56 protein-coding genes and 1 pseudogene (1 of these 57 running past the window's edge) are annotated in these 57,545 nt (G+C 54.7%); 10 read left to right on the forward strand and 47 right to left on the reverse strand.

Features of this window, described 5'->3' with window-relative positions; all coding sequences use genetic code 11:
- Positions 1–157: 157 nt before the first annotated feature.
- From ampC to QV747_RS12445, 4 genes and pseudogenes are all read right to left on the reverse strand, one after another.
- Positions 158–1,300: a CMY2/MIR/ACT/EC family class C beta-lactamase gene (ampC, locus tag QV747_RS12430; protein ID WP_273431338.1), complete on the reverse strand. Its 1,143-nt coding sequence runs from the start codon at positions 1,298–1,300 to the stop codon at positions 158–160.
- 322 nt (positions 1,301–1,622) lie between these two features.
- Complete coding sequence (locus QV747_RS12435; protein WP_273431340.1) at positions 1,623–2,270, reverse strand: flavodoxin; 648 nt, start codon at positions 2,268–2,270, stop codon at positions 1,623–1,625.
- Between the two features lie 59 nt (positions 2,271–2,329).
- Positions 2,330–3,262, reverse strand: coding sequence for an alpha/beta hydrolase (locus QV747_RS12440; RefSeq protein ID WP_273431342.1), 933 nt, complete (start codon positions 3,260–3,262; stop codon positions 2,330–2,332).
- Between the two features lie 68 nt (positions 3,263–3,330).
- A pseudogene (locus tag QV747_RS12445) lies at positions 3,331–4,269 on the reverse strand (alpha/beta hydrolase); the annotation flags it as partial.
- Positions 4,270–4,411: 142 nt separating this feature from the next.
- Between QV747_RS12445 and QV747_RS12450 the strand changes: the two are divergent.
- Positions 4,412–5,329, forward strand: a complete 918-nt coding sequence (locus tag QV747_RS12450) for a LysR family transcriptional regulator (protein WP_273431344.1) — start codon at positions 4,412–4,414, stop codon at positions 5,327–5,329.
- A gap of 203 nt (positions 5,330–5,532) precedes the next feature.
- The gene (locus QV747_RS12455; RefSeq protein ID WP_273431346.1) at positions 5,533–6,150 is read left to right on the forward strand and encodes a tyrosine-type recombinase/integrase; all 618 of its coding nucleotides are present in this window, start codon (positions 5,533–5,535) and stop codon (positions 6,148–6,150) included.
- 108 nt (positions 6,151–6,258) lie between these two features.
- Here QV747_RS12455 and QV747_RS12460 read toward each other — a convergent pair whose 3' ends face one another.
- Positions 6,259–6,849, reverse strand: a complete 591-nt coding sequence (locus tag QV747_RS12460; protein ID WP_273431348.1) for a hypothetical protein — start codon at positions 6,847–6,849, stop codon at positions 6,259–6,261.
- A gap of 471 nt (positions 6,850–7,320) precedes the next feature.
- On the opposite strand from QV747_RS12460, the gene QV747_RS12465 reads away from it, so the two are divergent.
- A complete protein-coding gene (locus QV747_RS12465; protein WP_273431350.1) occupies positions 7,321–9,036 on the forward strand; it encodes a hypothetical protein in 1,716 nt (571 codons plus the stop codon).
- Between the two features lie 353 nt (positions 9,037–9,389).
- Positions 9,390–9,686: a hypothetical protein gene (locus tag QV747_RS12470; protein WP_028450881.1), complete on the forward strand. Its 297-nt coding sequence runs from the start codon at positions 9,390–9,392 to the stop codon at positions 9,684–9,686.
- A gap of 131 nt (positions 9,687–9,817) precedes the next feature.
- Here the strand turns inward: QV747_RS12470 and sucD are convergent, their stop codons facing one another.
- The 12 genes from sucD to QV747_RS12530 form a co-directional block, all read right to left on the reverse strand.
- Positions 9,818–10,702, reverse strand: a complete 885-nt coding sequence (gene sucD / locus QV747_RS12475) for a succinate--CoA ligase subunit alpha (protein WP_028450882.1) — start codon at positions 10,700–10,702, stop codon at positions 9,818–9,820.
- Between the two features lie 22 nt (positions 10,703–10,724).
- A complete protein-coding gene (gene sucC / locus QV747_RS12480; RefSeq protein ID WP_028450883.1) occupies positions 10,725–11,894 on the reverse strand; it encodes an ADP-forming succinate--CoA ligase subunit beta in 1,170 nt (389 codons plus the stop codon).
- 134 nt (positions 11,895–12,028) lie between these two features.
- Entirely contained in the window at positions 12,029–13,462 is a 1,434-nt protein-coding gene (lpdA, locus tag QV747_RS12485) for a dihydrolipoyl dehydrogenase (RefSeq protein ID WP_028450884.1), read from the reverse strand.
- A gap of 96 nt (positions 13,463–13,558) precedes the next feature.
- The gene (odhB, locus tag QV747_RS12490) at positions 13,559–14,752 is read right to left on the reverse strand and encodes a 2-oxoglutarate dehydrogenase complex dihydrolipoyllysine-residue succinyltransferase (protein WP_273431356.1); all 1,194 of its coding nucleotides are present in this window, start codon (positions 14,750–14,752) and stop codon (positions 13,559–13,561) included.
- A gap of 101 nt (positions 14,753–14,853) precedes the next feature.
- The gene (locus QV747_RS12495; RefSeq protein ID WP_047392078.1) at positions 14,854–17,661 is read right to left on the reverse strand and encodes a 2-oxoglutarate dehydrogenase E1 component; all 2,808 of its coding nucleotides are present in this window, start codon (positions 17,659–17,661) and stop codon (positions 14,854–14,856) included.
- A 107-nt stretch (positions 17,662–17,768) separates the two neighbouring features.
- Positions 17,769–19,055, reverse strand: a complete 1,287-nt coding sequence (gene gltA, locus QV747_RS12500; RefSeq protein ID WP_028450887.1) for a citrate synthase — start codon at positions 19,053–19,055, stop codon at positions 17,769–17,771.
- Between the two features lie 41 nt (positions 19,056–19,096).
- Positions 19,097–19,342 carry a succinate dehydrogenase assembly factor 2 gene (locus QV747_RS12505; protein ID WP_047392083.1) on the reverse strand — a complete coding sequence of 82 codons (246 nt, stop codon included), beginning with the start codon at positions 19,340–19,342 and terminating at the stop codon, positions 19,097–19,099.
- Positions 19,343–19,411: 69 nt separating this feature from the next.
- Positions 19,412–20,125, reverse strand: a complete 714-nt coding sequence (locus tag QV747_RS12510; RefSeq protein WP_028450889.1) for a succinate dehydrogenase iron-sulfur subunit — start codon at positions 20,123–20,125, stop codon at positions 19,412–19,414.
- Between the two features lie 13 nt (positions 20,126–20,138).
- Positions 20,139–21,914, reverse strand: coding sequence for a succinate dehydrogenase flavoprotein subunit (gene sdhA / locus QV747_RS12515; RefSeq protein WP_273431360.1), 1,776 nt, complete (start codon positions 21,912–21,914; stop codon positions 20,139–20,141).
- Between the two features lie 2 nt (positions 21,915–21,916).
- Complete coding sequence (gene sdhD / locus QV747_RS12520; RefSeq protein WP_047392090.1) at positions 21,917–22,264, reverse strand: succinate dehydrogenase, hydrophobic membrane anchor protein; 348 nt, start codon at positions 22,262–22,264, stop codon at positions 21,917–21,919.
- A complete protein-coding gene (sdhC, locus tag QV747_RS12525; protein WP_273431362.1) occupies positions 22,258–22,632 on the reverse strand; it encodes a succinate dehydrogenase, cytochrome b556 subunit in 375 nt (124 codons plus the stop codon). Before sdhC ends, sdhD begins: the two co-directional genes overlap by 7 nt.
- Positions 22,633–22,750: 118 nt before the next feature.
- The gene (locus QV747_RS12530; protein ID WP_047392095.1) at positions 22,751–23,470 is read right to left on the reverse strand and encodes a GntR family transcriptional regulator; all 720 of its coding nucleotides are present in this window, start codon (positions 23,468–23,470) and stop codon (positions 22,751–22,753) included.
- 249 nt (positions 23,471–23,719) lie between these two features.
- Here QV747_RS12530 and QV747_RS12535 point away from each other — a divergent pair, with 249 nt between their 5' ends.
- Positions 23,720–24,700 carry a malate dehydrogenase gene (locus tag QV747_RS12535; protein ID WP_047392261.1) on the forward strand — a complete coding sequence of 327 codons (981 nt, stop codon included), beginning with the start codon at positions 23,720–23,722 and terminating at the stop codon, positions 24,698–24,700.
- Between the two features lie 170 nt (positions 24,701–24,870).
- Here QV747_RS12535 and QV747_RS12540 read toward each other — a convergent pair whose 3' ends face one another.
- From QV747_RS12540 to QV747_RS12635, 20 genes are all read right to left on the reverse strand, one after another.
- Positions 24,871–25,584 carry an ABC transporter ATP-binding protein gene (locus tag QV747_RS12540; protein WP_028450895.1) on the reverse strand — a complete coding sequence of 238 codons (714 nt, stop codon included), beginning with the start codon at positions 25,582–25,584 and terminating at the stop codon, positions 24,871–24,873.
- Positions 25,581–26,351, reverse strand: a complete 771-nt coding sequence (locus QV747_RS12545; protein ID WP_273431365.1) for an ABC transporter ATP-binding protein — start codon at positions 26,349–26,351, stop codon at positions 25,581–25,583. The genes QV747_RS12540 and QV747_RS12545 overlap by 4 nt, the downstream gene beginning before the upstream one ends.
- On the reverse strand, positions 26,344–27,486 hold the full coding sequence (locus QV747_RS12550) for a branched-chain amino acid ABC transporter permease (RefSeq protein ID WP_156128965.1): 1,143 nt from the start codon (positions 27,484–27,486) through the stop codon (positions 26,344–26,346). Before QV747_RS12550 ends, QV747_RS12545 begins: the two co-directional genes overlap by 8 nt.
- Positions 27,487–27,496: 10 nt before the next feature.
- Entirely contained in the window at positions 27,497–28,426 is a 930-nt protein-coding gene (locus QV747_RS12555) for a branched-chain amino acid ABC transporter permease (protein ID WP_028450898.1), read from the reverse strand.
- 209 nt (positions 28,427–28,635) lie between these two features.
- On the reverse strand, positions 28,636–29,337 hold the full coding sequence (locus QV747_RS12560) for an SDR family NAD(P)-dependent oxidoreductase (protein ID WP_273431368.1): 702 nt from the start codon (positions 29,335–29,337) through the stop codon (positions 28,636–28,638).
- A gap of 268 nt (positions 29,338–29,605) precedes the next feature.
- A complete protein-coding gene (locus QV747_RS12565; protein ID WP_273431370.1) occupies positions 29,606–30,808 on the reverse strand; it encodes an aspartate aminotransferase family protein in 1,203 nt (400 codons plus the stop codon).
- Between the two features lie 293 nt (positions 30,809–31,101).
- Positions 31,102–31,518 carry a hypothetical protein gene (locus QV747_RS12570; RefSeq protein WP_273431372.1) on the reverse strand — a complete coding sequence of 139 codons (417 nt, stop codon included), beginning with the start codon at positions 31,516–31,518 and terminating at the stop codon, positions 31,102–31,104.
- Positions 31,519–31,543: 25 nt separating this feature from the next.
- A complete protein-coding gene (locus tag QV747_RS12575) occupies positions 31,544–32,188 on the reverse strand; it encodes a site-2 protease family protein (protein ID WP_028450900.1) in 645 nt (214 codons plus the stop codon).
- Between the two features lie 85 nt (positions 32,189–32,273).
- Positions 32,274–32,897, reverse strand: a complete 624-nt coding sequence (locus QV747_RS12580; protein WP_028450901.1) for an L-threonylcarbamoyladenylate synthase — start codon at positions 32,895–32,897, stop codon at positions 32,274–32,276.
- Positions 32,898–32,910: 13 nt separating this feature from the next.
- On the reverse strand, positions 32,911–33,777 hold the full coding sequence (locus tag QV747_RS12585) for a 3',5'-nucleoside bisphosphate phosphatase (RefSeq protein ID WP_273431375.1): 867 nt from the start codon (positions 33,775–33,777) through the stop codon (positions 32,911–32,913).
- Positions 33,761–34,069 carry a SemiSWEET transporter gene (locus QV747_RS12590; protein ID WP_273431377.1) on the reverse strand — a complete coding sequence of 103 codons (309 nt, stop codon included), beginning with the start codon at positions 34,067–34,069 and terminating at the stop codon, positions 33,761–33,763. The genes QV747_RS12585 and QV747_RS12590 overlap by 17 nt, the downstream gene beginning before the upstream one ends.
- Positions 34,066–34,944: a cysteine synthase CysM gene (gene cysM / locus QV747_RS12595; RefSeq protein ID WP_273431378.1), complete on the reverse strand. Its 879-nt coding sequence runs from the start codon at positions 34,942–34,944 to the stop codon at positions 34,066–34,068. Before cysM ends, QV747_RS12590 begins: the two co-directional genes overlap by 4 nt.
- A 66-nt stretch (positions 34,945–35,010) precedes the next feature.
- Positions 35,011–35,277 carry a hypothetical protein gene (locus QV747_RS12600; protein WP_028450903.1) on the reverse strand — a complete coding sequence of 89 codons (267 nt, stop codon included), beginning with the start codon at positions 35,275–35,277 and terminating at the stop codon, positions 35,011–35,013.
- Positions 35,270–35,644: a phage holin family protein gene (locus tag QV747_RS12605; protein WP_273431380.1), complete on the reverse strand. Its 375-nt coding sequence runs from the start codon at positions 35,642–35,644 to the stop codon at positions 35,270–35,272. The genes QV747_RS12600 and QV747_RS12605 overlap by 8 nt, the downstream gene beginning before the upstream one ends.
- A gap of 12 nt (positions 35,645–35,656) precedes the next feature.
- Positions 35,657–35,959, reverse strand: coding sequence for a YqjD family protein (locus QV747_RS12610; RefSeq protein WP_047392114.1), 303 nt, complete (start codon positions 35,957–35,959; stop codon positions 35,657–35,659).
- Positions 35,960–36,334: 375 nt separating this feature from the next.
- Entirely contained in the window at positions 36,335–37,210 is an 876-nt protein-coding gene (galU, locus tag QV747_RS12615; protein ID WP_273431523.1) for a UTP--glucose-1-phosphate uridylyltransferase GalU, read from the reverse strand.
- A gap of 287 nt (positions 37,211–37,497) precedes the next feature.
- The gene (gene ligA, locus QV747_RS12620; RefSeq protein WP_273431382.1) at positions 37,498–39,585 is read right to left on the reverse strand and encodes an NAD-dependent DNA ligase LigA; all 2,088 of its coding nucleotides are present in this window, start codon (positions 39,583–39,585) and stop codon (positions 37,498–37,500) included.
- Between the two features lie 71 nt (positions 39,586–39,656).
- Positions 39,657–41,033, reverse strand: coding sequence for a cell division protein ZipA C-terminal FtsZ-binding domain-containing protein (locus QV747_RS12625; protein WP_273431383.1), 1,377 nt, complete (start codon positions 41,031–41,033; stop codon positions 39,657–39,659).
- Positions 41,034–41,174: 141 nt separating this feature from the next.
- Entirely contained in the window at positions 41,175–42,338 is a 1,164-nt protein-coding gene (gene apbC / locus QV747_RS12630; RefSeq protein WP_084414796.1) for an iron-sulfur cluster carrier protein ApbC, read from the reverse strand.
- Between the two features lie 71 nt (positions 42,339–42,409).
- On the reverse strand, positions 42,410–44,668 hold the full coding sequence (locus QV747_RS12635; protein WP_273431385.1) for a patatin-like phospholipase family protein: 2,259 nt from the start codon (positions 44,666–44,668) through the stop codon (positions 42,410–42,412).
- A 65-nt stretch (positions 44,669–44,733) separates the two neighbouring features.
- Here QV747_RS12635 and QV747_RS12640 point away from each other — a divergent pair, with 65 nt between their 5' ends.
- Positions 44,734–45,405 carry a glycerophosphodiester phosphodiesterase gene (locus QV747_RS12640; protein WP_273431387.1) on the forward strand — a complete coding sequence of 224 codons (672 nt, stop codon included), beginning with the start codon at positions 44,734–44,736 and terminating at the stop codon, positions 45,403–45,405.
- Positions 45,406–45,460: 55 nt separating this feature from the next.
- Here the strand turns inward: QV747_RS12640 and dut are convergent, their stop codons facing one another.
- A complete protein-coding gene (gene dut / locus QV747_RS12645; RefSeq protein ID WP_028450911.1) occupies positions 45,461–45,916 on the reverse strand; it encodes a dUTP diphosphatase in 456 nt (151 codons plus the stop codon).
- Positions 45,917–46,018: 102 nt separating this feature from the next.
- Entirely contained in the window at positions 46,019–47,218 is a 1,200-nt protein-coding gene (coaBC, locus tag QV747_RS12650; RefSeq protein ID WP_273431389.1) for a bifunctional phosphopantothenoylcysteine decarboxylase/phosphopantothenate--cysteine ligase CoaBC, read from the reverse strand.
- A 52-nt stretch (positions 47,219–47,270) separates the two neighbouring features.
- Here coaBC and radC point away from each other — a divergent pair, with 52 nt between their 5' ends.
- The 4 genes from radC to QV747_RS12670 all read left to right on the forward strand — a co-directional run bounded on the left by radC (position 47,271) and on the right by QV747_RS12670 (position 51,939).
- Positions 47,271–47,945, forward strand: a complete 675-nt coding sequence (gene radC, locus QV747_RS12655; protein WP_273431391.1) for a DNA repair protein RadC — start codon at positions 47,271–47,273, stop codon at positions 47,943–47,945.
- Positions 47,946–48,006: 61 nt separating this feature from the next.
- Positions 48,007–48,987, forward strand: coding sequence for a hypothetical protein (locus QV747_RS12660; RefSeq protein WP_273431393.1), 981 nt, complete (start codon positions 48,007–48,009; stop codon positions 48,985–48,987).
- Between the two features lie 138 nt (positions 48,988–49,125).
- A complete protein-coding gene (locus QV747_RS12665; RefSeq protein WP_273431395.1) occupies positions 49,126–50,325 on the forward strand; it encodes a branched-chain amino acid ABC transporter substrate-binding protein in 1,200 nt (399 codons plus the stop codon).
- A gap of 408 nt (positions 50,326–50,733) precedes the next feature.
- Entirely contained in the window at positions 50,734–51,939 is a 1,206-nt protein-coding gene (locus tag QV747_RS12670; protein WP_273431397.1) for a branched-chain amino acid ABC transporter substrate-binding protein, read from the forward strand.
- A 155-nt stretch (positions 51,940–52,094) separates the two neighbouring features.
- On the opposite strand, the gene QV747_RS12675 is transcribed toward QV747_RS12670, so the two are convergent.
- From QV747_RS12675 to QV747_RS12710, 8 genes are all read right to left on the reverse strand, one after another.
- The gene (locus tag QV747_RS12675; RefSeq protein ID WP_231550471.1) at positions 52,095–52,265 is read right to left on the reverse strand and encodes a DUF3460 family protein; all 171 of its coding nucleotides are present in this window, start codon (positions 52,263–52,265) and stop codon (positions 52,095–52,097) included.
- Positions 52,266–52,397: 132 nt separating this feature from the next.
- Positions 52,398–53,498 carry a histidinol-phosphate transaminase gene (gene hisC, locus QV747_RS12680; RefSeq protein WP_273431400.1) on the reverse strand — a complete coding sequence of 367 codons (1,101 nt, stop codon included), beginning with the start codon at positions 53,496–53,498 and terminating at the stop codon, positions 52,398–52,400.
- Between the two features lie 36 nt (positions 53,499–53,534).
- Entirely contained in the window at positions 53,535–54,143 is a 609-nt protein-coding gene (locus tag QV747_RS12685; protein WP_273431402.1) for an N-acetyltransferase, read from the reverse strand.
- Positions 54,131–54,712, reverse strand: coding sequence for a TIGR00730 family Rossman fold protein (locus QV747_RS12690; protein WP_273431404.1), 582 nt, complete (start codon positions 54,710–54,712; stop codon positions 54,131–54,133). The genes QV747_RS12685 and QV747_RS12690 overlap by 13 nt, the downstream gene beginning before the upstream one ends.
- 42 nt (positions 54,713–54,754) lie before the next feature.
- Positions 54,755–55,837 carry a prephenate dehydratase gene (gene pheA, locus QV747_RS12695; RefSeq protein WP_028450920.1) on the reverse strand — a complete coding sequence of 361 codons (1,083 nt, stop codon included), beginning with the start codon at positions 55,835–55,837 and terminating at the stop codon, positions 54,755–54,757.
- A complete protein-coding gene (locus tag QV747_RS12700) occupies positions 55,837–56,043 on the reverse strand; it encodes a hypothetical protein (RefSeq protein WP_028450921.1) in 207 nt (68 codons plus the stop codon). The genes pheA and QV747_RS12700 overlap by 1 nt, the downstream gene beginning before the upstream one ends.
- A 19-nt stretch (positions 56,044–56,062) precedes the next feature.
- Positions 56,063–57,148, reverse strand: coding sequence for a 3-phosphoserine/phosphohydroxythreonine transaminase (gene serC, locus QV747_RS12705; protein WP_273431407.1), 1,086 nt, complete (start codon positions 57,146–57,148; stop codon positions 56,063–56,065).
- 59 nt (positions 57,149–57,207) lie between these two features.
- On the reverse strand, positions 57,208–57,545 hold the 3' portion of the coding sequence (locus QV747_RS12710) for a PaaI family thioesterase (protein ID WP_231550473.1). 64 nt of this gene lie beyond the right edge of the window; 338 of the gene's 402 nt are visible here — the last part of the coding sequence; the start codon falls outside the window, past its right edge; it ends in the stop codon at positions 57,208–57,210.

Raw genomic sequence — 57,545 nt, forward strand, 5'->3', positions numbered from 1 at the left:
AAACGGTTTGTTCATTGTAGACCAGCTGTGTTTTCACACAGCCTCCGGCCTTAGCGGTCATTCACCTGTCGTTGCAAATACGCCGACCATCTTAGTTTTCGTTAACCTCTCGATGAGCCAGCAATGCCCCAACGGAAGGTCGTAGTTGATCAAGTATTTATTGCAATGCTTCCAGAATGCGATAAGCCGCTTCCACACGAGCAGGATTGGGGTAGCTTTTGTTTGCCAACATCACAATACCGAGGTTTTTTTCAGGGATGAAAGCTACATAGCTGCCAAACCCACCGGTTGAGCCGGTTTTATGTACCCAAGAGGCTTTTAATGCGGCTTCTGGTGGAGAAATTTTAATCGCACTCTGCGGGGCAAGTGCGACTTTATTATCACTTCCTTCGATTATAGTTTTCGCTTGCACTGGCCAATTTAACATCTCCCAACCCAACCCCTGATACATGTCGCCAACATGCCAGTAACGTGACTGGGCAAGCATAATTCCCACTTTTAGCGAGGCATCTTTTACATCGGTGGGCGTCATGTTGATCTGCACCCACCTGGCCATATCCTCTATCGACGATTTCACGCCATAGCTTTCTGCATCTAGCATTCCAGGAGAAACATGAACCGCTTTCTCGCTGCGATAGCCCCAAGCGTAGTACTTTTCTTCTCGCTGCGGAATATTGATCCAAGTATGAGTGAGCTTTAAAGGATGGAATATACGTTTGATCATTGCTTGCTCAAAGTCCATGCCCGACGGTTTGACCGCCAGTGAGCCAAACAAGCCAATACTGGCATTCGCATAAAGGCGTGTCGTTCCCGGCTTCCACTGTGGCTGCCAAGTTTGATAGTAATTCTGCAGCGACGCTTCGTCGGTAACATATTCTGGCAACTGTAGTGGTAAACCACCGGCAGTATAGGTGGCCAGATGGAGCAAACTAATCCCCGTCCATTGCGTACCCGAAAGCGCTGGCCAGTATTTGTTGACTGGATCGCTAAGTTTGATTTCACGACGAGCAACGGCATCACCACCTAATACCCCTGTGAATGTTTTACTGACCGAACCAAGCTCAAAAAGAGTCTGCTGCGTAACTGGCTTTTTGCCAGCAATGTCGGCCAGCCCCCAAGTAAAGAAGTAAGGCTTACCCTGATAAATCACTGCTACCGCCATGCCTGGAATCGTCTGTTTTTCCATCAACGGAACAATGGTGCTATTAACAATGTCTGTAATTTGTTTTTCCGTTTGCGCCGCGGCCAATACGGATGTTGACGCCGTAAGCAGCAGTACAAAGGTAAAGAAATTTTTCATTAAGGCAAGCTTCCAAAATTCAGCGTTAGGGTGATGTTCGAGTCTATCAGACGCACGGAGTTCTGGAGGTAGGTAAAATTGACACTTAAGGTAGAATAGCGACGCATAAATTTTGGCTGTCGCCAAAGAAATCGTGAGTATCCTTTAAGGCCGATGTGTCGATGCCGGCAGGTGGAAAGGCTGCAAACCATCTGGTTGCGGCCTTTCGTTTTTGCGGGGCATTCTTGTGCTACTCGGCCAAAGCGGAAATGTGCTCACTTCCATCGTTGATGTTCAGTTATTTCGAACAGCGGGTAAATTGATTAGCCAAGCACGGAATCCTTTAGTGGTTAAACCACTCTCGATCTATCGCTTGAATCATTTGCTCAGGGCTTATTTGCTGCGTCATCCGTCCGCGCAACATGCGCCGATGCTCGAAGGACTTCGCTCCTCGTGCCATAACTTTGTCCTTGAATTTGGCAATGTAATCTTCACCGATATGGCTATTGAAGGTGTTGAACAGCACTACATTTTGTCCATCGAATCGGTTGTGCTCAACAAAAGCCCAAATCGGCGGAGCGGGACTATACAGCCATACAGGAGAGCCGAGGTAAACGGTATCAAAGAGCGTCAGATCGAGCGTAGACGGGCTAATTTCTGGCAAAAAATCGGGCTTGGCTCGGCGCGCATTCGCATCCTTGATTGCATGCACCAGACCCAAAGTCCCTAGTTGATAGTCTGGCGCAGCCAAAGGAAATAATGCCGCATTGAGTCGCGTTGCAATATTGCGCGCAGCCAGCGCGGTATTGCCTGAGCGCGAGTAATACACCACCGCTGTACGCGAAGTGCTCGCCTGCTTAAATTGAAAAGGCAGCATATTTTTCAAGCGCATTGCCTGCCTGCTTTCAATCCAGGCTACTGCCGACATATAAGTCATCACGAACAGAAATAACACCGCAAGCAAGGCAATTATCCAAAATATTGTCGTCATCGAATTTCTCACATCAATCTAGGTGTATTGCTGTCCTACGCTCTGTTCAATTTGGCTGTTTACAGATGCGTTTCAAAGAATGGGACGAGCTTGGCCATCGCAAGAGCAACGGGTTCAGGTTTGTCATATAGGTCATAATGCGACCAACCTTCAGCCACAACAATTTCCTTGTGTTGTGATGCTGCTCGGCCATAGATTTCCCAGCCATCGCGATATGCACCAAACGCGCCCGGCTTGTCACCAATCACAACCATCAAGGGTTGATTTAACAAGACTTCGGCTTGTTGAAAAGCGTCCCAGCCCATCGCCGCGCTATTAAACGAAAACAGAGCGCTAGTCGCGCCGCGAGCTTCTTGGCCCCGCGCTGTTTTGTAGTAATCAGTCGCTTCCAGCACATCAATATCCGTCATGCCAGCCTGACGGCCAGCCTCAACTGAGTCGGGTAGATAGTTAATCACATGGCGCGCACTACCTTGGGCTTCTGCTGTACGCTGTGCTGCCATCGCTTGCAGTGCGGCAACTGGATTGAACTGGCTAAATCCTTCACGAATCAGCCGACCGAAGTTGACGCCAGTGATCGATGCCAAAGCTTTGATGCGGTAGTCGGTCATCGCGGCATTGATCGTATATGCACCGCCACCGCAGACGCCAATCGCGCCAATTCGCTCGGTATCAACATAAGGCTGCGACTGTAAATAGTCGATAGCAAAGCGTATGTCGGAAACACGGATGGCTGGATCTTCGATATAGCGCGGTTCGCCGCCACTTTGCCCTTGGAAACTTGCATCGTACGCCAGCACCACAAAGCCCGCTTCAGCGAGTGCTCTAGCATAGACATTGCCTGCAGTTTGCTCTTTGCAGCTGCCGATGGGATGCGTACTGACAATGGCTGGATAAGTTTTACTGGCATCAAAATTGGGTGGCAAATAGAGGTCTGCTGCGGTATCCCAACCTAGATTGCGATAGCTAACGTGTTGAATGTGCGTGTGCATGATGTACTTTCCTTTATGAGTTCGGGATAGGCTGGCGCATTGGTGGTCATTGCCAGCCTCAGTCGTGCTTAGTTCAGTGTGCGTTGAAAAAACGGCACTAAGTTAGTCACGGCCTCAGCCACGTATGTGGGGATATCGTACAGCGACATGTGATTCGCGCCCTCGACGATGTACAACTGCTTGTCGCTACTTGCTGCACGCGCAATCAAGTCATCACTCATCCATTTGCTGCCGGCGACACTGCCAGCAATAGCCAGTACGGGTTGAGTTAAAAAGGCTTCGGCTTTGTTGTACGCGTCGTAGCTAATCAATAGCGTCAGACTACGTGTCAGCATAAATCCAGGTGCATTTGGATGCTCGCAGCGTGGCGTGTGGTAATACTCCCAAGCTTCGCGTAGCTCGGCATTCGGTGCGTCTTCTTCGCGCATCGGCGCCAGCGGCAATGTCGCCAATTCTGCTTTAGCAGCATCAGTGCTGCGGGCTTGCGAGCCAAAATCCAAGTAAGCCATCGCATCAGCGTCTTTCACCGTACCTTCCCAGCCGTTGCGAAACATCGAGCCAATATTCACTGCGCTCACTGTTGCCAAAGCTTTGATACGCCGATCATTGATCGCGGCATTGGCCGCATAGCCGCCGCCAGCGCAAATTCCCATTGCCGCAATGCGTGTCGCATCGACATAAGGCAGAGTCGTCAGGTAGTCGATGACTGCGCTGATGTCTTCGGCGCGGATATAAGGATTTTCCAATTGGCGTGGCATGCCGGTGCTGGCGCCTTGATATGAGGCATCAAACGCAATGGCGACAAAACCATTTTCAGCCAGTTTGCTGGCGTATAAACCTGCGGTCTGCTCTTTAACGCCACCACCCGGATGAGTGACCACAATTGCTGGGTAGCTTTGGCTGGCATCAAAATCACTAGGTAGGTGAATATGGGCTGCCATCGTGATGCCTTGGCCATTCAGATTTTGAAATTGAACGCTTTGCATGGTGATACTCCTTGTTTGACTCTGATTTAAAAACCAACCGCCACTGAGGCTATGGCTTGCTGCTGTCTTGTTGTTGAGTGAATCTTAGGCGCTTGATTGATTAAAAAGAAGAGCACAAAATAAAGCACAGTAGTAAGTAATACTTAACAATCAAGGAGGGAGAATGGATCCTTCGTTACTGCCGTCTTTAGCGTGGTTTGCGCATGTGGCTAGGCATCACAGTTTTACGCGTGCGGCCGATGAAATGGGCGTATCGCGAGCGGCGCTGTCGCAAAACCTGAAAGCGCTAGAGCGCAAGTTGGGCGTGAAACTGCTGTATCGCACGACACGTGATATGTCGCTAACCGAAGAAGGACAACGGCTATATGCCGTGCTGCAAGGCGCTTTGCAATCGATCGATGGCGCGGTGAGAACAGTGGGTGACTCGCGCGCAGAAGCATCGGGACTGCTGCGGATTAATAGCTCGCGATTTGCCGCCAAAACGCTAGTCGAACCGCATTTACCCGAGTTTTTTGCACGCTATCCAAAGCTGCAACTGGAATTGGTCATCAACGATGGCTTTGCCAATATCATTGCCGAAGGCTGCGATGCAGGGATACGCTTAGGTCAAAGTTTGGCCGAGCATATGACGGCGGTGCCGATTACGCCGCCACTCGAAATGGCAGTTGTGGCGACACCGGCATATTTTGCTGAGCATGGAGTTCCCTCTACTCCCGCTGATCTGGCCAACCATAATTGCCTGCGCTATCGATATGCCAGTAGTGGCGGTGTACACCATTGGGAGTTCGCGCCACCAGGTACGACGGGACAGGATTTTGTGCTGGAACCGATGGGTAATTACACCACGAACGACGATGAAGGCATGATCCGCGCCGCGCTACAGGGCATTGGCGTGATGCAGCATATCGAAATCACGGTGCGACAGCATATCCGCAGCGGAGCTTTGCAGCGGGTACTCCAGCCTTGGAGTACCCCGTTTTCGGGCTGCTATTTATACATCCCAACGCGCGAGCAATTACCAGCCAAGGTGCGTGCTTTTATGGACTTCATGATTGAAAAACGGGATGACTGGAAAATTTGAAGTGGAGAGCTCTAGATTTTGTGTCAGGAGATTAAAAGTAGATGACAGTTTGCTAAGGTCGATGTTCTATGGTTCTGACTGGACAATAATAGTCCGCAAATATTTCTATAACGGCCTTTCACCCCTTAAAGTATGCAAAACGATCAATCCGACATTGGTGTCGTTTGAATAATTAAACTCCTTTTAACCCCAAGGAGTTAATCATGTCTCTCGATACTCACCATGAACCATGGAATAAAGGCAAGCTTGTTGGTCAGAAACCGCCGCTAAAGCTTAAGGAAATTTGGGCTATTCGAATTCGATTGCAACTAGGTAAAAAAGTGCGCGATCTTGCCATGTTCAACTTAGCGATCGACAGCAAGTTACGGGGTTGCGACTTAGTTAATTTAAAGGTACGAGACGTTTGTCATGGCAACCAAGTAGCATCACGCGCCTCTGTACTCCAGAGCAAAACCCAACGTCCTGTGCAATTTGAAATTACAGAACCAACACGTGACGCTGTTTCTGCTTGGATTTCTCATGCAAAACTACGTTCTGATCAGTATTTATTTCCAAGTCGACAACGTCAGTTGTCGCCGCACATTTCGACTAGGCAATATGCCCGCATTGTAAATCGCTGGGTTAGTTCAATTGGTTTAGATCCAACTGAATACGGCACGCACACCATGCGAAGAACTAAGGTCACGCTGATATACAAGCGTACAAAAAACTTGCGCGCAATTCAGTTGCTGCTTGGACATGCAAAAATGGAGAGCACCGTTCGTTATCTTGGCATTGAAGTTGATGATGCTCTCGAAATATCAGAGCAGACTGAAATATAGCGAACTACCGTAGCTGGATGACAAAGGGCTAAGGCCGCAACCCGATGGTTTGCGGCCTTTCGTATTTCAGACGACGGCATCGACAGATCGGCCAAAGCGGACAAAGCTTTAGCGGGGAAAGGCAATCTTACCGCCCTCCGACAAAAGGATGGTCTGAGGCGCATATGTGGGGTTGGCGTTTGGATTTTGTGGCGCAAGCTCGACCCACGCGCTCAGCATATGCTTTCCATCTTGCATTTTTTCGAACAGCTCTTTGAAAAACCGACTAAATCCACTTCCGTTACGATCTAGTGTAAAAACTATATTTGCGGTTCTCGAGCCTGGCAGAGTTACCGCATTTTTGATGCTGATTGCAGAATTAGGCGATGCAAGAACCACAATTGCGGCATTTGTAAGCTGAACAATTTGCCGAATGCCAGATCGCGTTGGACCTTTGATTGTTCCATCCTCGTTTAAGTGAGCGTAAACGAAGAGTATTTCCGCACTCGGGATCTGATGGGCTGCCACAACCCGTGATCGCGTAAAAAGTGGCGATAGGATCTTTGCATCTTCAGATACGAGGGTACTGAGATCATCGCCAGAAAGATTCGCAAATCCGATGGTCAGTGGGATTTTAGGAAGTTCTGTAGCGGAAACAAATAACGGGGTTAGTAATAAGATAGCTAGGAGCGAATGCAATAGAACGATATATTTTTTCATAGTAGAAATATGCAACGTATACAGCCACATATTTGATTTGTAATGTGTAGAGCTCTTGATAATACAACTTCTAAGCATTGGCTCTCCATGAGAAAGATGGCGAGTGTCTGATAAAACATCAAAAATAGGACTGCGGCACTGCGTCGACACTACTGCTTTGGCATGATCCGTTAATCATTAAGGCCGCTACCACATGGTTTGCGGCCTTTCGTATTCTGGAGTCATGCTTGTGCTGCTCGGCCAAAGCCGACAATGATGTGCCGCCATCACCACATCGGTCATCTTACTTTTGCGTCAGATTCCATGTGGGTCGACAATTACCCGTCAGCTGAAGGTAGTCGGCCAAGAGCGGACGTTATGCCAAAATGAAATTTGAAAATTATAGTAATGAAATAATATTTGGCAATCTGCCCTTTTTCGTACCATCACTCCTCCATATTCAAATAAACACCAAATAATTAGGCGACACGCATGAATCTTGCCCAGACTGACTACCTGTTGTTTGGAAATTTGTTTGGAATGCCTGTGGTCGGATTTTTTGGAGGGCTTTTTGCAGCCATAGCCTATCGATTATTGAATCCAGAGATAAATGGGACTAAGTCAGTTTCTGAGGTAATCGGCTCAGCTATCAAGCGTATTTTTGTGGGGGGGGTCATAGCTTTTGCTGTTCTTCTTCTTGCTATTCTCTCCGCCATTCCGTATGGGGGAGGGGGCTCCGGGCTTATTTTCGGCTTTCGAGTTGCATTAGTACTCGCACCATTTTGGGCTGCCTTTGCAGTTGTTGATATTCATTCAGATCCAACAAAGGATGATGCCGAACGAAGTGAGTCGGGTGACCATTCGAGTGAAAAAAGGAAAGTTCTTATCGGCATAATTCTAGCCTGCCTTTCGGTTGGAATAGTATTGAAAGCTATGTTAGCTAAGCCGCCACCTTCTGCCGAAGAAACTGAACAAAAAAAGCGTGACAAACTGCGTGAGCTTGCTATGGCTCAATGTACTCGCGAAATTCAGAATGTTGCTGATGAATATAATATCGATAGCCTGTTGCTTGACGCGAACAAAGTTAAAGAATCCACTTTGATTTCTTTGCTCGGGGACAGGGGCGTTAGGTTTGTGGAGTTAAGAGCAGGTCGACTCAAAGGGCGAGACAACCGAGGCGAAGAATTTGACATGTGGGGAGTAGCTCAAATTAACGGCGATGAATATAGTCGCCTTGAAATCGAGGCGGATTCACAATACGTGAAATTCGATTTGGCCAAAAAAGGAGATCCTCGGTGTAGAACGTATTCATCACCGTTTAGCATGCAAGACAGCCCCCACTCCCCATTTGCACCAAACACATGCCTTCGTGCAATCCCAAATAAAAAATCTCTCGCATCTCACGCAATAAAAGCCCTCCCTGCAAATGACGGCACTGGATTTATCCGGTGGTCCTTAGTAGAGCAATCCACAGGTAATGTACTTGTTGCATTAACCTCATCGGATTCGCCAAATAATCCAGATACGAATGAACGTGGCTCCAAAAATGAGTGGAAAATCGCCAAGTTTGGAGCTGTCAATTGTGGCAATCCATATTTTAGTCTGACCAATGCGATAAAAGGTTTGCCGCAAAATACAAGACAGTCATTATCGCTGGTACGTCGAGTGATTGAACCCAAGATTGTTGATTTGACTTCGGATGCAATTATTTGGTCGGAGATACGAGTCGACGAAATCGAGGCTCCCGACGCTGGCACAAGAGTGGGACAAGAACGGACCTCCGCATGGGGGGGAGACTGGGAAATCGCCTACCGAAAAGCTGAAGTTGATGGTTTTGCTGATGTTGGCGATGAATTGATCGATTACAAAGCCGGTGAGTTGCTCTCATTGTCATTGAGGGAGTTGAAGTACAGCGAAAAGTGGGTGTCGAAAAGTGTAGGGGCATCGTCTAGTGGTTTTGTCTTTGTCTTTGTCTTTGAACACCCTAATGGAATTCGCCTCGTTCGATTTGGTATTAATGGAGAATTGCAGTGGCAAGGAAAAATACAAGTAAATGGTCGTGACAACACCGACTCCACAAGGCCGAGCATAATAAACGTCAAATGGTCAGGCAGTGAGCTGCGGATTTATGTTAGCAGAAGAAGCGGAAATCGTAGTTCAGATTGGTTAATACGGATTCCAAATTCAACAATCGGCGTAGGAAAATAGTTGTAACCACTTAGTAACTATTTGAAGATAGAGTGTAGTGGCAGAGTGATTTCGGCCATCAATCAATAGGTTTTGACTGGCCGCTTTGGCCGAATTACAGACAAAAAGAGGCCGTTCAAATCACCAGAGCCACCACACTACCAGTAACTTTGTTCGACCGATAACCCAGCGCAATTTGTTCTCCATCCTCAGCTTAAAACTGATACTGCATTCGGATAAAACGAATAGACACGTAAGCCATGCGAATTTATGCTCGAATCATGTATGGCGCGCTTTAGTTGTAATTTAGCTTGTGCCACGCAAGCACAGTGCGCCCGCAGCCCCAAGTACAAGTTCAAAAACAGGATCAAGCCATGGCTAAATATCAGTTTTTCCAACGCGGCAGCGGCCACAGCAAAGAAGTGCGGTATTTATCGACTGAGCGTAGCGATTTTCTCGCGGCCAAGGAAGCGTTGTTGGCGGCTGGTTTTGAGGTGCATGGCGATATGATTTATGCCGCTGACGACGCGAGCGCGATTGCTCATTTCAATAGCGGCATGATTTATCCGCTAGAGGAATACAACAAAGCCCACAGCATGGGTGGTTTGTATTATTTTCTTACCGGCATTGCGAGCAGCATTCGCCAGTATTGGGCGCGCCGGGCCAGCTGATTGAAGACTAAGCCGCGAATACCCACCCGTGGTACTCACCTAAACACCAATATTTGCTTTACGTTCAAGCAAATACCCATAAAAAAGCCACCCGAGGGTGGCTTTTTATTTAGATCAATTCAACGCTTGAATTAGATCATGCCTTTTGATTTCAGCAATTCAAACATGGTTTTGCCGATTTCAGCTGGGCTGCGGGTGTAGGCGATACCAGCGCGCTCGAAGGCTTTGAATTTCTCTTCAGCAGTACCTTTACCGCCAGAGATGATCGCGCCAGCGTGGCCCATACGTTTGCCTTTCGGCGCAGTAACACCGGCGATGTAACCAACAACTGGCTTGGTTACGTAAGATTTAGCGAATTCTGCCGCTTCTTCTTCCGCAGTACCGCCGATCTCACCGATCATCACGATCGCGTCAGTATCAGGATCGTCTTGGAACAGTTTCAGTGCGTCGATGTGGCTAGTGCCTGGGATTGGGTCGCCACCGATACCGATACACGTTGATTGGCCCAGACCCAGAGCGGTGGTTTGCGCTACCGCTTCGTAAGTCAGTGTACCAGAGCGTGAAACGATACCAATGCGGCCTGGGTTGTGGATGTGCCACGGCATAATGCCGATTTTGCACTCGCCCGGGGTGATGATACCTGGGCAGTTCGGGCCGATCAGGCGCACGCCAGCTTCATCCACGGCTTTTTTCACGTACAGCATGTCGATGGTTGGCACGCCTTCGGTGATACATACGATCAGTTGCACACCCGCATCAACCGCTTCCAAGATTGAATCTTTTGCGAAAGCTGCAGGTACGTAGATGACAGAGGCATCGGCTTGAGTCTGCGCTACGGCGTCGCGCATGGTGTTAAATACTGGCAGGCCAAGGTGCTCTGAGCCGCCTTTACCTGGGGTAACACCACCCACTACTTTGGTGCCCACTTTCAGCGCTTGCTCAGCGTGGAAAGTACCATTCTTGCCGGTGAAACCTTGCACCAGCACTTTGGTGTCTTTATTTACTAAAACGCTCATTTTTTTTCCCTTTGTGCTGAGATTACAAAGCCGCAACTGCAGCGACGATTTTCTCGGCTGCGTCGTTCAGACCTTGGGCAGAAGTCAGTTTCAGACCTGATTCGTCAAGGATTTTCGCGCCCAATTCGGCGTTATTACCTTCCAGACGAACCACTACAGGTACAGTGACGTTTACTTCTTTCACGGCCGCGATAATCGCCTCAGCAATCATGTCGCAACGCACGATACCACCGAAGATGTTGATCAGTACGCCTTGTACTGAGGTATCGGCCAGGATCAGTTTGAAGGCTTCGATGACGCGCTCTTTGGTTGCGCCGCCACCAACGTCCAGGAAGTTGGCTGGTTGGCCGCCTTTCAGTTTGATGATGTCCATCGTGGCCATCGCCAGACCGGCGCCATTCACCATACAACCGATATTGCCTTCCAATGCCACGTAGTTCAGATCGAACTCAGAGGCTTTCACTTCGCGCTCGTTTTCTTGCGATTTGTCGCGTTGTGCCAGCAGCGCTGGGTGACGGTACAGGGCGTTTGAGTCGAGGTTGATTTTGCCATCCACGCAAGCCAGCTCGCCGTTTTCACGCAGGGCCAGTGGGTTTACTTCGAACAGGGCGAAGTCGTTGGCCACGAAGGCATCGTAAGCGCCCAGCATCAGTTTGGTGAACGCGCCGATTTGCGCGCCTTCCAGGCCCAGCGCAAAAGCGGTTTCACGCGCTTGGTATGGCTGCATGCCAACCAGTGGATCTACTTCAACTTTGATGATTTTTTCTGGGGTTTCTTCAGCCACTTTCTCGATCTCAACACCACCTTCGGTTGAGGCCATGAATACGATGCGCTGAGTACCACGATCGACTACCGCGCCCAGATACAGCTCGCGTTGTACTGGGTACATGTCTTCACACACCAGTACGCTGTTCACCGGCTGGCCGTTGGCATCAGTCTGGTAAGTAACCAAGTTGGTGCCGATCAGGCGGGTAGCTTCAGCCGCTGCTTCTTCACGGCTTTTTACTACTTTCACGCCACCGGCTTTACCACGGCCACCCGCGTGCACTTGCGCTTTCACCACGGCGAATTTACCGCCCAGCGTATCGTAGGCAGCCGCGGCTTCTTCAGCAGTGTGCGCCAGAATCCCTTTCTGGACTGGCAGACCATATTTCGCCAGCAGTTCCTTGGCTTGATACTCGTGCAGATTCATCTCAATTTATCCTTTGTGAGGAGTGTGTTTGGGGCAGCTCACGCTGCCGTTTCGTACTACGTAGGCCAGACAGTGTCCGCCTGGCCCATTACAATCGGGTTAACTCAGGGTTAAACCCTTTGGATTCGCTTGGCTTAAGAGTGCAGACCGCGCTTGTCGCAACCGAGCGCCGCTTCGTGCATGGCTTCGGCCAGTGACGGGTGCGCGTGCACGATGCGGGCGATGTCTTCGGCCGAGGCGTTAAATTCCATTGCCACGACGGCTTCGGTAATCAGCTCAGACGCAAATGGGCCGATGATATGCACGCCCAAAATGCGGTCGGTTTTGGCGCACGCCAGCATTTTCACAAAACCGGCAGTCTCACCCAAGCCCAGCGCACGGCCGTTCGGGCTGAATGGGAATTGGCCTTTTTTGTATTCAACGCCTTCGGCTTTCAGCGCTTGCTCGGTTTTACCCACCCAAGCCATTTCTGGGCTGGTGTAGATCACCCAAGGCACGGTGTTGAAATCAATATGTGGGTGCTGACCCGCAATACGCTCCGCCACGGCCACGCCCTCTTCCGAGGCTTTGTGCGCCAGCATCGGGCCACGCACTACGTCACCAATCGCCCACAGATTAGGCAGGCTGGTGCGGCATTCGCCATCCACCACCACGAAACCACGCTCGTCCAGCGGCAGGCCAACGCTGTCTGCAGCCAGATTCCAGGTGTTCGGTACGCGGCCGATTGAAACGATCAGCTTGTCGAAGGTTTCGGTAAACGCATTGCCATCGGCGTCGCTGTATTCCACGGTGACGTCGTTCGCGCCCTTGGTCACATTGCCGATTTTCAGGCTGGTTTTGATCACCAGACCGAGGTCTTTGGTGAAGATTTTGTGTGCTTCTTTGGCGATGGCTTCGTCAGCGGCCAACAAGAAACCAGGCGCGCCTTCCAGAATGGTGACTTCCGAGCCCAGGCGTTTCCACACCGAGCCCATTTCCAGACCAATCACACCCGCGCCAATGACGCCCAGACGTTTTGGTACGGCTGGAATCGACAGCGCGCCTTCGTTATCCAGCACCAGTACGTTATCGACTGGGGCTTGTGGCAGCTGGCGTGGGGTAGAGCCGGTAGCCAGAATCACGTGCGTGGCTTCTACCACTTGCACTTGCTCGCCATCCGCCACTTCCAGTTGCCATTTGTCGCCGTTGCGGCCCACGATCTTGCCGTGGCCATGCAGGCTGGTCACTTTGTTCTTTTTGAACAAATAACCAATCCCTTGGGTCAGCTTGCTCACGATGCCGTTTTTGCGCTCGAGCATGGTGCCCACATCAAATTTCATGCCTTCCACGGTAATGCCGTGGGCGGCGAATTTGTGCTCAACACGCTCAACGTTTTCTGAAGATTCGAGCAGGGCTTTGGATGGAATACAACCCACGTTCAGGCAAGTGCCGCCGAGTGACGCTTTGCCTTCCTTGTTTTTGAATTCGTCGATACACGCGGTAGTAAAACCCAGCTGTGCCGCACGAATCGCCGCCACATAGCCGCCAGGGCCTGCGCCGATTACGATGACGTCAAATGATTGTGACATGTTTTTTCCTGTGTGCCCGGCTGGACAACCAGCCGGGGTATCTCATTACAAGCAAACAGGTATATAGCCTACAGAGCTATACCCCTAGCAATAGGCTTACAGGTCCAGCAACAGGCGCGCTGGATCTTCGATCGCATCTTTGATCGCCACCAGGCTCAGTACGGCTTCGCGACCGTCGATGATCCGGTGATCGTAAGATTGCGCCAGATACATGATCGGGCGAGCTACAACTTGACCGTTTTCTACCACGGCGCGCTCTTTGGTCGCGTGCATGCCCAGAATGGCCGATTGCGGTGGGTTGATGATCGGCGTAGACATCATCGAGCCAAAAGTACCGCCATTCGAGATGGTGTAAGTACCGCCAGTCAGCTCTTCGACGCCCAGCTTGCCTTCTTGGGCGCGCTTGCCAAAGTCAGCAATGGTTTTCTCGATGTCAGCCAGGCTCAGCTGGTCGGCGTTACGGATGATCGGCACCACCAGACCACGTGGGCTACCTACCGCCACACCGATATCGAAGTAACCATGGTAAACGATGTCGTTGCCATCGACTGAGGCATTCACGATCGGGTATTTTTTCAGCGCAGCAACGGCGGCTTTCACAAAGAAGCCCATAAAGCCCAGTTTCACACCGTGCTCTTTTTCGAACTTGTCTTTGTATTTATTGCGCAGATCCATCAGCGGCTTCATGTTGACTTCGTTGAAGGTCGTCAGGATGGCGTTGGTTTGTTGTGATTGCAGCAGACGCTCGGCCACGCGGGCACGCAGACGGCTCATTGGCACGCGTTGCTCTGGGCGCTCGCCAGCTGGTACGGCCACAGCAGGCGCAGCGGGCTTAGCCAGATGGTTTTGTACATCTTCTTTCAATACGCGACCACCGCGGCCAGTACCGGCCACGTCGTTTACGTTCACGCCCGCATCAGCGGCGAGTTTTTTCGCAGCTGGCATAGCGCTGCTGCCGGCTACTGCGGCAGCAGGCGCTGCAGCTGGAGCAGCCGCGGCAACAGGGGCTGCGGCCGGTGCGGCAGCAGCTGGCGCCGCTGCGGCGACAGCGGCGGTATCAATCTTGGCAATCACTTGCAGGCTGCCAACGGTAGCGCCATCTTGCGCCACGATTTCGGTCAGTACGCCGGCTTGCGGCGCAGGGATTTCGAGCACGACTTTGTCGGTTTCGATGTCGATCAGGTTTTCATCACGGGCAACCGCTTCACCGACTTTCTTTTTCCAAGAAATCAGGGTGGCTTCGGATACGGATTCTGGCAGCTGAGGTACAACGACTTCGATTACGCTCATTGGATTTACTCCGGTCAATTTTTTAATACTGCTGTTTTGCCCCCACGCTGGAGCGGCAAACGCCAAAAACGCGGCCACCCTTGCGGGTGCCGCGTGCTGGATTACAAGGTCATCGCCTCTTCGACGAAGGCTTTGAGCTGAGCATTGTGCTTACTCATATAGCCAACCGCCGGTGAAGCTGAAGAAGGTCGGCCGGCGAAGCTCAGAGCTTGCTTAGGTGCCAGCACCGCTTCGAGACGGTGGCGAATCTGGTACCAGGCGCCCTGATTTTTCGGCTCTTCCTGCACCCACATGATTTCCTTGGCATTCGAGTATTTGGCCAATTCGGCTTGCAACTCTTCGGCTGGGAATGGGTACAGCTGCTCGATCCGCACAATCGCGATGTCTTTGATATCGCGCTCGGTGCGGCCGGCCAGCAGGTCGTAATACACCTGACCGGAACAGCAAATCACGCGTTTCACTTTCTTCGCATCGATGTCTTGCGCCTCGCCAATCACGGGGCGGAATTCGCCGCTGGTGAAGTGCTCGATCGGGCTGGAAGCGTTTTTCGCTTTCAACAGACGCTTGCTCATGATGATGATTAGCGGCTTGCGATATGGGCGCAGCATTTGGCGGCGCAGGGCATGGAACATCTGTGCTGATTCAGACAGCATCACCACTTGCACATTGTGCTCGGCACACAGCTGCAGATAACGCTCAACGCGCGCAGACGAGTGCTCTGGGCCTTGGCCATCGTAGCCGTGCGGCAACATCATGGTCAGGCCACACAGACGGCCCCATTTGGTTTCCCCAGAGGTAATGAACTGATCAATCACCACCTGCGCGCCGTTGGCGAAGTCACCAAACTGCGCTTCCCAGATGGTCAGCTCATCGGGCGCTGAACACGCGTAGCCGTATTCAAAAGCCAGCACCGCTTCTTCATTCAGGATCGAATCGATCGCCAGGAAGTGGCCTTGATTATCCGACAGGTGTTGCAATGGCACGAAAGTACCTTGATCCCACTTCTCGCGGTTTTGATCGTGCAACACGGCGTGACGGTGGTTAAACGTACCGCGGCCTGAGTCTTCACCAGAAATACGGACACCGATGCCTTCGGTCAGCAGGGTGGAATACGCCAGATGCTCGGCCATACCCCAATCCACCGGCAGCTCGCCTTTGGCCATCTGCACGCGCTCTTTGATGATTTTCTCAACGTTGGCACGCAGCTTAAAGCCATTTGGAATGCTGGTGAATTTCTCGGTCAGGCGCACCAGATCCGCTTGTGGTACCGAAGTATTCACCGGATGACGCCAGTGCGTACCTAGGTATTTAGTCCAGTCTTGCGCGTATGAGCGTTTGTAGTCGGTGAGCGTGGTTTGCTCAACGTGCTCGCCACGATCCAGCGCATCGCGGTAAGCCTGAATCATGCCTTCGGCTTCAGCTTGGGTAACCACACCTTGGGCGATCAGCTGATCGGCGTACACTTTGCGTGGGCCTGGGTGGGCCGCCACTTTTTTGTACATCATCGGCTGAGTGACAAACGGATCATCCGCTTCGTTGTGGCCGTGTTTGCGGTAGCAAACCAGGTCGATAACCACGTCTTTGTGGAATTTCTGGCGATATTGCAGCGCCGCTTCCATACACAGACACACTGATTCAGGATCATCACCGTTCACGTGCAGAATCGGTGCTTCTACCATCTTGGCGATGTCGGTGCTGTACAAGCTAGAGCGGTTATCGCGGATATCTGAGGTAGTAAAGCCCACCTGGTTGTTGATCACCAGATGCACCGTACCGCCGGTACCGTAACCACGGGTTTGTGACAGATTGAACGTGCCTTGGTTAGTACCCAGACCGATAAAGGCTGAATCACCGTGGATCAACAGTGGCAATACTTGATCGCCAGTCAGGTCTTTACGGCGATGCTGACGCGCGCGCACAGAGCCTTCGACTACCGGATTCACGATTTCCAGATGCGATGGGTTGAAAGCCAAAGTCAGGTGCAGCGGGCCACCTGGAGTCGGAATATCCGAGCTGAAACCCATATGGTATTTCACGTCGCCGGAAGCTAACTGGGTGTTGTAGCGGCCTTCAAACTCGCCGAACAAATCGCGTGGCTGTTTGCCCAGGATATTCACCAGCATGTTCAGACGACCACGGTGAGCCATCCCGATCACGATTTCCTGCACGCCGGCGGCGCCAGCAGCTTGAGCAAGGTAATCAACCGCAGGAATCATGCTATCGCCGCCTTCCAGCGAGAAGCGTTTTTGACCTACGTATTTTTTGTGCAGGTATTGTTCCAGCGTTTCGGCCGCAGTCACTTGCTTCAGAATGCGTTTTTTCTGCTCAACATTAAAACTTGGCTGCGAGCGACGCGATTCGAAAAATTCTTGCACCCATTTGCGCTCATCACCATTGGTAATGTGCATGTATTCCAGGCCCACGGTACCGCAGTAGGTTTGCTGCAGAAAGCCCAGCACTTCAGTCGGCGTAGCGCGCTCAAGACCATTGATATTGGTACCCAGCTTGATCGCCATATCGCTGTCGGTCAGGCCATGGGTTTTCGGGTCGAGCTCGGGGACAGCGACTTTATCCATCCGCTGCAGCGGATCGAGTTTCGCCTGACGGCTACCCATAATGCGGTAGGCTGAAATCAGGCGCAGCAGGTTCACTTGGCGCTCTGTGGCGGCTTCATCAGCCACACCGACCGCACGCAGTGGTTGACGTGCTAGCTGGCGGAACGATTCTTCGATCGGGGCCCGCACGACGTCGCGCGCCACCGCGCCCGGAGTTTGTTGCAGCTGGTCAAAATAGCCGCGCCATTGCGCATCGACCGACGAGGGGTCGATCAGATATTGTTCGTACAGTTCTTCGACGAACGGCGCATTCCCACCAAACAGCTGGGAGTTGGTTGAAAGTTCTTTCATCATTGCCGTGTATTTCCGTTGTGTGCTGCTGGCGCAGGTTGTCTTCCCTGCTTCGCCATTAGCCGGTCATTGCCGCGGCGCCGCCATCCTGTCGGCGCCGCAACGCGCAATTAGCCGCGTTTATCCAAAGGTACGTAGTCGCGTTTCTCGGCGCCGGTGTATTGCTGGCGCGGACGACCAATCTTCATGCCTGGATCGGAAATCATTTCGTTCCAGTGGCTGATCCAGCCCACGGTACGAGCCAGCGCGAAGATCACGGTGAACATCGGTACTGGGATGCCCAAGGCCGATTGAACAATACCTGAGTAGAAGTCAACGTTTGGATACAGCTTGCGCTCGATGAAGTACGGATCTTCAAGCGCAATTTTTTCCAGTTCCATCGCCAGTTTGAACTTCGGATCGTCTTGCAGACCCAGTTCGTTCAATACTTCGTGACAGATGCGGCGCATTACATTGGCGCGTGGGTCCATGTTTTTGTAAACACGGTGACCAAAGCCCATCAGTTTGTGGGTTTTGGCTTTCACGCCTTCCATAAAGGCCGGCACGTTTTCAACCGCACCGATTTCGTCCAGCATCAGCAGTACAGCTTCGTTGGCGCCGCCGTGCGATGGGCCCCACAGACAAGCGATACCGGCAGCGATACACGCAAATGGGTTCGCGCCAGAAGAGCCAGCCAGACGTACGGTTGAGGTCGATGCGTTTTGCTCGTGGTCAGCGTGCAGGGTGAAGATCACGTCCAGTGCGCGCACCAGAACTGGGTTTGGTTCGTATTTTTCGCACGGAGTTGAGAACATCATGTGCATGAAGTTCGCGGTGTAGCTCAGGTCGTTACGTGGGTAAACGAATGGCAGACCTTGGTTGTAGCGATAGCACATGGCGGCAATCGTTGGGATCTTAGAGATCAGACGGAACATCGCCACTTTGCGGTGTTCTGGGTTGCTGATATCCAGGCTGTCTTGGTAGAACGCTGACAGCGCACCCACCACACCCACCATCATGGCCATTGGGTGCGAATCACGACGGAAGCCTTTGAAGAAGGCCGTCAGTTGCTCGTGCACCATGGTGTGGCTCATCACGGTTTTTTCAAACTCGGCTTTTTGCGCTTGGTTTGGCAGCTCACCGTTGATCAGCAGATAACATACTTCCAGGTAATCAGCTTCTTCAGCCAATTGCTCGATTGGATAACCGCGATAGTACAACTGACCTTTGTCACCATCGATGAAAGTGATTTTCGATTCGCAGCTGGCGGTCGCCAAGAAACCGGGGTCAAACGTGAACATACCGGTTTTGGAGAAGCTGCGGATGTCGACCACATCCGGGCCCAGCGTTGAATTGAGAACCGGGAACTCCAGTGTGTCCTGGCCATCGTTGTAAGTCAGTGTGACTTTCTTATCCATCGTGTTGCTCCTGTAAAACGGCTCGGCGATGCCGAGGTCCATTATTGTTGTGCCGCACTAATGCGCGCGATCATCGTGGCAAGCTCCGGGTCCGGGCAGACCGACTTGCCATTCACATACTCTAGAAAATCCCAGTCTGGCAGCATCAGAACTTGTTCGTAAACGGCCAGCTCGGCGGTGGTCAAGGTTGGCAGAACCTGTTCAACAAATCGTTCGAGCTGCAGATCCAGCTCGAGCAAACCGCGGCGGGAGCGCCACAGAATGCGCTTGAGTTCTACTTCATCCATTTCTCACCCCAGGCGGGTATATCCCTGCAAGCTCAACTGACCTTGGCCTACAGGGCTATACCCCTTACATCAACTAATGCGTTTGACCATCAGGTCTTTGATCTTGCCGATCGCTTTGGTTGGATTGAGCTCTTTCGGGCACACATCCACACAGTTCATGATGCTGTGGCAACGGAACAGGCGATACGGGTCTTCCAGATCATCCAGACGCTCGCTGGTTGCTTCATCGCGGGTATCAGCAATAAAGCGATACGCCGCCAGCAAACCAGCTGGGCCGACGAATTTATCCGGGTTCCACCAGAATGACGGGCAAGATGTCGAACAGCAAGCGCACAGAATACACTCATACAAGCCATCAAGCTCTTTACGATCTTCCTGGCTTTGCAGGCGTTCGCGATCCGGCGCCGGGCTGTTGTTGATCACATACGGCTTGATCGAGTGGTATTGCTTGAAGAACTGCGTCATGTCGACGATCAGATCGCGCACCACTGGCAGGCCTGGCAATGGACGTACTTCAATCGGCTGTTTCAGGCTGGCCAGATCGGTAATACAGGCCAGGCCATTTTTGCCGTTGATGTTCATCGCATCCGAGCCACACACGCCCTCACGGCATGAACGGCGGAATGACAGAGATTCGTCCACTACTTTCAGTTTCACCAATGCATCGAGCAGTTTGCGCTCGGTGCTTGGATCAACTTCTACACTGATGTCTTGCATGTACGGCTTAGCGTCTTTATCCGGATCGTAGCGGTAAATGCGGAATTTAACGGTTTGGGTAGTCATCTTCAGCAACCTCTTAATACGAACGGGTCTTCAGCGCGATCGTCTCGACGCTCAGCGGTTTCAGATTTACGGGCTTGTAGGTCAGACGATTGCCTTCGCGATGCCACAGTGTATGTTTCAACCAGTTCTGGTCATCACGGCCGTTCGGGTTTTCTGCGGTATCTGCCGCATCATCACGCACGTGGGCACCACGCGATTCTTTGCGCGCCTCGGCAGAGATCATGGTGGCTTTGGCCACTTCGATCAGGTTTTCGAGTTCCAGCGCTTCCAGGCGGGCCGTGTTGAAGGTTTTCGATTTGTCGGCGATGACCGTGTTTTTCACCATCGCTTCCACTTCGAGGATTTTCTTCACGCCTTCTTGCAGCATGTCATTGAAGCGGAATACACCACAGTGCGCTTGCATCGTACGCTGCATCGCAGTGCGAGCTTCATTGACATTGGTGCCCTGAGTTTGGTTATCCAGACGAGCTACGCGCGCTACTGAGCGCTCAACGTCATTCATTACCAGCTCTGGCAGATCTTTTGGCTGACCTTTGATGAAATCGATCATGCTGTTGCCGGATGATTTACCAAACACCAGCAAGTCGAGCAGCGAGTTGGTACCCAAGCGATTCGCGCCATGGACTGATGCACATGCACATTCGCCGGCGGCGTAGAAGCCTTTCACCACCTGATCTTCCACCACGACTTCGCCGCGGTAGTTGGTCGGAATCCCGCCCATCTGGTAGTGACAGGTTGGCACCACTGGAATTGGCGCTTTAATTGGATCAACACCGGCAAACTTGATCGAAATCTCACGGATGCCTGGCAGTTTTGACATGATCACTTCTGGATCGAGGTGAGTGATGTCGAGCAGCACGTGATCTTTATTCGGACCACAGCCACGGCCTTCGTTAATCTCAGTCACCATCGCACGCGACACCACGTCGCGTGAAGCAAGGTCTTTGGCGTTTGGCGCATAGCGCTCCATAAAGCGCTCGCCATTGGCATTGCGCAAGATACCGCCTTCACCGCGAACACCTTCGGTAATCAACACGCCAGCACCGGCCACGCCAGTGGGGTGGAATTGCCAGAATTCCATGTCTTCCAGCGGGATGCCGGCGCGCGCCGCCATACCCAAGCCATCACCGGTATTGATAAAGGCATTGGTCGATGAAGCGAAGATCCGGCCCGCACCACCCGTCGCAAACAGCGTGGCTTTGGCTTGGAAAATCACGATTTCCGAGGTTTCCATTTCCATGGCCACCACGCCTTGCACATTGCCTTCGCTATCGCGAATCAGGTCCAGCGCCATCCACTCCACAAAGAATTGGGTATTGGCGCGTACATTGCGTTGGTACAAAGCGTGCAACATGGCGTGACCAGTCCGGTCTGCGGCCGCACAGGCGCGACGCACCGGCTTTTCACCGAAGTTGCTCATATGGCCGCCAAACGGACGCTGGTAGATCGTACCGTCCGAGTTGCGATCGAATGGCATCCCGAAATGCTCAAGCTCAATCACCACGTTGGGCGCTTCGCGACACATAAATTCGATCGCGTCTTGGTCACCCAGCCAGTCCGACCCTTTTACGGTGTCGTACATATGCCAGTGCCAGTGATCTGGCTCAGAATTACCCAGCGATGCCGAAACACCACCCTGCGCAGCAACAGTGTGCGAACGGGTTGGGAATACTTTCGACAGCACGGCGGTTTTCATACCCGCCTCAGAGAGCTGCAATGCGGCGCGCAGACCAGCACCGCCCGCGCCAACAATAATGGCGTCAAACTTGCGAACAGGAATGCTGCTCATCTTCATACACCCCACACTACTTTAACCATGTAAACGAGACTACCGGCCAGCCACAGCAACGTCAGTACGTGCATGGTCAGGCGCAAGCCCACCGGCTTGATGTAATCCATCCAGATATCGCGCACACCAACCCAGGCATGCCACAGCAAGGCAAACAGGGTAACGGTGGTCACCACTTTCACCCAGGTACAGGCGAACAAGGCTTGCCAGGCTTCGAACGACGCGCCGTTAGCCAACAAAATAAAAGCCAGCACACCGATGGTGTAAGCCAGCATAATCACGGCGGTAACACGCTGCACCAGCCAATCGCGCAAACCGTAGTGCGCGCCTACTACATGACGATTTACCATGTCAGCCCCCCAATAATCACGGTCAGTGTCAGGCTCACCGCCAATACCAGCTTCGCACTCAGGCGAGCGGTTGGCAGATCGGTGCCTTTGTGAATATCCAGCAGCAGAAAACGGAAACCCGCACAGGCGTGGTGCAGATAAGCCCAGAGCACCGCCAAGAGGAACAACTTAACCAGCGGATGGGCAATACAGGCCTTGAATGCCTCAAAGCGCTCAGCTGATGACAGTGAACCTTCCAGTGCATAGAGCATGAAAGGGATGGCTGCGAACATCAGCGCGCCGCTGACGCGGTGCAGAATGGACACAATCCCCGGCAATGGCAAACGGATCTGCCACAGCGCGAGGTGCTTGGGGCGTGCTTTTTGCATACGCTCTATTCCTCTGTATTGACCAAACAAAAAGAAACTACTGCACTACTGATTTACTGACGCACATCAATGCCCCAGCAAAAACAATCCTTCACACTACATACTGCACAGCCTGCGCCTACTCATCCTCGGCCGGCGAAAAAGCCAGCTCTTCGGTCTTAAGCCAAGCCACACTCCAGACCTGCGGCTTACCGGCATAATCCGTGGCTAGCCGCACCAATTGCAGCAGCGGCTCATTCACATCCACTTGCAACAAGCGCGCTTCGGCTGAGCCCGCACTCACCGCCCGATAGCGGGTTTGCCCATCCAAGAGCCGCACACCGAAATCCCGCCAGCACAACTCACGCAAATTGCCTTTCAGCTCGCGAATCCGGCGCATTTCCAACTGCGGAAAATTTGCCTCTGGCAGCAGCAACTCTTCCAAACCAATCACTTGCCCGGCCACACGCAACAAACGTCGCACTTGCCACAGCGCCGCCCCGCGGCGCAGACCCAAGATTTCGGCCAATTGCTCGCCGGCGTGAATGCGCACACAACCCAGCAATTCAATCTTGGGTGATTCACCACGCGGATCGCTCAGCAAAGCAAAGCGGCCACGCATTAAAAAATCACTCATTCCCGCGACGAAAGTGCCAACCCCTTGGCGGCGGTACAATACGCCCTCAGCCACCAACTGATCGAGCGCCTTGCGCACGGTGCCTTGGCTTACGCCGAAACGCTGCCCCAGCTCCACTTCACTGGGCAGACTTTCGTCTTCCTGCCATTCGCCAGCCTCGACCGCGCTCATTACTTCGCGGATGACTTGCTTATACAAAGGCTGTGCTGCCAACTTTTTCATCGCACTCACTTTTTATCATGTTGTCAGCACGGAGTCTACTACAGTCTTATATAAGACAAAAGATACAATACATTTTCGCCAGTAAAACCGCCGAACTTTTCCCAAAAAAGCAACAGCGTGCTACACTTTGGCTTGCTATACATCAAAGCTATTCAGCTTGAGTTGTGTAACTGAACACGCACAAAAAACATGTCTTGTTGTTGTTGGCGAGCACCTCGCCACTACTCGGAGTCGCACTAAATGTCTCAATTGAAAAAACCTGTACGCGTAGCCGTCACTGGTGCTGCTGGTCAGATTGGTTACAGCCTGTTGTTCCGCATTGCCTCAGGCGCAATGTTGGGTCCGGATCAGCCAGTGATCCTGCAACTGCTGGACATCACCCCTTCACTGCCAGCCCTGAACGGCGTAGTGATGGAACTGGATGACTGCGCATTCCCATTGCTGCAAGGCATCATCCAGAGCGACGATCCAGAAGTGGCGTTCAAAGATGCGGACATCGCCCTCTTGGTAGGCGCACGTCCACGCGGCCCAGGCATGGAGCGTAAAGACCTGCTCGAAGCCAACGGCGCGATCTTCACGACCCAAGGTAAAGCACTGAATAAAGTGGCTAGCCGTGACGTTAAAGTATTGGTAGTTGGCAACCCAGCCAACACCAACGCCTACATCGCGATGAAAAATGCACCGGATCTGAATCCAGCCAACTTCACCGCCATGATGCGTCTGGACCACAACCGCGCACTGACGCAAATCGCACAGAAAACCGGCTCTGCCGTGACTGATGTGAAGAAAATGATCATCTGGGGTAACCACTCAGCAACGCAGTACCCAGATCTGTTCCACGCGGAAGTGAAAGGCCAGAACGCAGCTAACCTGATCAACGATCAGAAATGGCTGGAATCTGAGTTCATCCCAACCGTACAACAACGTGGCGCGGCGATCATCAAGGCACGCGGTTTGTCATCGGCGGCTTCAGCTGCGAATGCGGCCATCGACCACATCCGCAACTGGGTGCTGGGCACACCAGAAGGCGATTGGGTCACCATGGGCGTACCTGCCAACGGCGAATACGGCTACGAAGACCTGATCTACGGCTACCCAGTGACTTGTAAAGATGGTCAATACACCATCATCCAAGGTCTGGAAATCAGCGAATTCAGCCGCGCGCGCATGGATGCGACCGCGAAAGAATTGTCTGAAGAGCGCGATGCAGTGAAACACCTGCTCGGCTAAACTCAGTTAGCTCACGCGAAAAGCCCATCTCAGGATGGGCTTTTTTTGCGGCCGCACAACTTGATACCCCAGCACGTATAGGCTTGAAATTGATGGATAACAATACCTACAAAGCAATACCCAATAAAAAAGCCACCAAACGGTGGCTTTTTCTGGCAAGCAGTCTGAGTTTATTCGCCCAGATAAGCCTGCTGCACTTTTTCATTCGCCAGCAAAGCGGCGGCATCATCGCTGTAAGTAATACGGCCTGATTCCATCACATAACCACGGTTGGCGGTTTGCAAAGCAAGCTTGGCATTTTGCTCCACCAGCAGCATGGTCACCCCTTCAGCCGCGATCATTTTGATGATCTCGAAAATCTTCTGCACGATAATCGGCGCCAAACCCATCGATGGCTCATCCAGCAGCAGCAATTTAGGCCGGCTCAGCATCGCCCGGCCAATTGCCACCATCTGCTGCTCGCCACCGGACAAGGTACCGGCCAGCTGTTTCTGCCGCTCTTTCAAGCGCGGGAATAGATAGTAAACCCGCTCCAGATCATGGGCGATTTCGGCTTTATCATTGCGGCTGTAGGCACCCATTTGCAGATTTTCTTCTACCGTCAGGCGGCTAAAAATCCCCCGCCCTTCCGGCACCATCACCAGACCATTGCTCACATATTCGTGCGGCGCCAGCTTGCTGGTAGATTGACCATCAAACAGGATATCGCCGCCAGCAGGCTTCACCATGCCCATCAGGGTTTTCAGCGTGGTGGTTTTACCCGCGCCATTGGCCCCGATCAGCGCCACCAATTCGCCCTGCTTCACTTCCAGATTGATGCCTTTCACGGCATGAATACCGCCATAGGCCACTTTCAGATCATTGACTTGCAGTAAGGTACTCATTCGGGCGCCACTCCCAGGTAGGCTTCGATCACACGCGGATTACTTTTCACTTCTTCAGGTACGCCTTCGGCAATTTTCTTGCCGTAATCGAGCACCGCAATCCGGTCACACAGGCCCATCATCAGTTTCACATCATGTTCGATCAGCAAGATGGTCACGCCGTCGGCGCGGATTTTTTCCATCAGCTTTTTCAGATCGTCGGTTTCTTTCGGGTTCATCCCGGCCGCCGGCTCATCTAGCGCCAGCAAGGTGGGATTGGTCGCCAGCGCGCGGGCGATTTCCAAACGGCGCTGATCACCATACGACAGATTCCGTGCCAGCTCTTGCGCACGATCAGCAATGCCCACATAGGTCAGCAGCGCTTCGGCCTTGGCCGTGATGGCGGCTTCTTCCGCCCTGGCTTTCGGGGTGCGCAAAATCGCCCCAAACACGCCCGTCACCGAGCGCACGTGCTGGCCAACCATCACGTTTTCCAGCGCGCTCATATTGGCGAACAGGCGGATATTCTGGAAGGTACGAGCAATGCCCGCCTCTACCACCACATTGGGCTTTTTGCGAAATAGATCTTTGCCATTGAAGGTAAATTCCCCTTCATCCGGCTGATACAGACCGGTTAGCACATTAAACAGCGTGGTTTTTCCCGCGCCATTCGGGCCGATCAGGCCGTAAATCTCGCCCTGCTTGATCGTCAGACCTACATCGCTCAGCGCATGCAGACCACCAAAGCGTTTATTGATGCCGCTAATTTTCAGTAATACATCAGTCATGGTTGCGCTCCGCGTCTTGCAGGCTGTCTTTTTCTTGTAAAGCAATCTCTTTGGTTTTCGGGTGCAGCTCGGCTCGGCGACGCTTCGATGGCCATAAGCCTTCTGGGCGTACCAGCATGATGATGATCATGGCCAAACCAAATACCAACATCCGCAGATTTTCCGGATCAACCACACGCTTACCCGCGATCGCCATTTGCAGCGGGTTGATGATGTCGCGCAACAGCTCCGGCGTAATCGACACAATAATCGCGCCCAAAATCACCCCTGGGATATTGCCCATACCGCCCAGCACCACCATACACAGCACCATCACGGATTCCATCAGCACAAAGGATTCAGGCGACACAAAGCCCTGGAAGCTAGCAAACAGCGCACCAGATACCCCACCAAAGCTCGCCCCCATGGCAAAGGCCAGCAGTTTCACATTGCGCGTGTTAATCCCCATCGCATTGGCGGCAATTTCGTCTTCGCGAATCGCCACCCAAGCGCGGCCAATCCGCGAATTTTGCAGTCGCATCGACACAAAAATAATCAGCGCGCAAAAAGCCAGGATCAAATAGTAGTAGAGATGGATTTTCTCGAACGTTAGCCCCAGAAACTCAATCGGGCGGCCAAAATCATAGCCAGCAATCTGCACCGCATCGATATGGTTAATCCCCTGCGGGCCATTGGTAATGTTCACCGGGCGATCCAGATTATTCATAAAGATCCGGATAATTTCGCCAAAGCCCAGCGTCACAATCGCCAGATAGTCACCGCGCAGTTTCAGCGTTGGTGAACCCAGCAAGACCCCAAACACCCCGGCCACAATCGCTGCCAGCACCATCATCACCAAAAATGGCGGATGGCTCAGCCAAGCCGGCAAAACTTCAGCCAGATGCGGCGAATTGAGCAAGGCATACAGATAAGCGCCCACCGCATAAAACGCGATATAGCCCAGATCAAGCAAGCCGGCGTACCCAACCACAATATTCAGGCCTAAGGCCAGCAGGATATAGAGCAAGGCAAAGTCGACCGCGCGCAGCCAAGAATTGCCATTTTCAAAGAAACCGCCCAAGACCCAAGGCAGCACCATCACAAAGGTGGCGAAGATCGCCAGCAACAGCGGATTTTTTTTCATGGTTTCGTGCATGACAGTCTCCTTAGGCGCGCTCAGCCACGCGCTCGCCCATCAAACCAGATGGACGGAACACCAGCACAATAATCAGCACCACAAAGGCAAAGATGTCTTTGTAATGGCTCCCCAATACCCCGCCAGTCAGGTCACCAAGATAACCCGAGCCCAAGCTTTCGATAATGCCCAGCAAGATCCCGCCCAAAACGGCGCCGCCAATATTGCCAATGCCGCCCAAGACCGCCGCAGTAAAGGCTTTCAGACCGATCATAAAGCCCATATAGGCATGTGCCTGATCGTAGTTGGCCGCTACCATCACGCCCGCTACAGCGCCCAGCGCCGAGCCGATGATAAAGGTCATGGAAATGATGTGATTGACATTCACGCCCATCAGTTTGGCGACTTCAGGGTTTTGCGAAGTGGCACGCATCGCGCGGCCCAGCTTGGTTTTTTCAATCAGGTAGAACAGCCCGCCCATCAAGAGCAGCGCCAGTACGATGATGGCGATTTGCAGATCGGTAATCGCCGCGCCACCAATGATATGCACTTCGGTCGGCAAGATGGATGGGAAAGGTCGGTAGTTACGGCCCCAGATCAGCATCGCCACTTGCTGCAGCACGATCGATACGCCAATCGCGGTGATCAGTGGCGCCAAGCGCGGCGCTTTGCGCAGCGGCTGATAGGCCACTTTCTCGATGGCAAAGCCTAAGAACATCGACACCGGTATCGCCATTAACAGGCCCACCAGCAACAACACCGGACCAGGCATTTGCACGCCCATGCCCAAGAGCAGATTGATACAGGTGATAGTGACCATCGCACCGATCATCACAATTTCGCCGTGGGCGAAATTGATCAGCTGCATGATGCCGTACACCATCGTGTAGCCCAGCGCGATCAGCGCATAAATGCTGCCGACCACCAGGCCATTGATAAGTTGTTGCAAAAAGATGTCCACGCTCGCCACCCTTATTCAGGTTTCTAGGTACGATTCGGTGCCTGTGGCCCGACCGTTTTATACCCAATCCAAACAGATTGGGGTAAATATTACCGTTACAGTTCGGTATCGCGACAAAATACCTGTTTGCTGTTGCGTGGAATACTGCGTTTTTCCCTGATTAGGATTAGCCCTAATGGTAAAAAACATTAGCCACGTTCATCTCCCGCCTAATCTTGCATCACCAAGCGCTCGCCGCCCTGCACGCGGGCTAGCTGTTCGAAGATAAACGCAGCCACCTGACGAGGCGCTCGTAGCTCGCCCGCGGCATAGCGTGCCTGAAAACGTGGCAACTCGGTAAACTGAGCGGAATCGGCCGCGCGGATGCTGGCCTGCATCGCGGTATCCATCACGCCGGGGTCGATGCTCACTACCCGAATCGGCTGCGGCTGGCTCGCCTGCTCCAGCGCCAGCACCCGCAAATAATGCTCCAACCCCGCCTTGCTGGCGCAATACAGGCTCCAGCCGGCAATCGGCCGCAGCGCTGCGCCCGATGAAATCTGCGTCACCACTTTACGCGCCGGGTGGGTGGCAAATAGCCGCACAAAATGCTCGATCAGGCGAATGGCATTCACCAGATTGCAATTTAACGCGGCCAGCAGCTCACCCTCTGCCATTTGCCCCACGCCGGCAATCGGCAAAATGCTGGCGGCACTATTGATCAGGATAATTTCCTGCCACGGTTGCGTAGCCAGCTGGCTAAGCACATGGGTATAGCTCGCTAAGTCTTGCCGTGAAAGATCAAGATCAACATGCCCCACCCCAGTACCTGAACGAGAAAACTCAATCACCTGCCAGCCCGCCGCCGTGTAGGCCTGCACTAGCGCCAAGCCCAGCCCTTGCGAGCCGCCCACAATCAAAACCAGCCGCATCCTGCTTTACCTCATGTGTTTTATTAGCTTTGCCAAAATCACGGCATAAAAAAACCCGCCCAAGGGCGGGTCAGGCTGCTAACAAAGTGGAAGAACAATCTGCCTCAAGTCTCGGCAGAGCCGAGCCTAGAAATAAGGGCTTGAATCTGCAGCCTTGATGTTCTATCCCCACCCTTCCCGTCCCCTCCTTGAGGGGAGCCTCGCTACGCGAGTGGGGTTTGTCAGCCGCCTCTCCCGCCCTAGGGCGGGTTAGATCAGTTACCAGCGCTTAGCCAAGCAGCTTGGCAATGGCAGCTTCAAAGCGGCTGAGTGCAGTGGCGATTTCTTCGTCGCTAATCACCAGCGAAGGCGCAAAGCGCACCACATTCGGGCCAGCCATCAACACCATCAGGCCTTCTTTCACGGCGGCGTTCAAGACCTCTTTGGCGCGGTCTTTGTAGCCATCGGCCAACACGCAACCAAGCAAGAGGCCCATGCCGCGCACTTCTTTAAACAGCGGATATTTGGCGTTGATGGCTTCTACACCGGCTTTCAGCTGCTGGTGTTTGGTCTTCACGCCTTCCAGCACCGCGGGCGTATTGATTTCGGCCAACACGGCGCCCGCTACGGCGCAGGCCAGTGGGTTACCGCCATAGGTGGTGCCATGCGTGCCCGCCACCAGATGTTTGGCAATGTCGGCCGTGGTCAGCATCGCGCCAATCGGGAAACCGCCACCCAGGCTCTTGGCGCTCGACAGAATATCCGGCACCACGCCGTATTCTTGATAGGCAAACAGTGAACCGGTGCGGCCCATGCCCGATTGCACTTCATCAAAAATCAGGAAGGCATTGTGCTGATTACACAACTCGCGCACGCCTTGCAGAAAAGCCGGATCAGCCGGCAACACGCCGCCCTCGCCTTGAATCGGCTCCAAAATCACGCAAGCAGTGTCATCATCGATCAGCGCTTTGACGCTATCGAGATTGTTGTATTCAAAGTAGGCAATGCCTTCGGGTTTCGGGCCGAAACCATCGGAATACTTTGGCTGGCCACCCACGGTTACGGTGAAGAACGTGCGACCGTGAAAGCTATTTAGCGCCGACAGTACTTTGTGTTTTTTCTCGCCAAAGCGCTCAATCGCCGCGCGCCGCGCCAGTTTCAGCGCCGCTTCATTGGCTTCAGCGCCCGAGTTACAGAAAAACACTTTTTCGGCAAAGGTGCTGGCCACCAATTGCTGCGCCAGCGCCAGCGCCGGCTCATTGGTGTACACGTTCGAGACGTGCCACAGCTTATTCGCCTGCTCGGTCAGCGCCTTCACCAATACCGGATGGCAATGGCCGAGTGAATTCACCGCAATGCCGCCGGCCAGATCAAGATACTCGCGGCCAGCCTGATCCCACACGCGCGAACCCGCACCACGCACGGGCACAAATTCGGCAGGGGCGTAGTTGGGGACCATGTATTGGTCAAAATCGGAGCGGGACAGCGACATAATCAAGTTTCCTTTTCGAACGACGGTTGAACAGCATGCCGACACATGTTAACAGCATCAGGCAAAACACAAAGCGCTTTAGCAGCGCGTGGTGGTGAACTTACTGTTCACCCATAAAAACAATCAGGGCACATATCGTGCTGCGAATGACTGCAATCTGCGGGTAGCTTACCACCCAGCTTGGCGGATAGAACGCGGACAATGCGTGGCATTCGCGCTGTGATTCAGCTAATAAGCCCCACAAATACAGCCATGGGTATATCGCCACACGCAATGAATCAATTAGCTTCTGCCTATTCGCGCGGCGACACATCGCGCACCTGCTGTTGGGCGGCGTCGCGTTCGGCCAGGAGCTCACGTTGTGAGCGCTGCCACGGCTTAATCCCAGCCGGCGGTATTTTATGCGAGCGGGCCAGTAGCATCAGCAAGCCACACAAGATCAGCAACAGCGGCACCTGCACATTGCGCGCTAGCTGCAAATACTGCTGCGCAAACGTGGTGACACCCCCGGCAATCAGCATCGGGCCCAGCACAATCGACGATTTATTCAGCCCTTCCAGCAACAGCACCGACACCCCGGCGGTGATCAGGCCAAGGATGATGATCCAGCTCACGCTGGGCAGCACATCCAGCCGATGCAACAACCACCCCGCGCCAATCACAATCAGCGCCAGCGGCCACAGAATACTGCCTGGTTTACCTTGTGCCATACCCACCTCCGCCCGTAGTTGTCAGCTACATAATCCAGTGAATCAGCTTCATCACCATGCCCATAAATGGCGCCAGAATGGTGCCCAACAGGCCGGTAATCAATAAACCGAGCAAAATGAAAAAGCCGTACGGCTCGATGCGCGCCACCATTTGCGCTTGCGCCGGCGGCAAGATCGACACCAGAATGCGTCCGCCATCCAGTGGTGGCAGCGGCAAGAGATTCAGCACCATCAGAATCACATTGATCTGAATCCCGGCTTGCGCCATCAGCACCAGCGGCAGCTGAAAGCTATTGCCCTGCAAAAACTCGAGCCCGAAGCGGTAGAGTAGCGCCCAGCCAATTGCCATACCCAAATTGGCCAGCGGGCCAGCCGCCGCTACCCAGCGCATATCGTGTTTGGGATTGCGCAAAGCGCCAAAATTCACTGGCACCGGCTTGGCGTAGCCAAACAGAAAACCACCGGGCAGCAATAAACACAGCAGTGGCAAAGCCACGGTACCGATCGGATCGATGTGTTTCATGGGGTTCAGCGTCATCCGCCCCATTAAAAACGCAGTCGGGTCGCCAAAGCGTTTGGCCGCATAGGCATGTGCGGCTTCATGTACGGTGATGGCAAACAGCACCGGCAAGGCCCAGATGGCGATATTCTGGATTAGATTGAGTTCCATACACTTCCCTTGCTTGAGGGTATATCGTTGGGTGGGCTATTTTACGGACTGCTCAGCCTATACCCTAGGTCAGTATTTACACCGTTTACAGCCCAAACGGGCTGAGCGGGCCTTTGCCTTCGCGCAGCACATGCGGATAGTCGTCAGATAAATCCACCACCGTGGTCGGCTCGGTGCCGCAATAGCCGCCTTCGATGACGAGATCGACCGCGTGCTCCAGCTGCTCGCGAATCTCCCAAGCATCGGTCAGCGGGTATTCTTCGCCCGGCAGCATCAGCGTGGTGGAAAGCATGGGCTCGCCCAGCTCGGCCAGCAAAGCCAGCGCGATCGGATGATCAGGCACGCGCAGGCCCACCGTTTGCTTTTTCGGATGCCAGACGCGGCGCGGCACTTCTTTGGTCGCCTGCAAAATAAAGGTGTAGCTACCCGGCGTAGCGGCTTTGAGCATGCGGAAAGTGCGGTTATCCACTTTGGCGTAGCTGCCCAGCTGCGATAAATCGCTACAGGCCAGTGTGAAATGATGCTTGTCATCCAGCTGGCGGATTTTACGAATACGCTCCAGGCCGTCTTTATTATCCAGCGCACAGCCAAAGGCGTAGCACGAGTCGGTGGGATAAACGATCAGCTTGCCGGCGCGCAGCATTTCCACCGCCTGCTTAATCAGGCGTGGCTGAGGGTTTTCGGCGTGAATCGAAAAAAATTGTGACATGGTTATTCCAGTTTCAGTGGGCGCGCGGCAGCGGCCCTAGCATCGGCGCCCAGCGTGTCCACACCGGCTCGCAACCTTCGGGCAAATCAGCATTCAAGCCCGGCTCGCGCGCGCCTTCGCCAGTGGCGTGATAATCGGTGCCGCTGGAGCACAGATAGCCAAATTCCTTGGCCAGATTTTTAAAGCGATGCACATCGGCATGGCCGTGGCTGCCAGACACCACTTCTAGCGCCTCGCCGCCTTGGCGCTTAAATTCGGTCAGCAGCACGCGCATGGTTTCATTGCCCATTTCGTAGCGGCCCGGATGCGCCAGCACCGCCACCCCGCCCGCACCACGAATCCACTCCACCGCCTCATGCAGGCGCGCCCATTCATGCTCCACAAAGCCGGGTTTGCCACGCACCATAAATTGCTTAAACACCGCCTTCATGTCTTTGCAGCGGCCAATTTCAATCAGATAGCGGGCAAAATGTGAGCGGCTGATCATTTCCGGATTATCGGCATATTTGCGCGCGCCTTCCAAAATGCCGGTCAGGCCCAGTTTTTCTAGGCCCGCCGCCATCCGCTCGGCCCGCTCGGCCCGCCCCGAGCGTACTTGCGCCAAGCCGGCCAGCAAGGTTGGATCATCGGCGGCAAAGCCCAGCCCCACCACATGCAGCGTATGCTTACCCCAGCTGACCGAGATTTCCACGCCATTGACAAAGCCCATCCCCAGCTCATCGGCAGTGGCTTTCGCCAGCGCCAAGCCACGGGTATCGTCGTGATCGGTCAGGGCAAATAATTGGCAACCGCGCGCATGGGCGCGGCGCACTACTTCATCGGGCGGCAAGATGCCGTCCGAGATATTGGAATGGCAATGCAAATCAACCGGCGTGGTCATCGGGTTTGGCCTCAGTAGCTGCCGGTGGCCGGCGATCAAAAATCAGCTTCATCACCAGCACGGCGCCAGCCAGAATCAAAGTGATGGTATTGGCCAGATACACAGGCGCCGAGCCAACTAGCAGCCCATACACCAGCCAGAGTGCTACGCCGCTGACAAAAATGCAGTACATCCCCAAGCTAATGTCTTTGGCCGAGCGGCTTTTCCACACCTGCCAGACCTGCGGCACAAAAGAGATGGTGGTGAGCGTGCCAGCCAGCAAACCCAAACCTTCGATCAGCGCGGGGCTCATGCCGGAAACACCCCGGTCGAGAGATAACGATCACCGCGATCGCAAACAATACTGACGATCACTGCGTTTTCCACGGTGGCGGAGAGCCGCAAGGCGGCCGCCAAAGCGCCCCCCGAGGAAATCCCGGCAAAAATGCCTTCTTCGCGCGCGAGACGGCGGGTCATGGCTTCGGCTTCGGCTTGCTCGACTTCCAGCACCTGATCAATCAGCGAAAAATCGCAGATTTTGGGTACATAGTCGGCCGGCCATTTACGAATACCCGGAATTAGCGCGCCATCGCACGGCTGTACGCCCACAATCTGGATCGCCGGGTTTTGTTCTTTCAGATAGCGCCGCGTGCCCATGATGGTGCCAGTGGTGCCCATGCTGGAAACAAAATGCGTTATCGTGCCGGCGGTGTCGCGCCAGATTTCCGGGCCGGTGGTTTCGTAATGCGCCAGTGGATTGTCTGGGTTGGCAAATTGATCGAGCAACAGGCCTTGCCCAGCTGCCACCATGGCCTCGGCCTGATCGCGGGCGGCTTCCATTCCCTCGGTCAGGATTACCTCGGCGCCGTAGGCTTTCATGGTTTGTATCCGCTCGATGCTGGAGTTTTTCGGCAACAGCAGCACCATGCGGTAGCCCATCATTGCCGCCGCCATCGCCAGTGCGATACCGGTATTGCCGCTGGTGGCTTCGATCAGCGTGTCGCCAGGCTGAATATCGCCGCGCGCCTCGGCATGGCGGATCATCGACAGCGCGGGCCGGTCTTTCACCGAGCCGGCCGGATTATTGCCTTCTAGCTTGACCAGAATGGTATTGCTGGTATTGCCCGGCAGGCGTTTGAGTTTTACCAGCGGGGTGTTCCCGACGAAATCTTCCAGATATTTAAACATGCAAGCGTCTACTCCATAGCTGGCATGATTATACGCAAGCTAGGGGATACGCGATGATGAGGATGATTATTTATTCCGCAACAGCCGCGCCACCGCCAACACGACGCCCATCAACTTGGCCCCACGCCCCAGCGCCGACCACAGCGGGCGCTGGCGCCCCCAGTGCGCAAGGCCACGCAGTAGCAGAGACCACAGCTGGCCATTGCCCGCGGCCGAACGCAGCAACTCTGCCGGCTGCGCCTGCGCGCGGAGCTGGGTTTGCAGCTGCAAACGATGTAACTGCGCTTGATAACACAGATGCAGTTTTTGCTGTTCGCGTAGCCTGTTACTCATCGGCGGCCTCCGCAGGCGGACGGCTAAACAGCTGCGCCAAAAGTTGTTTATCTTGGGCAAACTCGGCCGTGGTTAAGGGAAACGGCTGGCTTGCCTCAGCTTGCAGGCGGCGCAGCCACAGCCAAGCCACCAGCCCCAACCCCAGAAACAGCACGGCAAAGATGGCTGAGATCACGATTCGATAAGACCAAAAACCAAACAACAGCAGCAGGCCAAAGAAACACAAACCCAGCAAGAGCGCCAGAGCGGCCGCGATGGCCAGCCCCACCATCAGCGCCACCCGATCAAGCTCATCACGCAATTCCAGCCCCAAAAGACTCAAGCGCGTAGATAAAAGACCGGCTAGGGCTTCGCGTATCATGGCCATGCTGACTCCTACTTAGCGGCGCGCAACCAGAAAACCGATCAACAAGCCAACCGCCGCACCAATACCCACCGCTTGCCATGGATGCGCATGCACGTATTCATCCGTTTGCTTGGCCGCTTGTTTGGCCTTATCCACCGCCTGGGTTTCTAGCTCAACCAGCCGATGCTTGGCGGTGCGCAAATTGTCGGCGATTTTGGCGTACAGCTGTTTGGCCTCTTCACCCTGCGCGTTGGCTGCTGCCTCGATCAGCTGCGCGGTTTCGCGCAGCGCGTCTTTGGTTTCATCGATTAATTGCGTTTCATGCTGAGCTGCCATGGTATTGCTCCTCTGGGCTAGACGAAAGTTGTCAGCGACTTGAAATCAAAGCGCCAAACTTATGCTAACAAAGCCCCACGCCCCTGCATAGTCAATATTTGCGCCAGCAAAAACAACAGCCCGCCAAGGCGGGCTCAGGCTGCGAACGACGTGGCAGAACAATCTACATCAAGTCTCGGCAAAGCCGAGCCTAGGAAATAAGGCTTTCAATCTGCAGCCTTGATGTTCTGTTCCCACCCCTCCCGTCCCCTCCTTGAGGGGAGCCTCGCTTCGCGAGTGGGGTTGTCATTCATCTGAGCCCGCAAAGGCGGGCTGTTGCATAACATTTCAGCCGTGGGCACACACCCAGCTGGCCTTCAATGTGCGGTACTAAACTTAAAATGTTTTGCAGAAGTCTTTCATATACGCGGTAAATTCGGCACCCACCTCGTGGTGTTTCAGGCCCAATTCTACCGTTGCTTTCAGGAAGCCAATTTTGCTACCGCAATCGTAACGCGTACCTTCCAGCTTATGCGCCAGAATATGCTGTTCTTGCATCAGCGCAAAAATCCCGTCGGTCAGCTGGATTTCGCCACCTTTACCTGGCTGTACATGCTGCAGATGGTGAAAAATGCGTGGCGTCAGAATATAACGACCCACTACGGCCAGATTCGATGGGGCTTCTTCTGGTTTTGGTTTTTCCACGATATTGTTGACCCGCAGGCGATTCGCGCTTGGGTTTACTTCTACAATCCCGTAGCTGCCGGTTTCCTCATGCGCTACTTCTTCCACCCCCAGCACCGAGCAGTGGGTATCGTCGAACAAATCGACCATGCGTTTCATCTCCGAAACGCCATGCCCATCGATCAGGTCATCGGCCAGAATCACGGCAAAAGGCTCATCACCAACGACCGGCTTGGCGCACAATACCGCGTGCCCCAGACCCAGCGCTTCTGGCTGGCGGATATAAATGCAGGTTACAGATTTCGGGATAATGCCGCGCAGCACTTCCAGCAATTTGGTTTTTTGCTTGGCTTCCAGATCGGCTTCGAGCTCACCCGCTTTATCAAAGTGATCTTCAATACTGCGTTTGTGCCGGCCGGTGATGAAAATCATCTCGGTAATCCCGGCTGCGAGAGCCTCTTCCACCGCATATTGAATCAGCGGCTTATCGACCACCGACATCATTTCTTTTGGGCTGGCCTTGGTGGCGGGCAGAAAACGAGTACCCATCCCGGCAACCGGGAATACGGCTTTACGAATCTTTTGCATGCTGCTTCCTTGCTGTGATTGAAGGTCACCCAGCAAACCCAGACGCAGGGCCGCGCCCATCACCTGATCGGTTTGCTTGGTATTGAGTTCATCGCCCCATTGCGAGACCGCCGAACGACCAAGCCCAAGGGCTTCGGCCAAACGGATCTGACTACCAAAAAGGCGGAGGGCTTCTGTCTTTCGCATAGCTTGCATGTTCAATTAAATGAACACCCAAGTCAACCCCCTTCACAAAAGATTAATTGTTTAAAAAATTAAACAATTAATCTACCTCACTCCTGCCCACCTCACTCACTCGCTTCAGCCAGCAGTACGCGCAGCGCCGCTTCGTCCAAAATGGCCACTCCTAAGCTCTGGGCCTTTTCCAGCTTGCTGCCGGCAGCTTCCCCAGCCAGCAGATAATCGGTTTTTTTCGACACACTGCCCGCTACCTTCGCGCCGGCGGCTTCAAGCAAAGCTTTAGCTTCATCGCGACTCAAGCTAGGCAACGTGCCGGTAATCACCACGGTTTTGCCAGCCAGCGCGCCATCGGCTCGCCGCGCCTCAATCGCCGGCCAATGCAGGCCAACAGCCAGCAACTGCGCCACCACTTCGCGATTATGTGGCTCGGCGAAAAACGCCAGAATCGATTGTGTGACGATGGGGCCAATATCATTGACTGCTTGCAAGGCGTCCGCATCGGCCGCCATCAGCGCATCGAGCGAAGCAAAATGCTGGGCCAGATCTTTGGCCGTAGCTTCGCCCACATTGCGAATGCCCAGCGCATAGATCAGCCGCGGCAAGGTAGTGGCTTTGCTGGCTTCAATGGACTCGAGCAAATTACGCGCCGATTTTTCGGCCATGCGCTCCAGCCCGGCCAACTGCTCAAGGGTTAGCCGATATAGATCGGCTGGGGTTTTAACCAATTCCTGCTCGACCAATTGCTCAATCAGCTTGTCGCCCAAGCCTTCGATATCCAGCATGCGCCGGCCAGCAAAGTGCTTGAGCGCTTCTTTACGCTGCGCCGAACAAAATAGCCCGCCCGTGCAGCGCACCCGTGCTTCGTCTTCTTCGCGGACAGTCTTGCTGCCACACACCGGGCAACTGGGGTACAACTCTAAAATCCGATACGGCGGATATTGCGGCTCGCGCTGTGGGCTAAATAAATCCGCCCCCGGTACGTCCTGCATCGGGCGGCGCTCCAGCACCACCGACACCACTTCCGGGATCACATCGCCAGCGCGGCGCACCACCACGGTATCGCCCACCCGCACGTCTTTACGATCGATTTCATCCTGATTGTGCAGCGTGGCATTGGTGACGGTTACTCCGCCAACAAACACCGGCTGTAGTCGCGCCACTGGCGTGAGCGAGCCGGTACGCCCGACCTGAATATCGATGGCCTCCACGATGGTGAGCGCCTCTTGCGCCGGGTATTTATGCGCCACCGCCCAGCGCGGCTCGCGACTGCGAAACCCCAGCTGCGCTTGTTGGGCCAGCGAATTGACTTTGTACACCACCCCGTCAATTTCAAACGGCAAGTTATCGCGCAGCGCGGCCACGCGGGCATGAAACGCCGCCAATCCTTCGCCACCCTGCACCACTTCACGAATCTCACACACCGGAAAGCCAAACGCCTGCAAAGCATCCAATGTACCGGCATGGGTATCTGGCTGCGCAGCCCAACCAACAACCTCGCCCAGTCCATACCCATAGAAAGACAAAGGCCGCTGCGCGGCAATAGCCGGATCAAGCTGCCGCACTGCCCCAGCGGCGGTATTGCGCGGGTTCACAAAGGTTTTTTCACCGGCGGCCAATTGCCGCTCATTCAGGCGGGCAAAATCATCACGGCGCATATACACCTCGCCACGCACTTCAAGTACCGCCGGCGCTTCACCACGCAAGCGCAGCGGGATCTGACCGATGGTGCGGATATTTTGCGTCACATCTTCGCCAGTGGCCCCATCCCCACGGGTGGCGGCCTGCACCAACAGGCCATGTTCGTAGCGCAGATTAATCGCCAACCCATCAAATTTGAGCTCGGCGGCATAGGCAATTGCCGGCTCAAGCGGCAATAAATCCAGCTCTTTGCGCACACTGACATCAAAGGCCAGCGCCCCGGCGGCGGTGACATCGGTTTCGGTACGGATCGACAACATCGGCACCGCATGCGTCACTGGTGCAAATTCCGGCAATGGCTTGCCGCCCACGCGCAAAGTGGGCGAATCGGGCGTTTGCAACTCGGGGTGCGCCAGCTCAAGCGCTTGCAAGGCCTGAAACAGCCGGTCGTATTCGCTATCGGGCACGCTGGGCGCATCCAGCACATAATATTCATGCGCATATTGATTGAGCTGCGCTCGCAGTTGGGCGGCCTGTGCCTGCACTTCGGAAGTCATTTTTCTGCACCTCAAAACAGCAACGCCGCTCAAGAGCGGCGTTGATCAATTCATCTTTATCGCTAAAAAACTCAGGCAAACAGCCGCAGTGCCACCACCGAGCCGGGCGCAATGCCGCGATCATCCATGCTGGCATACAGCTCGGCCAGTTGGCGGCGGATATTGGCAAGACTCTGTGGATTCAGCACTTTGCCATTGTCGTCCACCAGCGGCAGATTCAGCGCTTGCGACAGGCTTTGCGCAAATTCGGTCAGGTAATCAAATACCGCAATCCCGCCCGCAACCCGCGGCACATCAAACAGCAAACTCAGGCCCATTGAAGTGGCCATCAGCGGGGTTTGATCCTGATTGGCAAGCACAAACAAGGTTTTGCCCGAATCGCTACGGTATTGGAACGTGCCATCATTGGCGCGCACGAGGCCCGCATTTTCCGCATGAATACGCACTTTTTCCATCGGAATCGGGCGCTGCCCGGCCGGCAGATTCAGCCCGATCAACACATCAACCGACGCACAGAATTCATCCAGATCACGCGCTGCGCCCAGCTTGGCCGAGCGTTGCGGGAAAGTCACGACGGCTTCATGCTCATCGGCAAATTGCTGCACGCCCATGCAGAAGGCATTGAGCGTTTCTTGGGTAATCGGGCCTTGGCGATCGGCCATTTGCAGGCCGGCGCGCAGTTCCAGATAGCGATTACGGCTAGTGCTGGTTACTACTTCCCACTGATCAAGCTGATTTAAGCCAATCACCTGCACGCGTTTATTAGCCGGAAATGGCGGCACTTCGCTCGCGGCAATCGCCGTGCCGGCATGAATCTCGGCAATAAAATCCACCGCCGGATCAATCAGGCTGGTGACCAGCATGCCATCATCGGCTTCGTCCAGCGCGCTTAAATTCAGCACCGGCGCAGCGGCGGGAGCTGTGTAACTGGGGGCCGCAGGGGCGCTGTAGCTCGCAGCCACTGGCTGCACCGGCTCTGGGCGGCTGGCAACTAATACCGGCTCAGGGGCGAATTGGCGGTCCTGCGCCTCTTCTACCGGCTGGATAACCGGGGTATAGCCCTCAGGCTTAGCGCGGTATTGCTCTTGCTGCAGATACTGTGGGCGGTATCCGGGTGGCAAATCAGGAATGTCATCCGGCATATCGTCGTCGTAGCGCGCTTTGGCGGGCGCTTCGGTATTGAGCTCGGGCACATCATATTCGGTGCTTGGTGGCTCAGTCACCGGCTCGGCCACTCGCGCAGGCGTATCGAGCACCGGCTCAAGGCGCTGGCTTTCGCCCTGGCGCACGACATTTTTCGGGGTATTGATCAGGACATCATCCTGATTGCGGGCAAATGCTTTGTTGGCCTGCTTTTTGTAGCGATACTCTTGCCACTGGTTATAGGCAAATACTGCGCCAACAAATGCGCCGGCGATGATTAGCGCGCCCAATTGCGTGTCGGTCATCGTGTTATGTCTCAGCTAGCCCGTTTGGGCTTGTTCTTGTTGTATCCTGTGGCGTGATTCACAGCCATCTTGGCCATTCACGCAACAGGATACCAGACTTGCCGGCTCGCAGCCTATCGCTGCGGCTTACTTTGACCGAAATTATGTACTTTGAATGACGATTTTCGGGAATTTGCTGGAGAAATCCTGCGCCTTCGCCGCCACTTTAACCGCTACCTTGCGGGCAATCTGCTTGTAAATTGCCGCAATTTCGCCATCGGGCTGCGCCACCACCGTGGGGCGGCCTTCATCGGCATGCAGGCGGATGGATAAATCCAGCGGCAGCTTGCCAATCAGCTCGGTACCATATTCAGCGCCCATCTTCTCGCCGCCGCCTTCACCAAAAATCGGCTCCGCATGCCCGCAATTACTGCAGATATGCATGCTCATATTCTCGACAATACCCAAAATCGGCACGCCGACTTTTTCAAACATTTTCAGGCCCTTGCGCGCATCCAAGAGGGCAATGTCTTGCGGCGTGGTCACAATCACCGCGCCAGTCAGCGGCACTTTCTGGCTCAGCGTGAGCTGAATATCGCCAGTACCCGGTGGCAGGTCGATCACCAGATAATCCAGTTCGCCCCACTCGGTGTCGTGCAATAGCTGGGTGAGCGCCTGCGTGACCATCGGGCCGCGCCACACCATCGGCTGCTCCGGGTCGATCAGAAAACCGATCGACATATTGCGCACGCCATGCTGATCAATCGGTTTGATGTGTTTATTGTCGTCCGATTCGGGATGCTGGCCGGCTACGCCCATCATTTGTGGCTGGCTCGGGCCGTAAATATCGGCATCGAGCAAGCCCACTTTGGCGCCTTCTGCCGCCAGCGCCAGCGCCAGATTGGCCGACGTGGTCGATTTACCCACCCCGCCCTTGCCCGAGGCCACGGCAATGACGTTTTTAATGCCTTTCAACAGCGGAATACCGCGCGCCACGCTGTGCGCCACAATCTGGCTGCTGACTTTGACTTCGGTTTTCACCACCCCCGGAATCGCCGCCAAGGCCGTCGCCACTTGCGCTTCGCGTGCCGCAAACTGGCTTTGCGCCGGATATCCCAGCACTAAATCCAGCGACACCACTCCTGCATCGCAGCTGAGATTTTTCACATTTTTGCTGCTCAGATAATCCTTGCCCGTGTCTGGATCGATCAGGGTGGCTAAAGTCTGGCGAACGCTGTCCAGCAGCGGATGAGTGGCGGTATCAGTCACGGCAGGTGTTCCTGTTTCGGCCGGGGCTTTACCCAGCCAGCGATCAAAAATAGACATAGTCATTCGGTAAAACGGTAGCCCGCAATAGATCAGGGCGGGCGGCGTCATTACAAGAGGATGTCATAGGCTTAGAACTGTTTACCCAGCATAAAGTACAAGGTGGCCTGGTTATTGTCGCCATAGCTCGCCCCCAGATACACCGGCCCCATAAAGCTGTCGTAGGCCAGATACGCCACCGCACTGAACATCGTATCGCCGGCAATAAAGTCAAAGGCATCAAAGTTTTTACCGAATTCCAACCCCAGCCCCCAATACGAACCGGTCAGCCAGCTCGTGGGCTGATAATACTGCCATGAGGCATACAGGAAGCGATTGGTCAGCCGCTCTTGGTAGCCATAGCTGGACATATTCAAAAAGCCGCCGAGCCAGCGGATATCGGTATACAGCGGTGCATTGCCCGTGGTTTCCTGCCCGCGCAGCGTCAGCTGCCACGCGCCTTTGCCCATCGGGCGCGCCATGCGGTATTCGGCAAATAGACGGGTATAGTCTTCAAAGCTACCAGGGCTGTCTTTTAGCGAGACATACCCCTGCAGATTGAGATACTGACCTTCTTTCGGGAAAAAATAATTATCCAGCTGATCGTAATGCAGGCTAAGCCGCAGGCCATAATCGCGCCCTCTATCATCATCCAGCGCGCCCAGCCCGACTTGTTTAGTGAGGCGATAATCGTTGAACACCGCCCCAAGCCGCAGCTCGCCGTATTTGGTCAGCGTCGAGCCCAAATCCACGCCGAAACTATTGCGCTGCACCGAATAACTGGCAATCGGCTCGCCACCGAGCCACAAATCAATCGGCTGATCCCGCAGCTGCAAATAGGGCGACAAAAACACCAGCCCATCCAGCTGCAACGGCTGATAAAACTCGCTCTGCAAGACTTGGCTCGAGCCCAGTTTCACCAGCGTTTTCCATTCGGCGCCCAAAGAATTCATCCAGGTGCGGCGATATTGGGCGCTAAAGCTCCACGGGGTGGAATTACGAAAATCCGAACCAAAGCCCAGCCCCAGATTCAGATAATTGGGCCCCCAGCTTTTCTCGATGGGCAATACGGTAAGCTCATCACCCTGCCCGGCCGGATCGCGGGTTAGCTCGTAATCCAGCTGCGAAAAGTCGCCACGTGCGTACACGCGCGACAGATTATTTTGAAATTCGGCGATATCCAGCGGCTCGTTCAGCGGTACATCCAGCTCTTTTTTCACCACTTCCGGGTTCACATGCACGCTGTCTTTCACCTTCACGGCCAACACCGGCTTGGATTGCAGATGTTGCCCCACCCGCTGGGCATCCCAAGCGGCGTATTCGTCGGCCGGTAAGGCATAGCGCTGTAGCTGGCTGAGCACTTTCAGTGTGGCCAGCTCGCCCGCATTAATCAGCTCGGCCGATTTTTTAAAATCGCTGGATGAGAGATTGCCCAGCGCTGGCGAAATCAGCACATCATCGGCGGTGAGGGATTCAAGCTGCGGCTTTACGTTTTGAATCATCATCAACCGCGTGTATTGATCGGCAAACGACAGCACGCTGGTGAGCTCATCGCGGTGCAAGGGCTCAGAGCCGACATCAATTGCAATCACCACATCGGCGCAGGTTTGCCGCGCCACATCCACCGGTACATTGCGCACCAAGCCGCCATCGACCAGCAAGCGCTCGCCTTGCAATACCGGCGGAAACAATCCAGGCACCGCCATACTGGCGCGCATGGCGGTCACCAGATCGCCCTCTTTAAACACCACCATTTCACCGGTGGCCAGATCAGTGGCAATCGCCCGATATGGGATCGGCAGCGCGTCAAAATTGGCTGCGGTGCCGGCAAAAGTCAGGTCGCGCAGGAAAAACTCGATTTTCTGCGTGCTGATCGCGGCGTTGGGCAGTTTGACTTGCAGATCATCGCCAATGCCCAGCTCCAGCGGGATCAGCGCCAGCGCGTCATCCTGTTTTTTGCGATAAGAACTCACCTGCCGTGGCAGGGTGGATGACAAAAGGTCATCCCAATTGGCTTTGCCAACCCGTGCGGCCATGTCGTCCGGCGTGCGGCCGGCGGCATAGGCGGCGCCCACCAGCGAGCCGATACTGGTTCCCACCACACAATCGATCGGAATGCGATTATCCTGCAGCACTTTTAGCGCCCCGATATGCGCAAAGCCGCGCGCGCCGCCACCCCCGAGCACCAGCCCGATGCGGGGGCGCTGACCTTTGGCCGCCCAGGCCGGTGCGCTGGCATTGTTACTGCCCTTGCTGGTGGGCTGTGGTTCTTGCGCGTGGGTCGGTGCTACACTGGCGCCGAGCGCGCAGAGCAGCGAAAGCAAAGCCATCCAAGGCCGGCGTGCCATCATTGCAAATTCCTGATCGTCATTTTTCTTCGCTGCGGCTTTTTACCGCAGCTTCGAGTGTACCCGACATGTATTTCATTGCGCATCGCGGTTGGACCCGCAGTCATCCCGACAACACTTTGGCCGCGTTTGCCGCAGCCTGGGCCGCCGGGATGGCAGGCTTTGAGACCGATATCCGAGTTGATCGCGATGGGCAGGCGATTTTGTTTCATGACCGCACCGCCGCCAACGGCGCCTTGGTGAGTGAGCTCAGCCAGCAAGAACTCAGCGAGATTCAAGGCTACGCCGTGCCGAGCCTCGCGGATGCGCTGGCGGCTTTCCCGCAGGCATTCTGGAATCTGGAACTCAAATCGGCCGATAGCCTACCGGCTACGCGCACGGTGCTGGCCAACTTGGCGCAGCCCTTTCATGGCCTGATCAGCTCTTTTCACCACCCGCTGATCCTGACACTGGCGCGCGAAACGCGCCTACCTTGCGCCCTGTTGCTGGCCAATGCGCCGGTGCGCACGATTGGCCTCTTTACCATGCTGGCCACCGTACCCCGCGCCGTCGGGCTGGTCTTTGATTATGAAATCGCCAGCGCGGCGCAAATTAGTGAACTGAGCCGCAATCAGGTGCCCTGCTGGCTGTATGGCGTACAACACCCAAGCGAATATGCGGCAGTGCTGGGCTGGCCGCTGGCGGGCTTGATTAGCGATCAAACCGAGCAACTACCGGGCTTGAGCCCCCGCCCCGCCTAAGCAGCCCGCCAGCGTTGCTGGCCAGCTGGCGCGTGGATGCGAATGGGGCACGAGTTTATTGCTTGCCGGTGCTACCAAAGCCGCCTTCGCCGCGGCTAGAGGCGCCAAATTCATCCACCAGATTAAAGCCCACCTGCACCACCGGCACAATAATCAGCTGGGCAATCCGCTCCAGTGGCTGGATGGTAAAGCTGCTGCTGCCGCGATTCCATACCGACACAAACAGCTGGCCTTGGTAATCCGAATCGATCAGGCCCACCAGATTGCCCAGCACGATACCGTGCTTATGGCCTAGCCCCGAGCGCGGCAAAATCATGGCCGCCAGGCTCGGGTCATCAAGGTGAATCGCCATCCCGGTCGGGATCAGCGTGGTGGCGCCAGGTGCCAGCTCTAGCGGCGCATCAAGGCAGGCGCGCAGATCGAGCCCAGCCGAGCCTGGCGTGGCATAGGCGGGCAAATTGTCATGCAGGCGTTGATCGAGAATTTTGACATCAATGACGGGTTGGCTCATTACGATACTCCAGCGAGGTATTCACCTCAAAATCAATAAATTCATGGATTAGCCGGCAATACCCATGCGAAATAGTGCAGTAGATATTTGGCGGGCCAGCACTTAGTCGCGGCGATATTCCGGCAGCAACCGCGCAATATGCGCCACCAGCTTGCGGGCGATTTCGATTTTAGGCGCCGAATGCAGGCGGGTTTCGCCATGATCATCCAGCAGCACCACTTCATTGGTATCCGCCCCGAAAGCGGTTTGCACCAGATTGGCCACCAGCAGCGGCAGTTTTTTACGCTGGCGCTTGGCTTCGGCATACTCCAGCAGGTTTTCCGATTCGGCCGCAAAGCCGACACAGAATGGCGGCTGCTCGCGGGCGGAAACCCCCGCGAGGATATCCGGGTTTGGCGCTAATTCCAGCGTGAGAATATGCGCGTCTTTTTTGATTTTCTGCTCGGAAGGATTGAGCACGTAATAATCAGCCACCGCCGCCACGCCAATGAAAATATCTGTACGCGCCACTTCGGCCTCGACCGCGGCCAGCATTTGCTGCGCCGATTTCACATTGATGCGCCGCGCACCAATCGGCGTCGGCAGGCTGGTTTCGCCCGATACTAGCACCACTTCGGCGCCGGCCTCGTAGGCCGCGCGGGCAATCGCGTAGCCCATTTTACCGCTGCTGACATTGGTGATGCCGCGCACGGCATCAATGCGCTCAAAGGTGGGCCCAGCGGTAATCAGCACGCGCTGGCCACTCAGGGCTTTGGGCTGCAGCGCCGCCTCGAGTAATTCAAACAATTGCTCGGCTTCGAGCATGCGGCCATCACCCACTTCACCGCAGGCCTGCTCGCCATGCCCGGGCCCAAGAATGGCGACACCATCGGCTTTTAATTGCGCGATATTGCGCTGATTGGGCGGGTTTTCCCACATTTGCCGATTCATCGCCGGCGCTACCAGCAGTGGGCAATCGCGCGCGGCCAGCAAGGTAGTCAGCAAATCATCGCACAAGCCATTGGCGAGCTTGGCCAGCAGATCAGCCGAAGCGGGCGCCACCAGCACCGCTGCCGCGCCGCGGGTGAGATCAATGTGCGGCATATTATTCGGCCGGCGCGGATCCCACTGATCCGTGTAGACCAGATTGCCACTCAGGGCTTGAAAGGTTACGGGGCCGACGAAGTGGGTGGCCGCTTCGGTCATCACCACATGCACATCGTAGCCGGCCTTCACGAGCAAGCGAGTGAGCTCGGCCGATTTATACGCCGCCACCCCGCCGCTCACGCCCAGCACGATTTTTTTCTTTGGATTCGGGCTCACGTCCTGCGCGCCTTTTGCTAGAAAGAATCGTCTAGTTTACCGAAAAAAGCCCATGTCGATCAGCGATTGGCCCAGCGAAAGTCGCCCGCGCGAGAAATTGTTGCAGCGCGGCGCCAGCGCCCTTAGCGATGCCGAGCTCTTGGCGATCTTTTTGCGGGTGGGCTTGCCCGGCAAATCGGCGGTGGAGCTCGCGCAAGATTTACTCAGCCATTTTGGCTCGCTGCAGGCTCTGTTTGCCGCCAGCCTGAGCGATTTTGCGCCGATTGCCGGCGTGGGTGCCGCCAAATACGCGCAGCTACAAGCGGTGCTGGAAATGAGCCGCCGTGCGCTGAGCGAAGAGCTAGCCCAGCGCGATACCTTGCATAATCCAGCCGCCGTGCGCGATTTGCTGCGTTTGCGGCTGCGCGGCTTGGCGCAGGAAGAATTTCATGTCTTGCTACTCGACAGTGGCTACCGACTGATCCGCGCCGAGGTACTCAGCAAAGGCACCCTTGCGCAAACCCATGTTTATCCGCGCGAACTCGCCCGACTGGCACTGCAATACCATGCCGCGGCGGTGATTGTGGCGCACAACCACCCCAGCGGGCAGGCCGAGCCTTCGGCTGCCGATCTGCAGCTCAGCCGCCAATTACAAGCCGCGCTGCAGCTCTTGGATATCCAGCTTCTGGATCATTTCATCGTTGCCGCTCATCAGGTGGTGTCCCTGGCCGAACGCGGCGCGCTATAACTCGCGGCTAGGCTGCCGATAGCGCTGATAGGGCCATATCGCCGCCCCAGCGGAGCCGACCATGCGTATCACCGATAGCCAACTGCAATTGAGTGCCCAGCGCCAATTTAGCCAGCAGCGCAGTGAAAAATTATCGCTGCAATATCAACCCCCACGGCCCAGCACCCCCGCCAGCAGCACGGTCGATATCTCCGCCCCGGCCCGCGTGCAGGAAGAATTACAAGCAGCCATCGATAATGACCCACGGCTCAAGCTGATACGCTCGCTTTTGGAAATCATGCTCGGCGAATCGATTACCCTCACCGAGTATCACCCTAAAGATCAATCCAAACCAAGTACCGATAGCAATACCCCCACCACCTTAGATGAAGGCGGTTTTATTCTGCATTACGCCGCCGAGGAACAAGAACAGGAAAGCACCCAGTACGCCGCCAGCGGCACCATTGAAACCAGCGATGGCATGCACATCAGCTTTAGCGCCGAATTAAGCCTCAGCCGGCAATTTCAGCGCAGCGTCACGCTGGATGTCGCCACCGGCAGCGCTGCGCGGCCGAAAAAAGACCCCTTGGTGCTCAACTACGCCGCACCAGCAGCAACACTTAGCCCGCAGACTTTCCAGTTCGATCTGGATCAGGATGGCCGCCGCGAGAACATCAGCCTGCTTAATCACGGCAGCGCGTATCTGGCGCTCGATCGCAATCAGGATGGCAAAATCAATCATGGTGGCGAGCTATTTGGCGCGAAAAGCGGCAATGGCTTTGCCGATCTCGCCCAGTTTGATCAAGACCGCAATGGCTGGATTGATGAAGACGACGCCGTATTTGGCGAGCTGAAACTCTGGCTTAAAGACGCCAGCGGCAACGATCAATTGCAATCGCTGGCGCAGGCCCAGATTGGTGCACTGTATCTGGGCTACGCCAAAGCCGATTTTGATTTGAATGACGGCCAAAACCGCAATCTAGGGCAGCTGCGCGCCAGTGGCATTTACCTGCGCGAAAATGGTCAGGCCGGCAGCCTGCAGCAGCTTGATCTCAGCGTTTAAAACAATTTCAATCAATCACTTACAGCCATCTACAGGAATACCCCAGTATTTATTTTGCATACGTCCTCGCAAGATAAGCGCACGCAGGTGCCGTGCGTCTGCCCACACCACTGAATACGCTTGGACTCGATTCCCATCATGAAAAAAATTGCTGCCTACAGCCTGATTGCAGCCGCCATTACCGGCCTTGCTGCGTGCAAACAACAAACCCAAACGCCAGCGGCCGATGCCAGCGCGCCACAAGCGGCCGCCGAAACCACGACCGACGTAATCAAGATCGGCCATGTGGCCGCCCTGACCGGTCCTGCGGCGCACTTTGGTAAAGACAATGAAAACGGCGTGAAGCTGGCGATCGACGAGATCAACGCGGCAGGCGGCGTAGACATCGGCGGCAAGAAAATGAAGCTGGAAATGCTGTCGGAAGATGATCAGGGCGATCCGAAAACCGCAACGACCGTGGCGCAGCGCTTTGTCGATCAAAAAGTGGCAGGCGTAATTGGCCACATGAATTCAGGCACGACGATTCCTGCCTCGAAAATTTACTCCGATGCCGGCATTGCGCAGATTTCCCCCTCGGCCACCGCGGTGGCCTACACCGCACAAGGCTTTAAAACCGCCTTCCGCGTGATGGCCAATGATGCGCAGCAAGGTAAAGTGTTGGGCGAATATGCCGTGAAACTGGGCGCGAAAAAAATCGCTATCGTGGATGACCGTACCGCCTATGGTCAGGGCTTGGCTGATGAATTTGAAAAAGCCGCCAAAGCGGCTGGCGCGCAAATCGTTAAACGCGAATTCACCAGCAACAACGAAACCGACTTCAATGCCCTGCTGACCGGCATTAAGGGCACCCAGCCTGATCTGATTTTCTACGGTGGCATGGATGCGCAAGCGGCGCCGCTGAAAAAACAAGCCAAAAAACTGGGCATTAACGCCCAGATCATGGGCGGCGATGGCGCGCAAACCCCTGAATTTATCAAACTGGCTGGTGCCGATGCTGAAGGCATGCTGGCCACAAGCCCAGGCACGCCTAAAGACCAACTCGCTGGCGGCAAAGCATTCTTGGATAAATTCAAAGCCAAGTTTGGCAATGAAGTGCAGCTGTATTCACCGTATTGCTATGACTCAGTGAAAATCATGGTGCAAGCCATGCAAGAAGCCGGCTCAGCTGAGCCAGCCAAATACCTGCCGAAACTCGCTGCGATCAAATATCAAGGCGTTACTGGCCCGATCAGCTTTGATGCCAAAGGCGATATCAACAATGGCGCGATCACGGTTTACAGCGTGAAAAACGGCAAATGGGAAATCGTAGAAGTGGTTGGTGGCGCCGTGGCGAAATAACCGCCCGCAAGCATTAGCGCTAAAAAAGGGAGCCAGCTGGCTCCCTTTTTTATGGTCATTCGTCGCATTAGTGCAACATTTAGCCACTTTGGCTGTCGCGACAACACCCACCCAAAAACTTACAAACTGCGAAACCATCGCTGGCAGTCCGGTATTTTGCAGCGCAGCTGCGATGCGCCCTCGCGGCCAGTTTTCACCTTACAGTGCTAGCGTTTAAAACTGTTATGGTTGAATTTGCGCACTACTGTTGCGGTGCAACTACAGGATTATCCTTATTCAATGGGCTACATTGCTAAGGGGATATTTGTGCCTTCTAATGCATTCACGCACTCATGCGCCGCATTGGAATAAGTCGGTACACATGAATATCGCGCAACCAAACAAACACACCCTTGGGGATACTTCGACATGACAATCGCCCGTTACAGCCTGATCGCTGCCGCCATTGTGGCCATGACCGCATGCGGCAAACAAGAACCCGCCGCCGCTCCGGAAGCGGCCAGCCAGCCAGCGGCCAAAGCCGAAGCCGCCCCAGCCGGTGACATCATCAAAATCGGTCACGCCGCGCCGCTGACCGGTAATATCGCCCACCTGGGTAAAGACAATGAAAATGGCGTGAAAATGGCCATTGATGAAATCAACGAAGCCGGCGGCGTGGATATCGGCGGCAAAAAAATGAAACTGGAAATGGTGTCGGAAGACGACCAGGCCGATCCGAAAACCGCTACCACCGTGGCCCAGCGTTTTGTTGATCAGAAAGTCGCCGGCGTGATCGGCCACCTGAATTCTGGCACCACCATCCCTGCTTCGAAAATTTACTCGGATGCGGGCATTGCCCAAATTTCACCATCAGCCACCGCAGTAGCCTACACCGCACAAGGCTTTAAAACCGCCTTCCGCGTGATGGCCAACGATGCACAGCAAGGTAAAGTGCTGGGCGAATACGCCGTGAAACTGGGCGCGAAAAAGGTAGCCATCATCGATGACCGTACAGCATATGGTCAGGGTTTGGCCGACGAATTTGAAAAAGCCGCTAAAGCCGCGGGCGCTGAAGTGGTGAAACGTGAATTCACCACCAATCAGGAAACCGACTTCAACGCGATCCTGACCAGCATCAAGGGTGCAAAACCTGATCTGATTTTCTACGGCGGCATGGATGCGCAAGCAGCGCCACTGAAAAAACAAGCCAAGAAACTGGGTCTGAACGCCAAAGTGATGGGCGGTGACGGCACCCAAACCCCAGAATTCATCAAACTGGCTGGCGCCGATGCTGAAGGTATGATTTCTTCTTCACCAGGCATGCCAAAAGACAAACTGGCTGGCGGTCAGGCTTTCCTGGATAAATTCAAAGCCAAGTTTGGCACCGAAGTACAGCTGTATGCTCCATACTGCTACGACGCAGTCAAAGTAATGGTAGCGGCGATGCAAAAAGCAGGCTCGTCTGATCCAGCTAAATACCTGCCAGAGCTGGCCAAAACCGACTACCAAGGCGTAACTGGCTCGGTGACTTTTGATGAGAAAGGCGACATCAAAAACGGTGCGATTGCCCTCTACACCGTGAAAGGCGGCAAGTGGGAAACGCTGGAAGTGGTAGGTGGTGGCGCAGCGAAATAAGTCGCGCACCGCACCCGCTAGCGGGTAACAGCAAGGGAGGCGCTTAGCCTCCCTTTTTTATTGCGCACGCAAAAGCGCTTAAGTGCGCTGAAATACCAGCAATAAAAAACGCCATCCTGCGATGGCGTTTTTTTATTGGGCCGACTTAACCGCGCTTATTTGTTTACGCGCGATTCGTCGTTGCGTTTGCGCTCGTCCAGATCGATGGGCGCTTTATCCCACAGCAATGCACGACCTTCCAGCTGGCCTTTGGCCACTTCTGGATTTTCTTGCAAAAACTGGTTCATGAATTGGGTGTATTCGGAAACATACTTGCGATCAAACATCATCAACCCCGGCAAACTGATTCTTGTGATTGGCGTCATTATAACCGAGGCAGGCAGCCGGAGCGAGATTTCTATACCCCAGCTGGTACTGCCTCAAATGCATTGATTTTAGATGGCTACAGAGCAATACCCCTAGTCAGCCATGGCCTCGCGTAGCACTTCGATAAAGCGGGCGTTTTCTTCGGGCAAACCAATAGACACCCGCAGGCTATTGGCCATCTTGTAACCGGCCAATGGCCGTACAATCACGCCGCGCTCGAGCATAAACTGATTCAGTAGCGCCGCATCGCCGCAATGAAAAGTCACAAAGTTGCCATGACTTTCGATAAACCCCAGCCCCAGCTCGCGCAAAGCGGTGGTGGTTTGCTGCATACCAGCAGTGTTCACCTCAACCGAGCGGCGCAGAAACTCGACATCATCCAGCGCGGCGCAGGCGGCGGCCTGAGCGAGGCTATTGACATTAAACGGCTGGCGCACGCGATTGAGAATATCAGCCACCGCCGGATTGGCCAGGGCAAAGCCCACGCGCAGGCCCGCCAAACCATAGGCTTTGCTGAAAGTGCGCACTACAATCAGATTAGGAAACTGCTTAAGCCAGCCAATCGAATCGCTGCGCTTTTCGCGCGGTAGGTATTCGGTGTAGGCTTCATCAAGCACCACCAAGACATTGGCCGGGCATAGCTCCAAAAATTCGATCAGATCGCCCGGGCGTGCCAAGGTGCCGGTGGGGTTGTTGGGGTTGGCAATCCAAACCACTTTGGTATCTGGGCGAATAGCGGCGCGCATAGCTTCCAGATCGTGGCCATAATCCACCGCTTTCACACAGATATTAGTAGCACCAACGGCCTGTGTGGCCAGTGGGTACACGGCAAAAGCGTATTCAGAAAACACCGCCGAATCACCGGTTTGCAAAAAGGCGTGGGCGATCAGCTCCAGAATATCGTTCGAGCCATTGCCGAGTACGATTTGATCGAGGTTGACGGCAAATTTGCTGGCGATTTTGGCTTTGAGCTCAAAGCCATTGCCATCTGGATAGCGGGCTAATTCGGCGAGCTCGCGCTCCACCGCGGCGCGGGCCAACGGGCTCATGCCGAGCGGGTTTTCGTTCGAGGCGAGTTTCACAATAGTGGCCGGATCCAGCCCCATTTCACGGGCGAGCTCGGACACCGGTTTGCCCGGTTGGTAAGGCGCAATGGCGCGAACATGATCCGGAGCGAGTGCAGCGAGAGACATTGTGCGAGTTCCTTGCAAGACAAGCCGCGCAGGCGGCTAAAGCGATTTCACCAGCCGCAGGCTGGCAGGCAGATTGAATTGCGCCAGATGGCGCACGCGGGTTTCGGCCCAGATTTCAAAGCCGTGGCGGGTATAAAAGCGCACAGCAGCCGGATTGCCGCTATCGACATCGACATGCAGGCTGGTATAGCCGGCTTCGCGGGCGGCAAACATCACTTGCTCGAGCATACGGGAACCGAGGCCGCGATCGCGATAATCGGGGTGAGTGGCGATGGTGCGTAAATACCAGGCATCGGGCGGTAAATGCGGAAACAGAAAATCCAGCTGCCGCTGGCGTGCGCGCAGAATATCGCTATCAAGCGGCAGGGTATTGACCTGCAAGCCATCAGATAGCTGCAGTTGCGCGCCATACGTGGCGGGGTAATGAAACACCAGCGCGATCAGCGCTTCTTCGCTATTGCGCAGCACCTGCGCATTACGATAGCTGTAGCTGCCCGCTTCAGCCTGCCACAGCTGCGCTAAATTCAGTAGCGTCAGTTCACGCGGCAGCGCAAACCAGTAATCATAAAAGGCGGCGTCTGATTCATAGATCAGCTCGGCCGCCCGTTTGGCATCTTGTGGGTTGGCCAGACTTAGGTTTTCCACCACTCCCCCGCTGCTTGATTCGGCGCTGCCTGCAATAAATCCAGCAGCCCTTCGGCCTCAGCATTGCACAGCAGCTTGGCAGCATCGCGCTCGCCGACAAAACCTTCGCGCACCGCATGCGCCACCATAGCGCGCAACGGCTCGAAATACTGATTGATATTCAAAAGCCCGACCGGTTTGTTGTGCAAACCGATTTGCGACCAAGTCAGAATTTCGAATAACTCATCAAAAGTGCCAAAACCACCGGGCATGGCGATAAAGCCATCGGTCAGCTCAGCCATGCGCGCCTTGCGGGTGTGCATTGAATCCACCACTTCCAGCTCGGTGCAGGCGCCGTAGCCCAATTCGCGCTCGACCATGAATTCGGGGATCACCCCAATCACTTTGCCGCCGGCCGCGAGGCAGCCTTCGGCCACCGCGCCCATCAGGCCCACATGGCCACCGCCATAAATTAGGGTGATGTCACGAGCGGCCAAGCTTTGCCCCAGGCTGCGGGCAGCTTGCTGATAAACCGCGTTGTGCCCCATGCGGGCACCACAAAATACGGTTACGGCACGAAGAGTCGTCATGGTTTCTCTCTTTGAAAGGTAGGCTCTTGCAATCTAGCGCGGCTAGATGACAGCTTGAGGATAAGAGCCCAGCACCTTCACAAAGGCCGCCACGTCTTGCAATTCTTGCAACGCCGTTTGCATATTGGCGTCTTCGACAAAGCCTTCCACATCCGCAAAAAAGACGTATTCCCACAAACCGGTGCGGCTCGGGCGAGATTCAAATTTGGTCATCGACACGCCATTGCGCGCCAAAGGCTCGACCACACAATGCAGTGCCCCCGCGCGATTTGGCGCCGAAATCACCAGCGAGGTTTTGTCACGGCCTGAGCGCGCGGCATATTGCTGGCCCAGCACCAAAAAGCGTGTGGTGTTATTGGGCTCGTCTTCGATGTTCTGCGCCAGTTTTAACAGATTGTATTTCTCAGCGGCGGCGTCGCCCGCAATTGCAGCGCTGCTTGGATCAAGGCTCGCCAGCCGCGCCGCTTCAGCATTGCTGGATACCGAAATCCGTTCCACATGGCTAGGCAGGTTTTTATTCAACCATTCGTGACACTGGGCTAGGCTTTGCGCATGCGAATACACGCGCTCAATCCCTGCCAGCCCTTCGTTCACCCGCAGCAGATGATGGTGAATGCGCAGCACCACTTCACCACAGATTTTCAGGGCACTACCCACCATCAGATCGAGCGTGCGTCCTACCGCGCCTTCGGTCGAGTTTTCTACCGGTGCCACGGCGTAATCGGCGCTACCAGCTTCCACCACCCGGAAAACTTCATCAATGGAGGCGCAAGGCAAGGTATGCGCGGCATGGCCAAAATGCTTGATCGCAGCCGCTTGGGTAAAGGTGCCTTCCGGGCCAAGATAAGCAATCGTCAGCGGCTTTTCCAGCGCAAGGCAGGCCGACATAATCTCGCGAAACAAGCGCGCCACTGCCTCACCGGAGAGCGGGCCTTGGTTGATTTCCTTTATACGGGTTAGTACCTGCGCTTCGCGCTCAGGGCGATAAATAATGCCGCCGCCTTTGATAACCCCAATCTGGTGGGCATGCTGCGCGCGCTGATTGATCAGCTGCAGAATTTGCGCATCCAGCGCATCAATTGCATCACGGTGTTCTTTTAATAAATTCAGTTGCTCATCAGACATCAGTTATTACCCGGATTAAATTTTGCCGCATCCAGAATGGACCACAGGTGCACCACCCAGCCCAGCAGAATGAACCACAAGGCGCCAGCCAGTACAAACATCAGCGCCGCTTTCAGCAAACGGCCTTGGAGCAATTGGCCCAAGCCAGGAATAAAGAAACTGCAGAGCGCAGCAATTACATTACCACCCGAGCCTTGACCAGCCATGCTTGCTCCTTGATTTGAATCAGCCGTGTTGTTGTGCGAATTCACGCATATAGTCGGCCAGCGCCTGACAACCAGCGACCGGCATCGCGTTATAAATCGAGGCGCGCATGCCGCCCACCGAGCGATGGCCTTTCAACTGCAACAAATGCCGCTCTTCGGCGCCTTGCAGGAAAGCCGCATCGAGCTGGCTATCAGCCAGCGTGAACGGAATATTCATTCTCGAGCGATCTGCCAATGCGGTTGGGCAACGATAGAAACCGGCCGAGGCATCGATCGCGGCATACACGATATTGGCCTTGGCAATGTTTTGCGCTTCCATCGCCGCCAAGCCACCTTGGGCCAGCACGTGCTTGTAAACCAAGCCTGCCACATAAATACCGAATGAAGGCGGGGTGTTATACATCGAGCCATTGTCGGCAAAGGTGGTGTAATTGAGCATGGTTGGGGTTTCCGGCCGGGCTTTACCCAGCAGGTCTTCGCGCACGATGCTCACCGCCACCCCGGATGGGCCCATGTTTTTTTGCGCGCCGGCGTAAATCATACCGAACTGGCTGACATCGACTGGGCGCGACAGAATATTGGACGACATATCGCAAATCAGCGGTACGCCATTGGCTTTGGGTATGAAATTAAACTCCACGCCGCCGATGGTTTCGTTGCTGCAATAATGCAAAAACGCTGCATTCGGGCTGCGCTGCCAAGAGTCTTCAGCCGGCACATAACTAAAATTACGATCTTCGCTGCTGGCAGCGATATTCACCTGCGCGTAGCGGCTCACTTCTTTGATCGCGACTTTGGACCAATGCCCGGTATTCACAAAATCAACCGTACTGCCTGCTGGGGCAAAGTTAAATGGCAGCATCGCAAACTGCAAATGCGCTCCACCCTGCAAAAACAGCACTTTGTAATTGGCCGGGATATTCAGCAAGGTGCGCAAATCGGCTTCGGCTTCGGCCAAGATTTGCCCAAATTCAGGGCCGCGGTGGCTCATTTCCATCACGCTCATCCCCGAGCCATGCCAGTCGAGCAATTCTGCCTGCACTTGGCGCAACACGTCTGCCGGTAATACAGCAGGACCCGAAGAAAAATTAAATACTTGCGTCATCGGAAATTCTCTACATCAAGGTGGGGAAACCGCCGTGGCGCCAGCCGGCGCCACCGGCTTTAATTTAACAGAAAATGGGCCCGCGCCATCGCCACGGGTTTGCTGCGATCATCTTGCCAAGCAGTCATCAGCACATTGGCAACGCGCTTGCCTTGACGCACGATCTCGCACTGGCCATAGAGATCCAGCGGTTTGCCAGAGCGGAGAAAATCAATCGAGAAATCCACAATCCGCGGAATACCGGCCGATTCGCGCGCCCACATCAAGTGCAGCACGGCGGCGTTTTCCAGAAAGCCGCCAATCACACCGCCATGCAGCGCCGGCAACAAGATATTGCCGATATTGTGCTCGGCATAGGGTAGGTAAAACTGGGGCTGCCCCTCTTGCAGGCTGACTT

The organism is uncultured Chitinibacter sp. (genome assembly GCF_945957625.1).
GTDB classification, from domain to species: Bacteria; Pseudomonadota; Gammaproteobacteria; order Burkholderiales; family Chitinibacteraceae; genus Chitinibacter; species Chitinibacter tainanensis.

Excerpts from the sequence above, each read along its gene's own strand:
- hisC (WP_273431400.1), bottom strand. The coding sequence starts at position 53,498 with ATGTCTCTCGCTGCACTCGCTCCGGATCATGTTCGCGCCATTGCGCCT.
- QV747_RS12440 (WP_273431342.1), bottom strand. The coding sequence starts at position 3,262 with ATGCACACGCACATTCAACACGTTAGCTATCGCAATCTAGGTTGGGAT.
- ligA (WP_273431382.1), bottom strand. The coding sequence starts at position 39,585 with ATGACTTCCGAAGTGCAGGCACAGGCCGCCCAACTGCGAGCGCAGCTC.
- radC (WP_273431391.1), top strand. The coding sequence starts at position 47,271 with ATGTCGATCAGCGATTGGCCCAGCGAAAGTCGCCCGCGCGAGAAATTG.
- QV747_RS12450 (WP_273431344.1), top strand. The coding sequence starts at position 4,412 with ATGGATCCTTCGTTACTGCCGTCTTTAGCGTGGTTTGCGCATGTGGCT.
- odhB (WP_273431356.1), bottom strand. The coding sequence starts at position 14,752 with ATGAGCGTAATCGAAGTCGTTGTACCTCAGCTGCCAGAATCCGTATCC.
- QV747_RS12670 (WP_273431397.1), top strand. The coding sequence starts at position 50,734 with ATGACAATCGCCCGTTACAGCCTGATCGCTGCCGCCATTGTGGCCATG.
- pheA (WP_028450920.1), bottom strand. The coding sequence starts at position 55,837 with ATGTCTGATGAGCAACTGAATTTATTAAAAGAACACCGTGATGCAATT.
- sdhA (WP_273431360.1), bottom strand. The coding sequence starts at position 21,914 with ATGAGCAGCATTCCTGTTCGCAAGTTTGACGCCATTATTGTTGGCGCG.
- QV747_RS12585 (WP_273431375.1), bottom strand. The coding sequence starts at position 33,777 with ATGACCACGCCGGTTGATTTGCATTGCCATTCCAATATCTCGGACGGC.
- QV747_RS12540 (WP_028450895.1), bottom strand. The coding sequence starts at position 25,584 with ATGAGTACCTTACTGCAAGTCAATGATCTGAAAGTGGCCTATGGCGGT.
- QV747_RS12510 (WP_028450889.1), bottom strand. The coding sequence starts at position 20,125 with ATGACTACCCAAACCGTTAAATTCCGCATTTACCGCTACGATCCGGAT.
- QV747_RS12580 (WP_028450901.1), bottom strand. The coding sequence starts at position 32,897 with ATGTCACAATTTTTTTCGATTCACGCCGAAAACCCTCAGCCACGCCTG.
- serC (WP_273431407.1), bottom strand. The coding sequence starts at position 57,148 with ATGACGCAAGTATTTAATTTTTCTTCGGGTCCTGCTGTATTACCGGCA.
- sucD (WP_028450882.1), bottom strand. The coding sequence starts at position 10,702 with ATGAGCGTTTTAGTAAATAAAGACACCAAAGTGCTGGTGCAAGGTTTC.
- cysM (WP_273431378.1), bottom strand. The coding sequence starts at position 34,944 with ATGTTTAAATATCTGGAAGATTTCGTCGGGAACACCCCGCTGGTAAAA.
- sucC (WP_028450883.1), bottom strand. The coding sequence starts at position 11,894 with ATGAATCTGCACGAGTATCAAGCCAAGGAACTGCTGGCGAAATATGGT.
- QV747_RS12640 (WP_273431387.1), top strand. The coding sequence starts at position 44,734 with ATGTATTTCATTGCGCATCGCGGTTGGACCCGCAGTCATCCCGACAAC.
- dut (WP_028450911.1), bottom strand. The coding sequence starts at position 45,916 with ATGAGCCAACCCGTCATTGATGTCAAAATTCTCGATCAACGCCTGCAT.
- QV747_RS12560 (WP_273431368.1), bottom strand. The coding sequence starts at position 29,337 with ATGCGGCTGGTTTTGATTGTGGGCGGCTCGCAAGGGCTGGGCTTGGCG.
- QV747_RS12550 (WP_156128965.1), bottom strand. The coding sequence starts at position 27,486 with ATGCACGAAACCATGAAAAAAAATCCGCTGTTGCTGGCGATCTTCGCC.
- QV747_RS12600 (WP_028450903.1), bottom strand. The coding sequence starts at position 35,277 with ATGAGTAACAGGCTACGCGAACAGCAAAAACTGCATCTGTGTTATCAA.
- QV747_RS12570 (WP_273431372.1), bottom strand. The coding sequence starts at position 31,518 with ATGGCACAAGGTAAACCAGGCAGTATTCTGTGGCCGCTGGCGCTGATT.
- ampC (WP_273431338.1), bottom strand. The coding sequence starts at position 1,300 with ATGAAAAATTTCTTTACCTTTGTACTGCTGCTTACGGCGTCAACATCC.
- QV747_RS12530 (WP_047392095.1), bottom strand. The coding sequence starts at position 23,470 with ATGAAAAAGTTGGCAGCACAGCCTTTGTATAAGCAAGTCATCCGCGAA.
- QV747_RS12660 (WP_273431393.1), top strand. The coding sequence starts at position 48,007 with ATGCGTATCACCGATAGCCAACTGCAATTGAGTGCCCAGCGCCAATTT.
- QV747_RS12700 (WP_028450921.1), bottom strand. The coding sequence starts at position 56,043 with ATGGCTGGTCAAGGCTCGGGTGGTAATGTAATTGCTGCGCTCTGCAGT.
- QV747_RS12635 (WP_273431385.1), bottom strand. The coding sequence starts at position 44,668 with ATGATGGCACGCCGGCCTTGGATGGCTTTGCTTTCGCTGCTCTGCGCG.
- QV747_RS12495 (WP_047392078.1), bottom strand. The coding sequence starts at position 17,661 with ATGATGAAAGAACTTTCAACCAACTCCCAGCTGTTTGGTGGGAATGCG.
- QV747_RS12690 (WP_273431404.1), bottom strand. The coding sequence starts at position 54,712 with ATGACGACTCTTCGTGCCGTAACCGTATTTTGTGGTGCCCGCATGGGG.
- QV747_RS12545 (WP_273431365.1), bottom strand. The coding sequence starts at position 26,351 with ATGACTGATGTATTACTGAAAATTAGCGGCATCAATAAACGCTTTGGT.
- QV747_RS12465 (WP_273431350.1), top strand. The coding sequence starts at position 7,321 with ATGAATCTTGCCCAGACTGACTACCTGTTGTTTGGAAATTTGTTTGGA.
- apbC (WP_084414796.1), bottom strand. The coding sequence starts at position 42,338 with ATGTCTATTTTTGATCGCTGGCTGGGTAAAGCCCCGGCCGAAACAGGA.
- QV747_RS12505 (WP_047392083.1), bottom strand. The coding sequence starts at position 19,342 with ATGGATGAAGTAGAACTCAAGCGCATTCTGTGGCGCTCCCGCCGCGGT.
- lpdA (WP_028450884.1), bottom strand. The coding sequence starts at position 13,462 with ATGTCACAATCATTTGACGTCATCGTAATCGGCGCAGGCCCTGGCGGC.
- gltA (WP_028450887.1), bottom strand. The coding sequence starts at position 19,055 with ATGGATAAGAAAGTCACACTGACTTACAACGATGGCCAGGACACACTG.
- galU (WP_273431523.1), bottom strand. The coding sequence starts at position 37,210 with ATGCAAAAGATTCGTAAAGCCGTATTCCCGGTTGCCGGGATGGGTACT.
- QV747_RS12575 (WP_028450900.1), bottom strand. The coding sequence starts at position 32,188 with ATGGAACTCAATCTAATCCAGAATATCGCCATCTGGGCCTTGCCGGTG.
- QV747_RS12590 (WP_273431377.1), bottom strand. The coding sequence starts at position 34,069 with ATGAGCCCCGCGCTGATCGAAGGTTTGGGTTTGCTGGCTGGCACGCTC.
- QV747_RS12625 (WP_273431383.1), bottom strand. The coding sequence starts at position 41,033 with ATGACCGACACGCAATTGGGCGCGCTAATCATCGCCGGCGCATTTGTT.
- QV747_RS12605 (WP_273431380.1), bottom strand. The coding sequence starts at position 35,644 with ATGGCCATGATACGCGAAGCCCTAGCCGGTCTTTTATCTACGCGCTTG.
- QV747_RS12455 (WP_273431346.1), top strand. The coding sequence starts at position 5,533 with ATGTCTCTCGATACTCACCATGAACCATGGAATAAAGGCAAGCTTGTT.
- sdhD (WP_047392090.1), bottom strand. The coding sequence starts at position 22,264 with ATGGTAAATCGTCATGTAGTAGGCGCGCACTACGGTTTGCGCGATTGG.
- QV747_RS12435 (WP_273431340.1), bottom strand. The coding sequence starts at position 2,270 with ATGACGACAATATTTTGGATAATTGCCTTGCTTGCGGTGTTATTTCTG.
- QV747_RS12565 (WP_273431370.1), bottom strand. The coding sequence starts at position 30,808 with ATGTCGCTGTCCCGCTCCGATTTTGACCAATACATGGTCCCCAACTAC.
- QV747_RS12675 (WP_231550471.1), bottom strand. The coding sequence starts at position 52,265 with ATGTTTGATCGCAAGTATGTTTCCGAATACACCCAATTCATGAACCAG.
- QV747_RS12610 (WP_047392114.1), bottom strand. The coding sequence starts at position 35,959 with ATGGCAGCTCAGCATGAAACGCAATTAATCGATGAAACCAAAGACGCG.
- sdhC (WP_273431362.1), bottom strand. The coding sequence starts at position 22,632 with ATGCAAAAAGCACGCCCCAAGCACCTCGCGCTGTGGCAGATCCGTTTG.
- QV747_RS12460 (WP_273431348.1), bottom strand. The coding sequence starts at position 6,849 with ATGAAAAAATATATCGTTCTATTGCATTCGCTCCTAGCTATCTTATTA.
- QV747_RS12665 (WP_273431395.1), top strand. The coding sequence starts at position 49,126 with ATGAAAAAAATTGCTGCCTACAGCCTGATTGCAGCCGCCATTACCGGC.
- QV747_RS12470 (WP_028450881.1), top strand. The coding sequence starts at position 9,390 with ATGGCTAAATATCAGTTTTTCCAACGCGGCAGCGGCCACAGCAAAGAA.